We start from the raw sequence: 54,629 nt of genomic DNA, 5'->3' as shown, positions 1-54,629 counted from the left end.
CGAGGTCTCCTTGTTCCACCCGGACTTATCGAGCACCTCGAAGACCAGGCACCCGTGCCTCAGCTTCTTGCCTGGGATAGGGTCGGGGTCCCCCTCCAGGTACCTGCGACAGTCGATGGTGAGCTGCGCGTCGTTGAGGATGGGGATAACGCAGTCGTGAAAGTACTTGAACCTCGATGATACAATCGCTGTGAGCGATTTGTCCTCGGAGTAGGTAACTGGCTTAACAACCATGTTCCAGTTGCTCATGTTCAGGTCGAACCACTGCTTGAAGTTGAGTGGGTCGTCCGGAATCATCCACAGGCTATTGTTCTTCCTAAGCAGGTTGACGAACAGCGTGGTGGCCACGGTCCAGCGAGCTGGCCCGAACAGCATCCAGGCCTTCGGAAACTGAACCTCGGCTGGCAAAAACGGGTTCGCCCAAACGATAAGCTCCCGCAGCTTGTTGTAGTCGTGGGTAGCGTACAGGGTGACAACCTGGTCTCCCTTGTAGTCAACCTTCACCTGGAAGGTCTCTATCCTCCCCGACCACCGAGCACCGTCCTTGTCGAAGGTGATGTACATGCTCGATGTTGGCCAGTCCTCCGGATTCAGGAGACTCTGCGAGATCCAGTGGTCTACCGGAAGCTCGACCTGGGCTGTTCCAGCGTCGTTGTTCAGGAAGGTGAACTCGTACGAGTACTCCCCAGAAACAACCCCGAACAGCTCCCAGTTCCCGTTCCAGATTCTGATTTGCTCTTGCGTGGTTGGAAACACCTTGCGGTTGTCCAACTCTGTCTGAAGAAACGTCATGCTACCACGGCCTCTCGTACGGGACGACGACATCGACCTTGGTGATACCGTCCGTTAGCTGGGAAGAAACTCCCACCTTCTCCCCGTCCGGCCCAGCGTCCGGGAGGGAGTAGCGGATACCGTTCAGTCGTGCCCAGACGTTAGGGTCGTGCTCTGCAATCCACTGGCGAGACCCTGGGTCGGTGTTAACGATGTACGACCCTCCAGGAACGAGGTCGGGAGTTGGGAACGTGTGCTCCGTTTTCCCGAAGAAAACGCTGACACTAGAGGCTGGCTCGGCCTTGGTCGGGGTGATGATAAACCGTGGGTACACCGGACCAGTCAGGTCCGTGTCATAGTCCAGGTTCGTTCGAACCTTCCCGACCTTGCGATACTTGCCGAGCCTGCTGGAGGCCACGGCCTCGTAGTCGTAGAAGAACGGGTCGTCTGCCACGACCGTCATTGTTACGTCCACGGCACCTTGGATGTGAGGGTCGTAGGTGGTATCAACCTCAATCTCGGAGAGCCTCGCTCGAATAACCCGGTGCGATAGCCCGTTCCTGACCTCGATCTGTGTGTACCGGGTGTACGACCAGAGTTTGCGCCAGGCCAGGTCGTTCTTTGCCCACTCGCTACCTTCGCCCAGGATTGTGACCTTGAAGACGATAGTCCGCTCGGTGAACCTGGTAACGACCAGCTTTGTACCGGGCCTACCGCCCGGAGACTTTGTGACAGCTTCGGAAACAGGGTCCATGAACCCCGTCATCTCCGACGCTAGGACGACTCCAGCGTCGCCAGCGTAGGGGCCTGCAATCTGACACTCCCCAGGCCTGGGATTAAGATCCCCGTCCAGTGGCCGGACGGTAATCACAGTCTCCATTCTTCTCCTATCCCAGCTTCATCAGCTGTTTGCGTTCCCTCAGCTTCTCCCTTCGGATAGCCTCGTTCATATCCTCGACGTGGTAGTGAATCTCCGTCTTTGCTTCGTTGTCTCGGTAGCGCTTAGCGTCGGTGTCGTTAGCGTTCCAGTCGAGAGCAACGTCGATTGCCCTGGAGATAAGACCGTCGCCCATCCCAAGGTCGCTCTTGAGCTGGTCCAGGTTGGAGACCACAAACTCAACAGGGACGGCTGCGATACCCGCATCCTCGATTGCTTGGTAGATCGAGTGCTTGAAGTGCTTGGAGTTCACGTTCAGCTCAATCTGGTCCAAGACCGGGTGGTTGCCTACAGCCCCCCTCACCTGCTTCACCAGTTTCAGGGCGTTCGAGCGAATCCCGCCTGCTAGTTGCTGACTCTTAGCAATGGTCTTGAGTTGCTCAGTGAGGATCTCCTTGGCTCCCTCGATGTAGTACTGGCGGAACGACAAGTCGATGTCACTGTAGTCTGGTGCCTCCAGGGACTTGTCCAGATCCTCGCGTATCTTCTTGACCTTCTCGGCGTACTTCTCGTCGGCCTTGACCTTCTTCTTAGCGTTCTTCTCGGCCTGCTTGGCTGAATCCTTCGCACTCTTCGGAGTGGCGTCTTCCTTACCGATCTTGCCGAGCTTCTCGAGATGGTCCTTCTCGAGTTCTCGCTCCTTCTTCCGGGCGTCGGCAATCTTCTGGGCGTTAGACTCGAGCACTGGCTGAAGGATTTTGTTCCGGTGGTGCTTCTTGAACTGGTCGTTCACAGAGGACGTGACCCGGCGCGCTGCGTTCTCCGCAGTCTTCGCCTCGCTCACCATGCCTGCCGAGAAGTCGCGTACCAGAGCCTTACCGGAGTGGGTGGTGTATCCCTTGCCGGAGAACGGACCCTTCTTCGCTGGCGAGAACGGGAAGTATGCTCGTGCTGCGGAAACGACACTGCTTGCAGCACTGGCAACGGCTCCTATCATAGAGCGAATACCGCTAATGAAGCCCTGCACCAGCGACCTACCGGAGCTTACGAGCAGTCCTCCGAGGTTGCCGAGTGCTCCTTGGAATCGTCCTGGGAGTGAGGTAGCTAGGCCTACGGCCTCGTCGAACCCGCTTGTCACTGAGCTAACGAAGTCGCTCATTGCCGTGGACGTGTCGGAGCGAACGTTATTCCACGCCGTGGATACGTTGTCCTTGATTCCCGACGCCATGCTTGTCACGGTGTCTGTAGCTCCGGACGATGCGCTCGAGATGGCGTCCACAACCCCGCTCCAGGCGGAGCTGGTATCGCTCTGAACCGTATCCCACGCGCTGGAAACCGACTGTTTAGCTCCATCGAACGCGGTTGAGGCGTTCGTCTTGATGGTATCCCAGGTTCCAGAGAGGGAGCTGGAAACTCCATCCCAAAGACTGGTCCACCCATCACTCACACCGTCCCAGGCACTCCGCACAGTCTCGCTGGCGTTAGTCCAGGTGCTCGATGCGGAATCCTTGATTCCGGTCCAGGCGTTGCCGAGGGTGGTGGAGGTCTGCTCCCACATACCGACCCAGCCGGTCTGTACGTTATCCCACGTTGTGCTTGCCTTTTCCTTCAGTCCATCCCACGCTTCGGAGGCTCTGGTTTTCAGGTCCTCCCAGATAGGGCCAACGGTGGACTGGATACTCGTCCAAGTGCTGGTCCAGGTGTCTTGTACACCCTCCCAGGCTGTGTTGGCCTTTTCTTTAGCGGAGTTGAACTTCTCGGAGGCGGATTCCTTGATGGAATCCCACCGTGTGGAAACTCCGTCCTTAATGCCATCCCAGGTCTCGTTCCACCACGAGGAAACCTCTTCCCAAGCCTGGGATGTGGTCTCTCCGATGTTTGCGAAGGCCTCGGTTACGGCTGTCTTGATCTCGGATGCTCGCTTCTTGATGTCCTCAATCTTCGGCATACCCCCACCCGCCTGTACAGTGGTCAGGCCTTCGCCCTGCTTCTCCAGGTAGGCCAGTGTTTCCCCGTGCTTCCGCTTGAAGAAGTCAGAGATGGGAGCGAACTTCTTCTTTACCCGGTCCCCGGCGCGCTGAAAGCTCCGGCTGGCGTTTTCTGGGATGTCGTTCCAGCGTTTCTTAGCTGTCTCTACTCCCTCTTTAACCCGGTCGTCGAAGTTGGAGAACGAGTCTTTGGCCTTGCCCCAGCCTTCCTTGATTCGGGACCCTGCATCCTTGCCGAACTCGACAACCTTGTCCTTGGTGTTGTCCACCAGGTTCCGGAACGGCTCGAAGTTCCTGTACAGCAGGCTGGCTCCGTCCGCGAGCATGAGCATGGTGCCGACGCCCGGCAGGAGCCGGGTTCCTAGTTTGAGAGCGCCCTTGCCGAGGAACTTGGCTCCCCGGCCTGCTGTCTTGAAGACCTTGCCGAACTTGCCTGCTGACTTACCGGCCTTCTTTCCAGCGGTTTCTACAGCTTCTCCAGCTCCCTTGGCTGACTTGCCCCAGAACTTCCAGCCTCGAGCGCCCTTGGTCGCTTCCTTCCCTGCTCCCTTGAACAGGTTCCTGCCCTTCCTAACCAGACCGACAGTGCCTGTGAAAGCAGAGATGAACGGGGTTGCGAACTTCCGAAGGGCGTTGAAAATCCCGAAGCCGACGCGCAGGCTCATCAGCCCCGCAATCAGCGGAACAAACACGTTGCTGTGCTTGTTAAAGAAGCCGAAGAACTTCTCGACCACGGGCGACATGCGCTCGAAAGTGGAGGCGATGTTGTCTGCCATCTCTCCCGACAGGCTCTCAAGGAACGGGAGCAGCTCGTCGAACGCTGGTTTGAGTGCGTCCTTGATGCGGGTTGCTGCGTCCAGCCACGGCTTGGCTAGCTCCTCCGCAGACGCTGCAAACTTGGAGATGCGGGAGTCGGCGTCGTCTGCCACGCCGATCCAATCCTGGAAGCGCTGCATGGTCTTGTCGAAACGCTCCAGAGCGTCGTTGTTGAACGACACCCCGAACGCCCGTCCAACCTCGGTCATAGCCCCAGCCAGACTGGAAGCTCCGGACCACAGGTCCTTGAAGCCCTGGATACTCCCGTCAATCCAGTCGCGCATCTCCTTCTTACCTTCTGGAGAGGTAGCCCAGTTTTCCAGCCGTTCGGCCAGGTTAGGGACTCCTTTAGCGAGATCGTCGATTGCTTCAGCGCCTGCTACTGCGAGTTCAGAGAACCCAGCCAGAAACGGCTTTGTTGCTTTGGATAGAGAATCCATCGTCTTAGCTGTGGATGCAAAAACTTTATCCATAGCCCCAAGGGCTTGGGTAGTGCCCGCCCAGCCAAGGAACTCTCGTCCGATCTTGTTCGTCTCTTTTGCAATGCTGGTCATTCCTTTCTCCAGGACGGGCATCACTCGCTGCCCTACCTCCTGGATCTGGTCAGCCCAATCTTCGAAAGTGATGTCCTGGACGCGCTCATTCAAATCTTCGAGTGGTTGTGCAAACCTTCGAAGAGCTACGGCTGCTGCTCGAGCGTTCGGAGCGAGGCCTGCCACGGCCTCGTCAAGGTCTGCCGAAGGATCTAGGGCTGCGCTGGCAACTTCTCCAAACCCCCGGAAGCCCATCTTCAAGGCAGCGAACGCGGAGCCTGCCATGCCCGCTAAGCCTGGCAGCATAAGCAAGCTGCGCGACAGGACCTTGACTGAATCTACGACGCCACCAATCACGTAGGACAGTGCGATGGTGACGGCTGAGAAGGCTCCCATACCTGCTGCTGCGATGCCTGCGGTTGCGCCGAAGACGTTACCCAGGGAGACGAACCCCTTTACAGAGTGCTTGAATGCCTCCCACGGCTTGATGGAGTTCACCATGTCTTTGGATACCCCCACGATGCCTTCGCGAAGGATGTTAAGCGAGTTCCGGAGTCGCATAGCTCCGACGCTGGTTCCCGCGTACTTGTTAAGCATGACAGCGGACTTAGCGTGGTTAGCGAAGCGCGAGAGTTCCCTGAACTGGTCTCGCATCGTTCTGACCCGCCCAATCGCCTTGTCAAGGCCTGCGGTGAGGCCTGCGACGTCCATCAGACTCCGCAGAGACAGGGAGTCCTGGTCGAACTTCAGGTCTGAGCCGTTGGCAATCCGCTGGAGCCGGTCCGCGAGAGCTGCTGCTTGTACCGTGGCGAGCTTGCCGTCAAGCACAGCACGGAACCGAACCTTGAAGCGGGAAGCGATAACAGAGGCCAGCCTCGCCTGGTGGGCAAGGCTGCTCTTATCAAGGTCCGGCTCGAACTTGACTTCCTGCTCGGCCTTGTCTGCTGCGTGCTTCGCTTCTCGTTTAAGGCTCTCGTGCTCCAGCTCCGGCTCTACTGGAAGTTTGACACTGCGAAGGCCTTTGATGCCTTTCTCTGCGTCACGCTTAAACCTGTCCGTGTCTGGAACGACACGGATACTGACTCTTCCGACTTCAACGCCACCAGCGCCTGCCATACTACGCTCCTCTAGCTGCTCTGAATTGTGCCTGTGCCATAGCTACAAAACTGTTCTTCTTCTTTGCAGGAGTCATACCCGGCACAGGGGTTCTCTCCGGCCTTTGCAGACGCTTCTTGACTCTCACCTGCATGTTTGCAAACGTGTTCTCCTTCACCGCGTCAATGAGTGACGCGATCAGGTACGTCTCTGTGGTCCAGCCAACAGAGTCAGTCACACCGCTCACAACCGCTAGTGCTGCGGACCCTGCGGGAAGGTTTTCTATCAAGGCCAGAACCTCGGACGGGGAAATCTCCGGAGGGTCAGCAACCACTCCGGAAACGTTGACTCCGTAGTGACTCAACAAATCCGAGTAGATCTCGGTCCCCGCCTTCTCCAGCAGCTCAGCTAGAGTTCGGCTTCCCCCAGCTCGGTACCTTCCATCCACGCTGTCGCTACTTCCAGGATCAGTGCGGGGTCATCAAGCAGCTCAACCAACTGCTTGCCGTTGCCGTTCTCCTCGCCTACTACGAGAATCTCCTTGAACGACTTGATGGTCGATTCCAGGGAGGTTGATTCTTCAGACTCGTCCATATCCTCGGTGAGCTTGTCGATCAGCGAGAACACCTTCTTGCGGTTCGCTGGCTTCATACGAAGGATGTTTGGGAGGGTGAACACGCGACCGTCGTCTGCCTCGATGATGGTCGGTGCGTACTTCTTGTCTGCAATCTTGCGCAGGGTTTCGAGGGTGAAAGTAGCCATTGGTAGGTCTCCTTCTTAAGTTTGTAGTGAAAAGTTTCGTGTAGATCTTTTGGTTAGGCCCCTTGACCGACCTACCTGAAAGCCAAGGGGCAAGTTTCTACTCTTCCGGCAAAGTCCACTCGAACAGATGACGTCCTGGGTGCTTCACGAACGTTGCCTTCAGAGGCAGCGTTGCGAAGTCGTCCGACTCCAGCGAGATCGACTCGTCTCGACGAATGCCTGCCTTTGCAGCAGAGAACGCGATGGTGAACAGACCGTCCTTGAGGACGATGAGCACTGCTCGCTCCACGTCAGTGGAGTTCGGGGAATCAACACCGAAGACGTTCTTGACCTTCGATGCGTTCTTGCCGTAGTAGTACTCCAGAGTCTGGGTATCGAACTGGAGGGCCTTCACTGTCACGTAGTCAACCGGAGTCTCGGACGTGACCGTCTTCAGGACCTTCTTCTGCCAGGAACCCTTCGTTTCTGACTCTCCGCCGTCGTAGCCGAACTCTGGAAGCTCCTCGTTGTTGGTGTGACCGATTGGTTCCCAGCCCAGCGGTTTGCTAAGCTCGGTGACGGTAGCCCCAGAGCCTCCTTTAAGCTGGACCGGCTTCCCGAACTTGTCTCCCACGAAGGAGACAGTGACGCCTTCCTTGGCAGACGTGCCGGAAACCACAACGCCTCCGGTGCCTACTTCCTTGACTCGCTCCAGCGCTGCCTGGATCTCAGCCGGGGATGCCTCGGCCTTAATCTCGGAGGTTGCCGTCGAACCCACAGTCAGGGTGTACGGAGTACCGCCGGTAACCTTGAGAGTGAACTGGTGTGCGCCGAAGGTCTCCGGATCGAAGTACTTCAGCTGCTTCGGGGTGGGTGCAGCCGTGCCAACAGGGGCCGTGTAGACGTAGCCGGTGGCGGCAGTAAACACCGCGCTATCATTAAATGCCATTCTTTTCCTTTCGTAGGGACCGGACAGTCAGGGCAATCAGTCCTTGGACTCGCCAGGAATCCTGGAACAGGGAGGAGAACTGGGTCATGCCCATCGTCTCTTGCACCTTCGCCAGATATCCAGACTCTGTGACTGTCTGGTCTTCTTTTGCTTTAAAGAGGATGTCGATGCACCTCGAATAAAGCTCTTCGGCCTCGATAAGGCCCTCGTCGTGGTAAACCGTCAACTCAACGACGGGATTGTCAATGTCGTACGGGCGCTTCACGCTTCGCGGACCGCCCACGCGCCGGATATTCACTTGCGGATAGTGTCGGTAGTCGATGTCCTCAATCCACGAGCCGACTTTCACGTCCTCTGGTAGCCCAGCCCGGAGGATGGGGAGGACAACCTCCTGAAACCTGGGGAAACTACTTCCGTTTTCCACGCTTCTTCCTTCCTCGCTTTATCTTGACGGGGCCTGCTGCTCCTCCGAACGCGAACGGAGCGAAAATACCGAGGGATTTAGCGATTGCAGCTGCGCCCCCTCCTTGGTCCTTGAGCGTGACGAACGCATCGACTGTCCCCTCGGTAACCTCGATTGAGGAGCCAGGCCTCTTGTCTTTCACGTTGTTAGCCTTGTGAGGAGCTAGTCGGCCTTCGGCAACCTCCCCAAGGATTTTCGCCCTGCTGGACGTCTCCTGGTTTACGGAAGTGCTCCGAACGAGAATCTCGTTGGTTGTTTTATCGTCGAAGTACCACTCCAGATCAGCCACTAGGACCTCCGGAGCGTGTAGTCGTGGTGCTTCGTTCGAGCCGAACCTCGGTAAATCACCCGGTCTCCGAAGACCGACCATGTTTGGCCGTCAAAGACAACCTTCGACTGTGCGCCGATGTGGACACCGTGGTCCCGGCGTCGCAGTCGCATACGCATAACCTGCTCAGTCTCGTAGCCCTCGTTGTCCTGCTCGGCACGCCTCGCGGAAGTGCCGGACTGTCCAACCGGAGCCAGCCAGACTTTCAGCTTCACCGGCTCTTTCGACGGGCGAGTTCGGATATTGCCGTCCCTGTCGGTGACGGCTTCCTCGAGGTAGACCTCTACTTCCTTGTTCCACTGGTCAAGTAGACTCATTATCCCTCCGTCCTCAAGGACTCGGGAAGCTGCGGGAGGTTGTGGAACACGCGGAATCCTTTACGGACCCCCAGGTCAGCCCATTCTTCGGGGAGGATGGACAACTTCCCGTCCGCGCTGGTGTGCGCGAGCATGTAGGTGTAGTTGCCGTCGGTCTCCTGGACATACCCCTCGGGGTTACGGACCAGCCGGATCACCGCGTCGCAGCATACCTGGATTACGATGTCCAAGTACCCCGGATCGTCGATAACTCGCTCATCCAGATCGCGGATACGGCGTCGTATCCGGTTCTCCGCGTCCTGAAGTCGTTGGTTTACCAGTGGCTTCTCCTCCTCCGTGAGGTCACGGAAGAAGCGAAGCTGTACGTCCTCGAACGTTGCGTAAGCCACTGGTTACTCCTCCTTGGGTGCGCCCTTCTTCTTGGTTGTCCGACGCTCCGGAATACTCTCGTACTCGCCGGTACGGACGAGTCGCTCCCCGTATTCCGGGCTTACGGTAACGATGCCTCCGTTGAGTTTGTTGCGAATCTTCACTCGCTCTCCTTTACTTGGTCACCTTGACGAACGCTTCTGGATCTCGAACGAGCGCTCCGAACTCAGCCTCGCAGCGGACTGCAACGAGGTTGTGCTGCCAGAGCGAGGTCATGCCAGAACCGTCCTGTGCTTCGGACAGGTCCAGGGTCGCCTGGTCGGAGATGTCGTAGGAGATGCCACCGACCTGCCCCCACAGGATCTTCGAGAAGTCACCGAAGTAGCCAGCTGCGGTCTCCTTCTCCTCCCCCTGGGCAACACCATCCGCGATGGTGACTGGGCGAGCCAGGATACGGCCCGTTCGGGTCAGGGAGTTCGTGTCGGTGTACGTCGGCTCGATGAACAGCGGACGACCGTTGTTGTCGAGCGCGTCGTTGATGATTGGCTCGACGACGTTATCGAGCAGGCCTCCGGTGAACTTCTTGCCGTCGTTGACCAGGAGACTGAGCGCGTTGTTCGCTGCTCCGTAGGCGTTCGGATCGGCTAGAGAGACCTTCTTCGTGGTTTCGTCCACGAACTTACCGAACGGGGTGTTCGTGCCGTGCAGGACCGCGTTGTCGAATGCGACAGCAAACGCCTCAGCCACCTTGCCCTTCATCGTGTTGATGTAGTTCAGCGGGTTCGCACGAACCACCTCGGCAGACATCGCAAAGATGACTGCGACCTTCTTCGGGGCGACGGTGAAGTTGTCGAAGCCTCCCTTGGCCAGGGGCTTCTTGCCTGCTTCGTCTACCCAGTGTGCCTGGACGTCACCGTCCCAGAACGGGATGGACACGCCGGTAGGCCCCATCTCAATCTTCTTTGCGAGTGGTTGGACCAGCGAGTGGCGCGTCATCTCCTCGAAGATCGGAGCGGACTGCTCCGGATTGAGGAATCCGGCAAAATCGCCGGTTGTTGCTAGATTCTTTGGATCAATGGCCATGTAAGCTCCTTATCGCTTCTTGTTGATGACCGCCATAACGGACTCCAGAAGAGGATCACCGTTCAGCGGTAGATGTTTCCCACCAGAACCCTGTGATGGGTCCGTGGCTTTACTCTTGGCGGGAGTGGTTTCTTCGATGACAAACAACTTCTTCAGCTCTTCAGCGTGGGATACGAGTTCCTCCTCGGTCTCTCCCTTAAGAAGTCCTGCGAAGGTAATCATCTTGTCGGTCGGAATACCCGCCCCGATAGCTGCCTTGAGTTTCTCGACCTCGGTTCGCTCGGTCTGTACTTCCTCGCCCTTTTCCTTGAGGGCTGCTTCAAGCTGGCTTACCTTCTCGGAAAGCTGCTCTTTCTCCTGCTTGGCTTTCTCTACCGCCTCGTTCTTCTCGGTGCGGTACTTTGCAGCCTCGTTGTTGGCCTTCGTGAGCTTGTCGCGCACCCAGTCTGGAAGGACTTCTGCTTCCTTCTCTGCCCCTGCTTCGTTGTTGCCTGCCATATCTACCTCCTGGGTAATTAGTTAGCCCTCTCCTGGAGAGGCGTTGGTTTAGTAGTCGTCCGGGGTTTTCCCGGCGTAGACGGCTCGCCTGAAGGCGTTTACCGCGTCGTTTCCGTAGTAGCCCGCTGTGGTCTCAGCCCACATGCTGTATGCTGCGTCGGCTCGCTCCTTGCCTGGCCAGTTCTGAAGGTCGAAGACAGGAACCAGCTTGCAGTCGCACCCGTCGTGCCACTCGGTCATGTGCTCTTTCGGGTCGATCAACCCCTGGCGATACAGGCGGACTGCCTGGTCGTCTGTGAGTCGAGCACCGGCTGCTCGTGCTGTGGTGTACGCAGCTCCTCTAGAGCAGAGCATCAAACACCATGCGCACGTCTCTCTCCCGGTCGGCACCCTCGCCCAGCCTCGAACGCCTCCCCTGGTTCGGCGTTCTGCTTCTCGCATCTCCTTGTACTCCTGCGAGGAGAGTGTCCTGGAGGTGAACTTGTCCTCAAAGAAGAGGGTGTCGTCCCCGTCCACCCAGGGGTCTGGAGTCTCGAGGGCGCGAATGGTGGTCCACCGTCCAGAGTTCTCTACGGTTCGCGCAATTCGTAGGGTGGCTCGGTGGATAGCCTCCGGAGTGATGTCAGCTCCAATCTGGAAGCCTGGAATCCCTTGCATGTCCCGGAAGAACTGATCGAACGAGACGATGGCAAGCTTCACGTCCAGGCGGGGAACTCCTGGGAAGTGCGCTGCTCTCTCGGAGTCAAAAAACTCTCTAGCCACACGGGCCGTTAGCTCCGAGGAGCGCCTGACAGTCCCGAACAGTAGCTCTAGTATCCTCTCCCACAGGGAGGGAGTGAGTTGCTGACCAGCAAAAACGGCCAGTAGCTCCTCGCTAAACCGTATCGTCTGCCGGGTTATCTCGCGCGTCTCTTCCTCCATCTGGTTGAGGTTCATTCACTGCCTCCTTCCCAGATCGTCCGTACAGGCTGGCGAGCCTGCCCTGCGGGGATGTGGCATCCCACTCCTGCATCTGGCGTCGCTGCTCTGGGCTGTAGCCCATGTCGATGCGCGCCTGTTCGAGTGGAATAATTCCGCTACCGCTGGCGTACGCCTTGGTTACCGCGTCCGACTTCGCCTGGAATGTCGGGGTGGAAGGGTCTCGCCAGACCGTCTCCATACGGAAGTGGTCGATGGTAAGGGGTTTCCCCATTACCAGCAGTGCGATACGCATAGCTTGCTCAAACGCAGCTCCGAACTGTGCTGCGACAGCCTCGCACGTCCGTACCAGACGGTTCTCCGACGCCTTGATAGCCTCTGCGGAGGCGGGGTTATCGTCGGTGAATGAGAGGTACTGGGGAGGCAGTCCCGTGTAAGCTGCTGCCAGCTTCAGCTGGTGAGTAAGTGCCTCGGTGTAGTTCCGAAGCTCCGCTGCCGGAAGCTGGATTGCTTTGCCTTGGGGGTCTTCGATGGAGATGTACGAACTCGTGTACAGCTCAAGACCGTCCTTGTTTTCGCCTCCCAGCTCGTCCACGGTAGAGCCAAAAATCACTCGCTGCGGTGTTGCCATCAGCTCTGAGGTGGTCTGCATGTTCATCACGAGGCGACTCATGGCGTCAGTGACTGAACGTACCTCCGGGGTGATAATCGACGTCCCGTTCAGGTCCGACACGCTGTTGCCATGAACGATTGGCACGACGGGGACAACCCCCAGCCCGTGCTGTACGGTGTCTTCCAGAGCGAGTTCCCCCTCCTGCGCGACGTACAGCTCGGTGCGGTCGGGGTAGTACATCGTAGCTGCGATGGTTTCCCCGTCCGAGTCTTTGACGACCCGGACCGCCCACTCAACCCGCCGTGTTCGCGGGTCGATCTTCGCGTACAAGCTCTTCGGGGATTCCACCCGGATGCTTGGAACGTCCGGAATGTTGAGCGGGTAGTCTGTGTCGTCGTCGGTGGGCGCAGCGATTGTGATGTACGCCCTTCCAAAAACTAGTGCCTCGCAAAACGCGAGCCAGGATAGGTTGTCAAGGCCGTTGGCCTTGAACCACCCCCACAGCTCCTCGTCGGTATCCCCCGAGTCTCCCATGCGGAAACCCTCGATGATAAGTCGCTCCGCGATGGCGTGAACGTAGATGCGGGGAACTCCCACCTGAGCGAGCAGCACCCGCAGCTTCGGAGGGGTTGCGATTCCGATAGCGAGGTCTCGCGGGTTAGCGTTGTAGTAGTCGTCCGCTTCTTGGAAGCCCGCAGAGGACGCTTCGAACTCGTCAATAGCGTCTGATAACGACACTTCGGTCTGTTCGTCTGCCATTACGCAATCACTCCTCCTCTACCCTTTCTGTAGTGCTTCGACATAAGGAAGTCCTGCCTAGCCCCGAAGGCCAGCACGGCTGTTACAGCCCCGTCGATTTTCCTGCTCGAGTCTTTCGACTCTTTCCTGATTGATACTGCGTCGTAGTTGGTTGGGTGCCTCTGTGCGTTGAGGATGTACCAGCGAAGAACGGGGTCTCCGTTGTGTACAAGGTCGTGCTCGAGCACCGCGTCCAAGAACCGTTCGCAGTCGAGGGCGAACCTCTTCTTCTGCCCTCGCATGTCGTACGCGATGGGATTGTTGGGCGACGCCTTGATTTTGACGTCCCGCTTGAAGTCTTTGCCCCACTGGTCCACGTACGACTCGAACTCGTGAACGTCGGACCTGAAGGCCACGACGTCGTACCGCTCGAACGCGGATCTGACAGTGGCGTCCACGTCGTCCCTGGGGATCTCTCCCGTCGGCATCTTTGCTGGGTCCCAGTTCTTGAGCAGAAACACCGCTCCGTCTGAGACTCTGCAAGCTGCCAGTGCCGTGTGGTCGTTTGTCCGTGACCCATCGAATCCCAGGGTGATTTTCTCTCCCGGCTCCAGCCGAACGTCCGCCTGGCAGGCATCCCACTCTTTCCTGGAGATCCAGGAATCTTCGGATGCGTTGACCTGGTTGAGGAACTTCCTGCGGGACTCTGATACTGGGTTCCTAACGTCCAGAATCGAGGACACAATGATGTCCAGGTCCAACCAAACCGCGTCACCCCGAGCCACTCGCAGCCCTTCCTTGAGTTGCTCGATTCCCCGCTCGAACCCTTCCGGGTCCTCGTTGAAGGCTGGAATCTCTGACACCGGGGTGTCCGGTGGTGCTTCCAGGGCGTCGTACAGCAATCCTGTATCAACGGCCTGGCCTGCTTGCACCTCCAGGTACGCTTCCCAGTCGGCTTCTCCTACGGAGTCCTGGCCTGGGATGTGCGCGTTGCAGATTGATAGGGAACGGCATGTTCCGTACGCGGACTTGGTGACGTTACCGTCGATGACGTCCGCCATTGCCTTACCGTCGTTCGCTTCGACCCACCACTGGGTCTCGTTCTGGATAATGAACGTCGGTCGCTTACCTTCCAGCGCGAGCGGGGAGCTTGTGACACCCTCAATCATCTTCCCTCGCCGGTCGTACACGATTGTCTTGTGTAGCTCGATGCCGTGCTCTTCTTTGAGCTGGGGCGAAACGAGCGAGGAGAAGAGGGTGAAGGTGTTGCGCGTCTGGTCCTGCGAGACAGCTGCGATCTGAACCCACGGGTCGTACTTCGGTTTGCCCACCGGGTTTCCTTCGGAGTCGAAGTGAGAGAACTCTACCGGCCCACACAATTCCACGAGCGAAAGCGCTCCCGCCAGCGGGTCTTTGCCCCAGCCTTTGAGTCGTCGCAGTGTGCCCGAACGATACAACCATCGTCCGTGCTTGTCAACCGCGTACCACCACACGATGAAGCGTGCCTGCTCCATCGTCGGCATGAACGGCTTGCCAGCGTCTGGACCTCCGGGAGTGAGGACGTAGTTGTACAGCCAGTTGATGACTCCCCAACCAAGGGAGTGTTCCGGGAGGATAAACTTTCCGTCCTCTCCGCGTGTCCATGTTGGACCAATAATCCACGGCGATGCGCTCATTCACCCTCCTCTTCCTCTTCTTTGTTACCTCTGTCTCGTTTCTCTCTCCCGAACTCGTGGAGGTACACGAAGTTGGGAGGGGGTATGTCCACGCCGTGCGCAGTGAGCGTGGACTCTAGATCCTGGTTTCTACGGGTCGCCATGATGGACCACTCGTGGTACCGCGCTATCTCCGCAGCCTGACGGTTCACCTCGGCTCGGAGTCGCTGGACTGTGGTTATTTCCTCCTCCGCAGCCCTCTGGCGTCGCTTGTGCATCCAGCGAACCGGGAGCACTAGGCCTCCCAGGCTCTTTTCTAGGTTTTCAGCAGACAGGATTTTCTGCGCACCAAAAATTAGAACTAAAACACCGAGAATGAACTGGGAGGGGGACGAGTCAAGAAACCAGGCTTTTATCGCCTGCTCTGTCACCCGGCTCCTCCTTTTCTACTTTCTCGTTGATGTATCCTCGCCACCACAGGGCGACTGCGACCGTAAGCCACAGCCCTGCCGATACTGCGTTCGTAAACGCGATTCTGACCCCCTCCGGAGGCCACGGGTACGGCAGCATGTCCGTGGTGAACGTCTGAATCGCTAGCATCGTGTACACAGAGAACGCTGCAACAGATCCCAGCTTCAGGATGTTTGTGCTGTTCGCCAGCATCCCGGCTGCAACAACAGCGCAGGCAGTTAAGCCTGCGATTCCCCACACTTCGGGCACTCCCAGCCCGTCGTCAGTGTCTGTCAATCCTCCGGAAGCGTAGTCAACACTTCTCACAAAAAGGTCGATCCAGAGCAGGAGGATTACATACCTGTTAATCAGGCTCACGGAGCTTCAGCGATCTGTGCGTTGAAGTCGTCCACGAGACCTGTCAGCTTCTTGCTCTCGTCCTCGACTGGCTTTTGTCGCAGCGGTCGCTGCGCAATCACTCGGTTCTGCTCTTCGCGCAGTCGGCGCAGCTGGGAGTTGGACAGGCCGTTCGGCGTGACCGAGATACCGAGTGTGGTCGCCAGGAACCCGATGAAAATCACTGCGGTGTCTACCAGCGGGGTGTCCCCGAACGGCTGGGTTGCTACCCAGGCGAGGATCGTTAGTGCCAGACCTACCGCGCTCGTGATGAAGTTCGAGTGCTTCTTAAACCAGGTCTGGTTTTGGATGATGTTTTCTACGGCTGCATCCGTTACCGATGCGTGGTCTACTGCCATTACTTTGCCTCCAGTCGTGCAAGTCGTTTGTCGAAGTTCTCCAGCGTGCGGAGAATCCGCTCCGTGTTGGCTCGTGCGACGAAGGAGTTTGCGTCCGCGTTGAGCAGCGCGTCCACTGGTCGCATCTGGATGTTGTTGTCCCAAGGGACTCGGGATTTGTATTTCCGTTCAATCTGGTCGAACGCCACGTCGTCTTCTCCTCTGTTGTGCTTGTCGATTTCTTCGTTCACTCGGCGTCGGAAGTTGTTCATTTCCATCACAGCTCCGGACACGCCATTTCCTGCGCCGGGGTCCCACTTGCCTTGCGCAGCGCGCGAGTATTCCCAGTGGCTAATCAGGGTTTCCGGCGTGGCTCGCTTGCCAAGGAACCACAGGATCGCAGCGCACACCCGGTAGTAGGCGTCCATCTGCTTGGCTGGCCAGGCGGTGATTCCGTCCCCCTCGGCTTCGATGCCGATGGCCGTCCAGTTCGCGTTGTTGGTTGGCCAACCGGACTTGAACCCTGCGCCCGCGTGGTACGCGATACCTACCCCGCACAGGGTTACCTTCCCTTCTCGGGACAGGTGGATCTGGGAGCACAGGCCGAGCTGCGGATGTCGCGCGATGCCCCAGGGGTCGAACTTGTTGGCTCCGATGTGGTGAACGACGATGCCTTGGATTGTCCCGAAGTCACCGTGGCCTCGGTTATCCCAGCCGTCCAGCTGGGCTACCTCCAGCCCGAAAGCGTCCAGGACTCGGGGAAGGAATGTCGGGTCACCCTTCCATCGGGGGTCTGGTCTAACCAAGATGGAACCTCCGTACCCACTCTTCGTACGAAGTCGCCCACTCCAAGCCCGTTGCCTTCAAAGCTCCAGTTTCCTCCAGCAGAGTAAGCACTGAGTTACTCACTCTGGTCGGCCTCACTATGGGTTTGTCAGGGGCGTAGTCTCCACTACTCCAAGCACCGTCTCCACGGATGTCCGCGTAGTCGATGATTGCCTGGGCTGCTGTTCGCTCGAGCAGGTCTCCAAACTTTGCGTAACCGGCCATCAGGTCTGCTAGTTTGGCTATTCCGCGTCCCCCTCCCAGGAGGGGGATCCCGTGCATGAAGGCTGGCTGTTTTCCAACAGTTCCATTGCCCACAACGAAGAGAATGCCCGCGCACTGGTTGACTTCGTTAACCAGTGCCTTTGTTGCCTTGTTGGGGGTGTAGCCGACTCGCTGCTTTACTTCCTCCACGGGATTTTTGCCGTAGTTGTCGTAGAGCGGGTTGCCTTCGTTGTCTACAAGGAAGAAGCACTTCTCGAACTGATCGCGGTTCTTCTCGAACATCTGGATCACGGCGTATCCTGCGAGGAAGGAGGTAATGTCGAGAGGGTATTCCTCCTCTTCGTACGTTTCGGTCACAGCGAAAATTCGCTCTAGAGTATCGCGGATTGGAAGGTTCAGCAGTTCGAGCGTCTCCTTGCCTGCCTCTGCTGCCTGCTTGGCTTGGTTAGCGTTCTCCGCTGCGGAAGCTGCGTCCTGGGAGACGCCTGCGATGTTGGCCTGCGTCTCGGTTACCAGTGCAGTTACCCGCTGGAGACTTTCTGCCATCGTATCCAGAGTCTCGGCTTTAGCGTACTGAGCTAGCTGTTCTTGCAGACCGTTGAACTGCTCGGTGAGTTTCCCAATCTGGGAGAGCGCTTCGCTGTCCTGTGCCTGGGCTAGCTCCTCCACCGTCTTCTTGAGTTCTTCGAACTCCTCGTTCAGGGGCGGTTGCTCGAGCTTGTTCAACTTCTCCTGCATGGCCTGAAGCTCTGCCCGAACTTCCTCCGCCACGGTCGGATCAACCGGCTTCTGGTTCTCGAGAAGCTCCCCGAGGTTGACCTGCTCTTTGTCCGGAACCTGGAGGCGGAGAATATCAGGGGCAGTCTGCCCTGACTTAATCATCACCTCGATGGGTCCTGGTTCTACCTCAACGTCCACCGGACCTTCCGGTGCTTCCACGGTGATCCACGCGGTGGTTACTACACCGGGGGTGTATTTTGACGCTCGGATCTCGGGAGCGCGGAGTTTCACAGCGTCGTCTGGGCTGTTCGTGCGCGTCACCGAGGAGACGTCCACAGTAAGTTTCGTCATCGGATTCTCCTTTGGTTGGTGTAGGCCAGCTGTCGCAGCGTTATCGGTGCTTCTGCCGTTTGGCCAGGATTAGGTTGGTTCGGTCTAGAGGTCGCCCATGCGCTCCTTGAAAATCTCGGAGATGTCCACGACCGCTGCCGAGGTCTTGTTACGCTCGATCTCCATGCGGAGTCGGCGTCGTGCGCCCTCGGAGAGCAGCAGGTCTGAAAGTGCGGACGTGACCCCCTGGAACATTTGCGCCGAAGGGCGCGCATTCCACAGAAGTTGGTTCGCGAAGTGGAGGGTGAACCTGGCAAACTGCCAGTCTGTCGGTTCGTAATACTGCGATTGCGCAGATTCACCCATCGAATCCCACAGGTCCACGATGATCGGGTGCGCATCGTTCAGGCCGAGTTCCGGCTGGTCAACCGTTCCGTTGGCTTCAATCTTTGTAATCTCCATGTCCGGCTTGTTCCGCCGTTCGCGCTCCGATGAGCGCTTCGGCACAGGTCCTCGGCCTGCCATGCTTTACCTCCCTACGTTGCTCCTGGGTGCCGTTCTTGTGGACGGAACCGCAAGGCGCGTTTCTTCCTCCGGGCCTCCTGGGCCTCGGCTTGTGTCTTCTTCTTGTGGCACGACCTGCAAGCAGCTCTGAGATTGCGCGGGTCGTGGTTGTCTCCTCGGAGCATGTGGTCCACGTCCGTGGCGATGGTCGAGCATCCTTCGGCTCGTATCTGGCATGTCCATTTGTCCCTTCGGAGTACCATGCTCCGAAGGGCTGGCCAGTTCTTCGGTAGTCGAGATCTTCGGTTGGAAGATTCCCAGCCCATTGTTTTCCTTCGGCTCTCTAAAATCCCAGTTCGTATAGTGAGTAGTCGAACTGGTGAGACTACGAACGTTGTCAGCAGCCCCCGGCTGCTGTAAAGTCAGTTACTAAAAGGAAGCCCTCATGGGCTTCCGTACAAACAAGACTGAGTGGCAATTCCTTGGGGGAATTGCCTAGTGAGTAACCAAGTGTGCGGTTGCGCTGTTCGCACAACCTCAACCCCCTGTAGTCCCCCTTTTACCCCTCATAACTTATATACGTGTGAGTCTGAGCCACTACCCTATTCAGGGGGTAATTTAGTGTAAATCCTCTCGAATTACCCGTACAAAATAGCTCCCAGCTCGAGAGGGCCGATGGACCTGAAACACCAGACTATGACAGAAGCTGGCAGGCGCATTGACCTCCGGTCAGGCCCGTGGGGCGGGGGTAACCCCCGTGGGGGTGGAAACACTTTCTGACCTGGTATTCTGTCGAGTCTGAACGGACCGGCGGGGGTAGCGACTCTAGCGACGATAACCGGGGCTGAAAGGTGGTGATACCGGCGATGATAGTCCAGCGTGGGCCGTCGAATCTGGCGACGTGCTAGCGACGCTCTAACACACTGGCGACGAATCCCCCGGCGGTAGCCCGGCGCTAGTGCTGTGCTCGCCTAGCGATACCCACACACCTACCCACGCACCCACCTAGTCCACTCACCTAGCGACCCCGGCGCTAGTGCCTAGCACTGCACTGGCGACACCCTCCCCCTGCACTCCCCCCTAGTAGCCCGCCTAGCCACTCCCATACACACACCCCGCTGCACTCCCCTGCACTCTGCCCCCCTACACCTAGCCACCCGATACCTACCTAACCCCGCTACACACTCCAACCCCCGGCGCGTACGGGGCTTAGTCTTTCGAGTCTTTTTGACCGACTCCCCCGGCGTGAATCGTGCGGATCAATCACACACATACATATATGAGTGAGTTGGTGAGTGAGTCCTTATATAGGCCACTCGAGAGACATGCAAGGGGCGTATCCGGTACCTAGATCTAGAAAGCTACCCACTAAAACCCCTGCTTATGAATGATTTACGTTACTACCACACGACACGAAACACTGTAGAGGTTGACGTTCACTTTATAGTGCGCTATTATTGCATGTATCAGCAAGGAAACAGCGGTTACCGCCTCCAAGCTGACCGGGGCGAAAGCCCCGCCATGATAAATAGTTTGCAGCGACGTTTTGCCACGTCACTAGCTGTTTTTGTTTGGTTGCTACCAACTGTGTCGATGAACCGGGGCAGGTAGCGGAATGAGTGCCCTCGAAAGCTACACCAAGCAGACCAAAACAGCGGGGTTGACAATCGGCAGGCGTGGTGATAAACTAGAACCCATCAGCACAGAGGTTGCGACCTCACAGCTGAACTCAACGGGAATAACCGTAAGGCTCACGTTGGGGCCACCACTAGGTGGTTGTGAACTCGATACTGGATAGTCAGTGAAGCCATACATGCTGAACTATCAGACGTGACTAATGGCGCGCGTGATAGCGCGCGTTCAGTGGTCACTAGGTGCGATAAGCTCCACGTTTACCGCGCGTAGTGTCTACTGAACCATGTAGATAACACTCGTATCTTTTAGGAGGATTATTATGAGCACCTTTATCCACATCAGCGACTTGCATTCCGCTATTGAGAATGCTATGGGTTCTAATTCAGAGGCCATTTTTGGGTGGGATGTAATCGGGTTTTCAGAGTATGACGTTCTGGGACACATAACGCCAAGCACAGATTGGTATGAAGTGCGTGAAGCGGATGAAGGCTTTACGCTTGACGATACCGAAAACGGATATGTATACCCTATGGAAAACTTGAATGGTGAACTGGAATATGCGTTCCGGTCAATAAGTGAAGACCCTGAATCATACTGTTCATTCCCCCTCTACAGTTCACAGATCAACCTTATTTTTGAAAGGTACCAGTCAGAATGTGAAGATCTTTATGCGGATGACGGTTACGACGCTAACTCTGACTTTTCTGACGGGGGCGTTCAGCGCATCATCAATAATGCCGTTTGGTCGTTTGTGCGAGCTACGTTCAGCTCTGTGGTGATGGATATTCTGGAAGACGTCAAAAAGGAGCTTGGGTAGGCTTTAGTTAGGGTGTTTACAAACACTCTAGCGTGAGTGTATCCAAACACTAAACCACTACAACCAAGACTTGAGAGGAAAAGAAATGAAAACCCAAGACATGGAAGTTTTCACCCGCGCGTTTATCGGCGGTGTGATGTTTGCTACGGAGATTGACGTAACCCCCGGTGAGGATGGCTACCCCGCGTACATGCCGTTGGAAGAGTTGGCGTTCGAGAATGAGGGATGGGATAAGCTCCAGGCTTACCTCACAAACACTGCAAAAGAGTTCGTGTCTGATCACGAACGGTTGCTGGAAGGGTACATCCAGGCGTTCATGTGGGAGTATCCGGTCTCACGCACTGGTGCGGTTGACTCTGCTGGTGTCCATGCAGCGTTCCACTGCCTGAACGCTGGTGATACTTTTGACACAACCATAGAGGCAGGTAGCGACTTGTACCATGAAGCCGGTTCACCCCTTGAGTACTTGACCGAAAGTCTTGAGTACAACCCTGAAACAGAGTTGGTTGAGGTGTACGTCTAAGACATGGCTTCCATCGACGAACGGGCCGTATGCCTAGATTGCTCTCTAGTTTTCGACACTGGCGATTATCGCTGTCCGGCCTGCAATTCACCAAACACAGACTGGTTGACTAGCGCGGAATCTGCACAGATAACCGACTTCCTCAACAACATCAAAGACCTTTAGAGCCTAACCCGCTACGCGCGGGTCTCTTCCTAGAGGTATGAACCACCGTTCATGCCTTTAGTAAGGGGCCTGACAACCCAAACCACTACACAGAAAGACTTGAGACATGACTATCACCGGCGTTATCACGAAAACCACGTACGACAACATCGACGTTGAGGTTGCTGAATGTCATCGCGATCCTTCCAAGGTTGTGCTTGTATGGAAAGAGCACGAACCTGCCTACTACCTTCCCGATCCGTGCTGTGAAGCTATCGTTTCGGCTGACTTTGAGGAAGCATCCTTTACCAGGCTGTGCGATTGTTCAGCAGGATGCAGGGAGGTACAAGGCATCATCGACCGACTGAAGAGTGCGTACAACGGTGCTGACTACGGCGGGATTTATGGTAAGAGCTATGACCTACCTCACGAAGCAGTCCAAAAAGTTATCGACCGGCTAGGCGGTAAGGTTTGCACTCTCAACGCTTGGGGGTATGGCGTAACCGTATCTGATACCTACGATTACTCAACGGAGTACGTTGTGATATCCGCATACCCCGCCCAAGACTTCGCGCGGGAATGTGCTGCCTACTCAAACAATGAGACTTGGACCGTAGGCCTTATGGATAAGGCACTGTACCAAGAGTTGGTAGAGGAACACGCGCTTGATCCCGCGCTGTGCGACGATACGATTCACGGCCTGGTATGGGAAAACGTTGACTACGAAGGCTACTCCACCCCCTCGAGCTTGGAGCTTGCACACGCACTCTAGGTGAACACTCCAGGGCGCTGAAGGGTTGACTTTCAGCGCTCGAGTGTGTTCATCACAACACTAGGAAACATTCACTACACACAGAGAGGCATGAAAATGTTTGGTCTAATTCTACAGTTCCTTTCCATCGTCCTGCTTGGAGACTTTAACCCCGTGCTAACGCCGGGCTTGATGGAAGATGCCACCGTACTGGAGCCTGCCTACCAGGCTATGCAAGCTATCAAAGACTTGGGCTTGAGTTCACTGTAAACCGTCGAAACAAAAGGATTGATTGATATGCACATCGTCGTAATCGACAACTACGTTGACGCACTAGTCCACGGGGTCCTGGAAACGTCCGTTGAGCTTGGTTACATCCTGGATGAGGATGGGGACACTCTGTATGAGGGGTTCCAGCTAGGGGGCTTTGAGAGGGATGAGTACAGTTTTGAATTGGTTGAGCGGAATCTTAGGGCCACGCTGGCACCTGCTGTAGCCCTGGCAGGGGATGTTTGTGGGAAGTACCACCCCGTTGAACTTGGAACGGACGCCGTGCTACGCACCTACGGCGGTGCCGACGGGGGTAGCCTGCCAGACTTTCCAGAGGCAGAGTTTGTTCTTGAGCTAATCACACAAGACGTTCGAGGCTTGGAGTTCAACTTTTGGCTGGTGGATGACGTTCTGCACGTTGAGGTTTGGTAGATGACTGCCACCAAGATCAGAGTTCCCACGCACATCCTAGCGCTGGAGCGCGCTGAACGTGAGGGGTGGATACTCCCCCGCGATGAGGTCCACGCGGACCTGGATTCAATCACCGCCGTACGAAACGGCAAGGTCGTGTGTCGCATGACCGGAATCGGTTACGCCGACGCCGGGGCGACGTTCGATCTGTACCTGGACAACACCAACGATAACTAAGAGGTTTGAGAGGCATGACTAGCTTTACCCACAACGCACACGAACTACTCACGGCGCTCGATGAAACGCGCCGGTACGCGGAACAGAAAGACCATTCCCTAGGTTTGAACACAGTGTGGTTCGAGGAGACAGCCGAGAGCAAACTAAGGCTTGTTGCCACCGACCGATTCAAGGTCGCTATGACCCTGGTAGGAAAAGGCAACCCGCTGTATCGGCCTGATGAGACTGGAGACAGTGCGCGCGTATCCATCGAGTCCTGCAAAGGCTTGGTCGCGTGGCTCAAGGCGATAGGAGGTGGTAAAAAGTCATGCTCTACTGAGGTGACTGTCACTCTCAAGGACGGTCAAGTTTCCGCTAGCTCAGCGGGCAACACCTGGAGTGATTCTCTCTGGAGCGACGGCGGAAAAGACCGACCACGGTTAGCTGTTCTGTTCGAGAGGGTTGATACCACCACCAACCGACCCTGCATCAACGCCACCCACGTCGGTGGACGAAAAGGTACGTTCGTCTACCCTCCCGCCTCTGGCGACGGTAATCCCTGCTTGGTAGCGTCCAACGTTGCAAACCTACTAGGCATGATTATGCCCTGCCGATCACTACCCCGTTAAACGTCCAGAAGGCTTGAACGCCTTTCGAACACAAGTCTTGACAGGGTTAGAACACACGTACTACTCTAGATAACGGGTGGACAACATTCACCTCCGTGGTATAGTTAACCCTGCAAGGTTAAACATCACTAGGAGGAATGAATGTCACTCGACAGCGGACTTGTAATTGCACTCATGGAAGAAGGCATGAGCCAAGCAGAGATCGGCAGGATGTACGGCGTTTCCCGCCAGTATGTCAACAAGCTGGCTCGCCAGGGAGGCTACGTCTCCCGCGTAAACCTGCTGAAGGAAGCCATGCCGTGGGAGGTGGATAAAGAGTTTTCAAGGAATGCCTCACTGATCGGCTTCAGGCTTGCCGGTCACGTAGCCCTCGACCCGGACAATATCGCCGAGGAGGGCAGAGAGCGTGCCGAGAGTTTCCTTAATAGGCTTCGCACGTTCAACGTGGTGCTCGACTACAACCCCGAGTACCCACCCATCATGGGCTTGACCAGCACACCTGGTTTTGCCTACCTACCAAGAACTGAAGAAGATGAAGACTTCATGATGAAGATCAGGCCGGGGGTAAAGGTCACTCCCCTTGGTAATCGCATCTGGAGACTTCCAGAGAAGAAGGAATAGGTTTGAAGCACCTAACCAACAGCCCCGCAGAACCCCTGAACATCGAACATTCCGAAGGTTTGATTGAGGTCTGGCGGGGCTTGAATGTCCCTAGGCCAGCCTGGCTGGACAAGGAGATTGCAGAGGCTGGAATGATTGCAGCAACACTAGAGGTTGAAGAAGGAGGTATCGTGCATGAGCGCTGGCAAACCCCGCGTTAAGTACCGATCCGTTTCGCAGTACAACACCTACGTCCGGTGTGCCTACCGCTACAGGCTCGAGCGGATTGACAAGGTTTGGCAGAGGCCAGCTAGTTGGCTTTCTCAAGGCTTGGGAGTCCATGCAGCCCTGGAGGCTTGGGAGAGGTCTGGCCGGTCGTTGACCATCGACGAGATTAAAGACGTCTACCGGGAAGAGTTCATCAAGAGCATCGACGAACAGGCCGAGGTTACCCCGAACTTCGACTACTGGTTCGGGTCTGGCCCGTACGATGGCCCGACGGACATCGAGCGCCGGTTCGGTCTTGGCCTCGAGCAGATCGACCGCATCACCGGGTGGGCACTCACCCACGACGAAGAGAAGGTTTGGACAACCCCGGACGGCGAGAAGGCCGTGGAGGTCGAGTTCTTCGAGGAGATCGGTGGCGTCATGGTCAAAGGGTTCATCGACCTCATTATCGAAACTCCCGAAGGTTTGGTAGTAAGGGACTACAAGACCGGAGCCAAGCCGGGCGACGCCTTCCAGCTCGCTACGTACGCCGAAGCCTTGAGGTTGAAGTACGGAGTCAAGATTATCGGTGGCGACTTTATGATGGGCAAGACAGGAAAGCCTACGAAGGTCGTACGGATCAAGGAAGAAGATTTGGTGGCTGTTCGAGAAGCCTTCGAGTGGCTTGAGCAGCAGATCCAGGCCGGTGAGTACGAGCCTAACCCATCCCCCTCCATGTGCCGGATGTGCGCGGTAAATTCGTCGTGCCCATTTTCTGAGTAGTTGACAATCACAGAGGAGGTTTGTTATGAGTGGATTCACTCACGAAAGCACGAGGAACGAAAGTATTGAGTGGTACACCCCGCCAGAGATTTTTGAAGCACTCGATACAAGCTTTGACCTGGACCCATGCAGTCCTGGGGGGGTAAAGATTTTGTGCCTGCCAAGCACCGCCTAACGGTCGAGGATGACGGCCTTACCACACCCTGGGAGGGGTACGTGTACATGAACCCTCCGTACGGCAAGAGCACCCCGGAGTGGATGAGCAAGCTAGCCAAGCACGGGAACGGTATCGCGCTGGTGTTCTCTCGCACGGACGTTCGCTGGTTCCAGTCTGCCGTACAAGAGGCTTCAGCCTTGTGCTTCATTGCTTCTAGGGTTCGGTTTTTTAAGGGCGGTAGGGACACACGAGGAGGCACCCCCGGTGCAGGGTCTGTACTTATTGCCTTCGGAGAGAAGGCACGACACGACGTTCTGAACTGTGGCCTAGGTTTCTGCATAGATCTAGGAGCGCCTACCACACCGGGAACCACGTAGGTTGACACTCACAATAAAACATTGTAAAGGCATGAAGGAGGAATGAATGATTGGTTTTTTGAACCTGGTAATCGCAGTTGGAGGCTCGATCCTCCTGGTAGCGGTACTGGCGGGGTACTTGTTCCTCGCTGCAATGATGTTTGAAGACTGGAGGAAGAGCGTTGCTTTCACTCGTTCAGAGCGCAGCGGTAAGAGGGTCTGCCGGTGAGGCACTCCCCACTGTTTGGCAGTCGCTGACTGACGCGGGGACAGTGTTTCGCAGAGGCCAGTTGTGCTTGGTCGCAGCAGGCCCGGGCGTCGGCAAGAGTGCTTTCGTTCTGTCCTACGCGCTCCAGTCGAGGGTGAGTACTCTGTACTTTTCCGCAGACTCGGACGCTTACGTCCAACTCTCCCGCTCCCTCGCGATTCTGGGAGGTTTGACCATGAGTGAGGCTGGGGAGCTTGCACTGAACCCAGACTACAAACGGATTCAAGCCATCACCGAGGGAACCCACGTCCGGTTCGACTACAACTCATCCCCCACCCTCGGCTCTATCACCGAGCAGGTTCACGCTTACAACGAGATGTACGGGGATTACCCCGAGCTGATCGTTGTGGACAACGCACTGGACGTTGAGGCTGGAGACGCCGAAGACCAGGCCCAAAGCCTTGATGAGCTTATGGGCTGGTTGCACGACCTAGCGCGAACTACAGAGGCTTGCGTCGTGGTGCTTCACCACGTCACAGGACCGTACAACGACTCTGCAAGCCCCATTCCGTTGTCCGGAGTTAAAGGACAGATTGGTCGAGTGCCCGAGCTTATCCTCACGCTCCACAAGAGCGTCGCGGAGCACGGAGGAGGCGACGAACTGAGGGTCTCCACGGTGAAGAACCGAGGTTTCAGAGCAGACCCTTCCGGAGCAACGTTCGTACCGCTCGCGTTTGACGGCTTCCGGATGAGCATCAAGGACGTCCAGGAGAAGGTCTGGGATGACGACCCGTTCGCACTGTAGGGAGGTTTGAATGAACGGTACGGATATTAGAAAGACTCCTCCGGCCCCTCCGGGCCAGGGGATGCAGGACTGCTGGTTCTGCTACGAGTACAGGGTTGACAACGAGGATTTTGTTTCCCCCTGGTTTGATGACGAGTTCGAGATTTTTGATTGGCTGTCCGACGTTGACGAGTACCTAATCACGCGCAGGTATCTGCGAACCTCTGATGGTATCCGGGAGCTGGACGGTCTGGGCGACCTCCACGATCTCCCGGTGCAAGACTTGAGTGGTCTGGTAGACCAGACCTCGCACACGAGCGCGGAGGACGTGATTGTTTGACGCGGAAGGTTTGCGTTGATTGTCGAAGAGAGGGTATCAAAACCCACCGGAAGGCCTCGTTCCCTGGGCCACGGTGTGCTACACACCACCGGCGCAGGAAGAAGGAGCTTTCGCAGAGACGGCACCACGCGCACATCAAAGAGACGTACGGCATCACCGGCGAGGAGTACAGAGCCTTGTACGAGGCGCAGGGTGGGCGGTGCGCTATCTGCCAGCGAGCTACTGGTGCAAGACGAAGGCTTGCTGTGGACCACGACCATAGAACCGGCCAGATCCGTGGGCTGCTGTGCAAAACGTGCAACTACAAGGTTCTAGGCCACCTTCGGGACGACCCCGAAGCCCTGCAAAGAGCTATCAACTATCTGAAAAACCCACCAGCGTTCGCTGTGATTGGAAGGAAGGAAGTACCGCATGGCTAGCGACCACTACTACGAGGAGATTGGTCACGACCACCTCGTGTTTCTAATGCAAGCTATTAGCCCAAGGACGCTCGAGCTGCTGTACGAGCTATCGCCAGCAGAGGCTACATGGCTTGCTAACCGAATGAAGAACTCGAGCATCACAATAGAACTAGGAGAATACGATGAAGATTGAGCTCGTAAACTACGAGGTCAACGAGTACGAGACAGAGTTTGGTTCGTGCGACCTCTGCTTCCACACGGGGACGGCGACGGAGCCGGTGTTCACCTTCACCGACGGTGAGAAGACCTGGGAGGTGGACGGGTTCTTCTGGAGCTGGGGGGATCTGTTCACCGTTGATATTGACAACGTAATCCGGTTCGCAGAGTGGCTCGAGCAGCAGGACCTTGACGAGGACGACGTTCCCCGCAACTACTCTTCGTTGAGCCTCTTGGCAGACAGGTACTACTACGACGCCCGAGAAGATGATGACGAAGGGATCTTGCATGACGAGTACTGACGATTGGAGCGCACAGTGATTCTGGAGACGCTGGAGTTCTTCTTTCCCGGCTGGTCCCCTCCCCCGGCCCTGCATGACGGTTGGGTGAAGTGCGAGTGCCCAGTCCACGACGACGACAACCCTTCTGCCAGCCTCAACCTGGAGGCGGAAGCCTTCGTGTGTCACGGCTGCGGGTACTCGGGGGACTACATCAAGATTATCGAACAGGAGGAAGGATGCAGTTATGCTGAGGCGATCAAAACAGCAGAGAGAATCGCTGAACAGCGCGGTGTCGAAGTACCACGCAGCCCTGGAAGGAAGCCCCGCAGGCGAGTTTCTCGAGCGCCGAGGTTTCAGCCTCTCTAGCATCGAGCGCTACAGGTTTGGGTTCGTACAGGACCCGCTCCCGGAGCACGCGCAATACGCTGGGATGCTTGCCATTCCGTACCTGCGGTACCACCCCCGGTTCGGTTGGGGCACCGTGGATATTCGATTCCGGGTGCTTGACGATTCGAAGCCGAAGTACGTCTCTATGCACGGAGCGCATCCCCGGCTGTACAACACTCCCGAGCTTCTTCGCGGAGGTTTCGAGGTGGGGATTGCAGAGGGTGAGATTGATGCTGTCACTGCCACGGAGTGCGGACTGCCCACGGTGGGCGTTCCCGGCTCGCAGTCCTGGAAGCCACACTGGACCCCGCTGTTTCGCGGTTATTCGAAGGTCTGGATTCTCAGTGACGGCGACGACGCCGGACGGAGCATGGCGTCGAAGGTTGCAAGCCTTCTTCCGAACGCGCAGGTGGTCATCCTCCCGGAGGGAGAGGACATCAACAGCGTGTTCCAGAAGGAAGGCAAGGAAGGAGTCCAGAGGTTGTGGACTCCGCAGGAAAATACAGGTTAACAATCACTATGGAGGTATTGTATGTCAGGGGTAAGAGTGTTCACGAAGCCAGACTGCGTTTGGTGCGGACACACAAAGAAGATGCTGGAGGAAGAGGGAATCCCCTTCGAGGAGATCGACGTATCCGAAGACCGCGAAGCCTACGACCTCATCACGCTCACGTGGGGGTTCCGGCAAGTTCCGGTGGTGGATACCGGAGAAGACCGATGGGCTGGACACAGGCCAGACAGGATTAAGGGAATTGAGTAACGCAATAGAGCAGCTGAGAGAAGTACTCGGCAGCATGTACGACGACTTCACGGTCGCGCTCCTGCATGACTGGAGCGCTCTGGCCGAACGGCAAGTCGGCGGTCTGACAATCACCGTGAGGTACCACTTGCTGTACGACGCTCCGGTTCTTTCGGTGTGGAGCCTAGGCCGGGGAGAGCTTATCAAGGCGAGGGTTCACAATCACAGTGAGTGTGTAGCAATCATGGAAGGCGTTGAGCGTGCGTACACCAAGGCCGATCAATCTGCGGGTTAGTGACATCCAGAAGTGGTACGGAGTTACGGAGAAGCAAGCGAAGACCGTCGTGAAGGTACTCACCCCGTGCGGGGTGTGGGGGTCTGATCCGCTGTTCTCCCGCAAGGACGTGGAGAGGAGGATCGAGGAGATTAATGAGCGACTCGGTTAACAGCCCCTCCCACTACGTCGCCTCCAACGGTCTCGAGTCTATCGAGGTCATCGAGGCTTTCCTTGGGCCGGAAGGGTTCAAAGCCTTCTGCAAAGGCAACGTTATCAAGTACGTGCTGCGAGAAGGCAAGAAGGGTCCTGCGGAGGAGGATCTTGCAAAGGCGAGCAAGTACCTTGGCTGGATTCTCAAACCGCCTTCGGAGGCTGTGTGACAGGGGGCGTGCTGGTTTTGCCAGTCACCCGGTTCCCTCACCTGGATACGCGAGCCTGGAGGGGTGTCCTGGACGCCGTTCGTGCGTTGCAGCCCCGCCTGGTGATTCACACCGGAGACATTCTCGATTCCAAGACTGGCACTCGCGCCTACCAGGTTGTTGAGCTGGCGATTAGAGAGGTTGTTCAGCCTCTGAGAACGAGCTTCTCCGGAGGCATCGTATTCCACCAGGGCCGAACCGATACGGCACTGGCTAACTCCCTGGAAGCCAACCTCCCAGACCTTTTGCAGTACGAGCGGTTCGGGATCGAGGAGGCCGGAGAGTTCTACGAGTTCTCCCCCGGCTGGGAGTCGGGCTACAGCAACGTCTCCGGAGAGAATCAGGCCCTCAAGCTAGCAAGGTCCCGAGACCACAGCGTCGTGCTGGGAGGGACATGCAGGGCGGGCATACGCAGCCAGATAAAAGGTTCTGACCTGGCACTTTCCGGGGTTGAGGTAGGACACCTGCTCGATAGAAAATCGCCAGTTTTCCAGGCGGAAAGGCACCCAGGCTGGAACAAGTCCCTGGTCTGGTTCCCGAAGGTGGGAAGCCCCCGCATCATTCCCATCGGCGCAGGGAGATTCACGATTGAAGAAAAGGAGTTTACGTTTTGAACAAAGAGGACTGGGGGCGCGTTCTCCCCCTCGTAGAGCGTGTAGCCAAACAGGCTGCAAGCAGCTGGAGAGGCCTGGTGGACGCAGACGATGTTCACCAAACACTCTGCCAGTTCATTCTGGAACGACCGTCGGTACAAAAGATGATCCAGCAGAAGCGAAAGTCGGACGTTTCCCGTCTTTTGCGAGGGTATGCCAACTCGGTATGCAAGCAGGAGCAGCTCGACTACGAACACTTCACGGGTAATTTTCGGTACATACCGAAGCAAGTGAGGGCAATAATCGAGGGTCACTACTCTCCGGAGGAAAAGATTGACCTGGATATTGGGCTGGAGACGCTGAAGGAGCTGTTTCCACGGGCGTACGACGCCCTCACAGAGTGTCAATTGCGCGGTACTCACGCTGAAGAGGTTCGTTTCTACCGGGCGGTAGACACGCTCACGGACTGTATGAACTCGTGCTTCAGCAACCGGGTGTTCCAGCGGGTTGATGGTCCCGGCACAAAACCATCGGAGCGTAAGAAACCATCCATCCCAGTAGAGAGCTGGGACCAGTTCAAACAAGGAGTTTAACCATGTCCAACGATCCGTTCGCAACCGCGCAGGTCGAGGAACCACAGGAGGAGAAGAACACGGAAGTGAAGAAGGAAGAGAAGAAGACGAAGGCAACCACCGCCGTTGCTTCAGACGCCGAAGGCAAGGTCGTTGTCACCCTCAAGGGAGGCAAAGGCTACGAGGCACCGTGGATTGTTATCCATGCCGAGAACGCTTCGGAAGCGCTGGACCAGCTGCAAGATCCAGGGCTTGCAGACCTTATCAAGCAGACGAAGAAGGTCTCCGAGTTCTTCAACGGAGGCGCGAACACCCAGGCAGCATCAGGTCCGGCGGGACAGCCACAGGCTGCAACCCAGGCACCCAACGGCCAGACCCCTCCGGACGGCTACGTGTTCAAGTCTGGCGTAGGCAAGAACGGTCGAGCCTGGAAGGCGTTCATGCCTATCGACCGAAACTCCGGCCTCCAACCTATCTGGCTCTAGAGTCCACAACCCTGTGCGCTGGTCGTGAGATTTACCGCACCGTACCCCCACGAAGGAGAAGCATGACTGAAAACAAGAAGACCAAAGACCCGCTCTCGGAGATCGAGGTTGTCCGAGAAGAGATTGAGTTGGATACCAAAGGACCGGGATTGGTCACTGGCAAATACAAGGACACCGGCAGCCTAGCCTTCCTTATTTTCCCTTCCAAGAAGGGTCCTCGTTCCACGTTCCGGATGATTAACGAGTTCATGGAGGAAGGCTCCCAGACCCCCGCAATCGAAAGCTTCCGCTACCTTCCCCCCGAGGAGAAAGAGCGGATTATGAACGAGCACCTAGCCCTCTGCAAGGAGGAGCTTCGAGAGACTGAGGAAGCACTGCTTCTCCTCTCTGTGCTTCGGGAGGATAGGGAGGACCGCCTCCGGTACCTCGCAGAGTCCGTGGACGGGTTCCTGGACTTGGCCTACGTCGCGTTTACCGGAGCTATTCGCCTGGTCGGAGCTGTCAAGGCGAAGGAGTGCTGGGAGGCAATCCTCGACGCTAACGACTCGAAGATCAACGGCACCCTCGGTGAGGTAATCACTGATCCGAACACCGGGAAGGTCCTAAAGCCCAGGGGCTGGAAGGCACCGGATCTCGAGTCGATTCTTGAGGAGGACCTGAATGTCTAGGCAGGTAGCAGCACTTCTGATTGCCCGAGTCACATACTACGCGACCACGCTCGCGTTCATCATCAACGCAGTCGGCGTTCTCGCTGGCTGGTGGTCTATCTAGGGAGAAACATTGAGTAAGACTCACCACGCCCCGCAAACACCATAGAAAGGACAGCAGAATGACTACAAACGAACCAACCCTACCGGAGCCGAACGACCAGGGTATTTTTGTGCCAAACGGTAAAGGGTGGCTGCCGGGCGGGCCAGACGGACCCAGCGTGTGGACAGCCCCGCACAGCAGAATCATGGTTCAACGAATTGAACCCGGTGAACTCACCCCTGACGAAGCACGCGAAGTTGCCTACGCCTTGCTCGCAGCAGCCAACGCAGCAGAGGAGGGAGAGCATGAGTAACTCAGCGACCCACCCGGCCCGCCTCGAGGCACGCAGGCGCGCTGTAAGCCTGCTTATCTTTGAGGTGCTCAGCATCACCCTGTTTGTTTGGGGCGTGAAGATTGCCTGGGAAGTAGATCCGGTCATTCTTGTGGTGCTGGCTCTCCCCACCCTGTTTGCCCTCGGAATGGTCATCGGAGTCTCGCTCCTCGTTGAGGCCGAAGAGATTATCAAGCTGTACCGAAGAGCCGACGAGCAGGAATACAAGACCAAAAAGAAGGAAGGATAACCTTGGCTATCGAAGCAATCAACTGGAACAGGATTGAAGACCCTATCGACCTGCAAGTCTGGGACCGCTTGACGACGAACTTCTGGTTGGACACGAAGATTCCCGTCTCGAACGACCTGCCTAGCTGGAAGAAGATGACGGCAGAAGAGCAGCGGATGGTGAAGCACGTGTTTGCCACCCTCACACTGCTCGATACCCTCCAGTCAGAGGTAGGAGCGCCAGTCCTTGGTCGCCTGGCTTCCACTCCCCACGAGGAGGCTGTCTTCAACAACATCTCGTTCATGGAGTCTGTGCACGCGAAGTCGTACTCGACTATCTTCTCGACGCTGTGTTCCACGACCGAGATTAATGAGCTGTTCCGCTGGGTGAAGGAGGACGACCTCACCCAAACCCAGGCACAGACAATCAAGGACTTCTACGACGGCAAGGACGACCTTATGAAGCACGCAGCCTCGGTCATGCTGGAGTCCTTCCTGTTCTACTCGGGGTTCTATGCTCCGCTGCGTCTGGCGTCGGAGGGACGCCTCACGAACACCGCAGACATTATCCGACTCATCATGCGGGACGAGGGCGTTCACGGTATGTACATCGGCTGGAAGTTCCAGCGCCTCCGGGAGCAGAATCCTGGGTTGGTGACGGACGAAGAGGTTTACAATCTCATGGAGCGCTTGTACGCGGTTGAACTTCTTCGTACGCAGGACCTGTACGACTCGCTCGGGTGGACCGAGGACGTGAAGATGTACCTGCGGTACAACGCAAACAAGGCGTTGATGAACCTGGGGCTGGAACCCCGATTTGACGCGGAGCACGTCAAGATCCCTGCCTACATCCTTAGCGCGTTGGACATCTCGGGGAGCGAGACTCACGACTTCTTCTCTGGTTCAGGAGCCTCGTACGTGGTTGCAAAGGTCGAGAAGGCAGAAGACGAGGACTGGGAATGGTGATAGACACAAACAAACTCCGGGACTGGCTGGAGGCAATCCGGCCAGAGGACCCCGAAACAGAAGAAGGATACATCGCGAACTCGCTTATCGACGCGACGCTGGATTACGTGAGGGAGGTTGAGGCCGGTGGCTGTGATTAGCCCCAACCAAAGCAACCAGGAGCCAGAGTATGTCTACCGCTCCGACAAGGAGGCTATCGACCAGGCGTTGGTGAAGTTCGAGGAGTGGTGGCTTACTGGCTCTCCGGTCTTCAACCTGGACGATTACGCGATCCTGTTCCAGGCGGGAGTGTTTGAGTTCGGCAAACGAACCGAGCAGCTGTGCGAGGCTATCTACTTGCACGGACCAATCAAAGGAGGGCGAGATGAAGAACGGGAAGGTTAGTGCGCCTCTACGCAAGGAAGCACGCAGGCTTACAGCAGTCATGGTGCTCCTGGTCACACCAATACTAGCACCCTGCTTGCTTGCCCTGGTTTCACTGCTTGTAGGGAACACAGACCTTGCTATGTGCTTCTTTCTCTCCGCACTGCCTATCGCTGTCCCTGTGTGCATAGCGTTTTCCGAGATCTGGGAAGACTGGACTATAGCCTGCTACAGAGCCGATGAGCAGGAGTGGAAGCTCTACAAGGAACAGCTAGAGAAAGAACGACTGGAGCGGGAGGAACTCCTCCGCTGGGTCGAGAAGAATTACCAAACAACCAAGGAGAATGAACAGTGACCAGTATTGTAAAGCCGGAGGTTAAGACCCTGGCGTACACCAAGCTCGCGGACCCGAGGGAGTTCGACGGCATGATGGAGCGCGACATGGAGGCCACGGACGCGGAGTCCCTGCTCGAGTTTGCAGGGCGCTCGTGCTACCAATCGTTCCACAAGCCGAACCCTGCTACCCGCAGCTGCAAAGACTACCTGGCGAACATCATTAAGCAGGCGCACGGATCAGTGCTCGAGCACGCGACGGCTTCGTTCTACATCACCGGAGTCTCGCGCTCGTTCACACACGAGCTGGTCCGGCACCGTCACCTGAGCTTCAGCCAGCTTTCCCAGCGATTCGTGGATGAGAGTGACACTGGCTTCGTCGTTCCTCCAGCGCTGCGAGAACTAGATGCAGTATTCTCACCCATTCGGTTCTATGAGACAATGACGACAAAAGAGACGTTGCAGTGGCTCGCCGAGGGTTGCACTCTCAACTACTCCTGGTTTGTTGAAGCTCTGGAGGACGAGGGACTGACTCGCAAGCAGGCACGAGAAGCTGCTCGTGCTGTGCTGCCCAACATGGTGGAGACCCGGATTGTCGTCTCTGGCAATCTTCGAGCCTGGAGGGAGTATCTGCTCCGGCGACTCGATCCTTCTGCGGACGCTGAGATTCGTGAGGTGTCGGTGCTCATCCTCGAAGAGCTGATGAAAGTTGCTCCCGCAGTTTTCCAGGACGTGGAAGACTGGTACAACTCTCTCGGAGGTAAGTGATGCTGCTCTACTGGTCCGGGACGGGCCTTACTCGAAGGGCTGTCGAGAAGTACGGGGCGGTTCACATTCACGATTATGTGCCTGGAACACCGTACACGCTGGTTATCCCCTCGTACGCTTCCCCACGGACCGGGGGGTTCATCCCTCCGGCTGTAGAGGGGTTCCTGAACGCTTACGGAGAGTGGATGGAGGGCGTGGTAGGCCTCGGCAACACCACGTTCGGTCCAGACTTCTGCCGGGGCGCTAGGGAGGCAGCTGCCCGGTTCGGGGTCCCCGTGATTACCGAGATTGACCTCACGCCCACCCTAGAGCAGGACCTCGTAATGAAGGGCCTGCAAGCCAAGTACGAAAAGGAGAATGTAGATGAAGAAGTATCTGGAGCTTAATGCCTACCTCAACCTGCTGGACGAGAACGGCGAAATCCAGGTAGGCAAGGACAAGGAAGCCGTCCGCGAGTTCTTCGTAGGGCCGGACGGGGTGAACGAGAACACCCGGTTCTTCCACACGCTGGAGGAGAAACTGGACTTCCTCTTCGACGAGGGATACTACGACCCTGTTCCGTTCTCGGTGTTCGAGAAGGAAGAAATTACCGCGCTGTACAAGCAGGCGTACGACCACAAGTTCCGGTTCCCCACCTTCGTGGGTGCATACAAGTTCTACACCCAGTACGCCCTCAAGACCCGAGACGGATCGTGCTACCTAGAGCGTTTCGAGGATCGTGTCGTTGCTACGGCTATCAAACTATCCCTGGGCCTCTACGAACTAGCTTCCCTGCTGGTGGACGAGATTATCACTGGCCGGTTCCAGCCCGCGACTCCCACGTTCCTGAACGCTGGCAGGCGAGATGCTGGGGATATGGTTTCCTGCTTCCTGCTGCGTATCGAGGACAGCATGGAGTCCATCGGTAGGGCTATCAACTCCTCGCTCCAGCTCTCGAAGCGTGGTGGCGGAGTAGCCCTGCTGCTCTCCAATATTCGTGAAGAGGGTGCTCCTATCAAGGGCATCGAAGGTCGGTCGTCGGGGATTATCCCCATTATGAAGCTGCTGGAGGACTCCTTCTCCTACGCGAACCAGCTCGGTATGCGACAAGGGGCCGGAGCCGTGTACCTCAACGCTCACCACCCGGACATTATGAAGTTCCTGGACACCAAGCGAGAGAACGCGGACGAGAAGATTCGTATTAAGACGCTCTCGCTGGGCGTTGTCATCCCAGACATCACCTTCGAGCTTGCCCGGAAGAACGAGCCGATGTATTTGTTCTCCCCGTACGATGTAGAACGTGTCTACGGGGTTCCGTTCGGAGACATTCCGGTGACCGAGAAGTACTACGAGATGGTTGAGGACTCCAGAATCCGAAAGACGAAGATGGATGCACGCCAGTTCTTCCAGACCATCGCGGAGATCCAAACCGAGTCTGGTTATCCGTACCTTCTGTTTGAAGATACGGCGAACAGCGCGAACCCGTTCCCTCGACGGGTCAACATGTCCAACCTGTGCTCCGAAATCCTTCAACCGAACACACCGAGCGTGATGGCTCGCGACGGCTCGTACGAGAAGGTAGGCAAGGACATCTCGTGCAACCTCGGCTCAATGAATATCGAGAGGGTTATGCACTCGGAGCATCCGCTGGAGCACACGGTGCGTGCTGCTGTAGCTGCCTTGACAGGGGTTGTCCTGGCGACAGACATTCTGGAGGTCCCTCCGGTAGCAGAAGCGAACCGGACCATGCGCTCCATCGGTCTTGGTCAGATGAATCTCCACGGTTTCTTAGCGCAGGAGCACATCCACTACGGCTCTGAGGAAGCTCTCGAGTTTGTAGACGTGTACTTCGCAGCGGTTCGCTACTACGCGCTATCCCAGTCTGCGGATTTTGCAGAGGCGTTCACCAAGTTCGAAGGGTGTAGCGGGGCTGACTTCTCTCGCTACGGAGTCCTCGGCAAGTACACGGAAGAGGACCACCTCCCTACGTCACCGAAGATTAAGAAGCTGTTCAAAGAGCACAATCTGCCAACCCGAGAGGACTGGAAGGAACTCATCGGCAGGATTGAGCGGGTAGGCCTCTTCCACTCGCACCTGCTGGCTGTGCCACCCACAGGCTCTATCAGCTACGTGAACGGGGCAACCCCCTCCATCCACCCGGTTACCTCTCCGGTGGAAGTGCGCAAGGAGGGGAAGATGGGGCGTGTTTACTATCCTGCTCCGGGTCTGTCTTCGGAGACGCTTCCCTACTACGAGGACGCTTTCAAAATCGGGTACGAGAAGCTGATTGACACCTACGCAGTGGCATCCCAGCACACCGACCAGGGCCTATCATGCACGCTGTTCATGCCGGGGGATTGCACAACCCGCGACCTGAACCGCGCTTACATCTACGCCTGGCGCAAGGGACTGAAGACCCTGTACTACACGAGGGTCCGCCAGGAAGCTCTGGAGGGAACAGGCATCGACGGGTGCGTTTCCTGCGCACTCTAGGGAGGTAACCGCCCCGGCACCTAGCCGGGGCTTCTAATCACACAAGCAAACAAGGAGAGACAATGATTGAGATTACCCAGGCTATCGCAGGCCGTACAGCAGTTATCCAGGTGCTAGAGAAGCCGGAGGAGCTGGAATCACTAAAAGAATGGCTGTCTAGCAAGCGGGGTGTTCCACTCGCCGTGGATACCGAAACGACAGGGCTGGACATCTTCTCGGAAGACTTCCGGGTGCGAACAGTCCAGATAGGTGCGGGCCTGGAGGCCTGGGTGATTCCGACAGAGGTTGTTCCTGCGGACGCGGACCTTCTGGAATCCCTCCTGGGCGGTCGAAAGCTCATTTTCCACAACGCGAGCTTCGACATTCTCGCAATCAAGCAGGCGTTCGACTACGACATCGACTGGAATAACGTCACTGACACAAAAATCCTGGCATCCCTGCATGACCCGAGATCCTCTCGAGAGGGTGGTACAGGCCAGAGTTTGATCGACCTTACTCGGGCGTTCATCAGCGACGAAATAGCCACGGACGTCAAGGGGAGCATGTCCCTCATGTCGAAGGAGACCGGCCTGAAGAAGACTGAGCTGTTTAGCACCATCCCGTGGGATAACGAGACGTACCTCCGGTACGCCGGTATGGACGTGGTGCTCACCTACGGTCTCCACAACATCCTCCTGAACGAGCTGGAGAAGATGAACCAGGCAATCCCAGAGTTCAACCTCGGACTTATCGAGTACGAGCACCGTGTAGCAGCAGCGTGCAACCAGATGGAGCAGTCTGGCTTCCTGGTTGATACCGACTACTGCCAGCGTCTTGCTTCCAGCCTCCAGGAAGAGCAGGACGTGTGGGAGTGGTTCGCCCTCGACCAGTTCGGCGTTGACTCTGTGAACAGCACTGCGCAGGTGGCAGACGCTATCTTCGAGAACGGATACCGGCTCACGGAACTCACCCCCTCCGGCAACTGGAAGGTTGACAAGTCGATCCTGGACGAGCTGAGTGAGAAGGGCTTCCTGCTTGCCGACTATGTGATTGCTGCGAAAGCAGCAAAGAAGAAGCGGGCGTCGTGGGTTGAGAAGTTCCTGGAGGGCCAGGACCCGCAGGGTAGAATCCACGCGAACATCAACACGCTGGCTGCAAGAACCGCTCGCATGTCGGTGACTGGAATCCCCGCGCAGACCCTCCCCTCCTCCGGGTGGGAGATTCGCCGGTGCTTCATTGCCTCCGAGGGCAACAGTATCGTTGCCTGCGACTACCAAGCACAGGAATTGCGAGTGCTCGCTGCTTTGTCTGGCGATAAGAACATGCGAGAGGCGTTCGCTAACGACGCGGACCTTCACCAGATGACTGCCGACGCCTCCGGCGTCGAACGGTCGGTCGGTAAAACCGTGAACTTCGCGTACGTCTACGGCTCCGGCGCAGGCAATATCGCCTCTACGTGCGGAATCTCCGTAAAGAAGGCGAAGGAGGTAATCACCGGGTTCGAGAAGACCTACCCTGGAGTCCACAAACTCTCTGTGCGGTTGCAAGAAGAGGCGAAGGCGAAGGGCTACATCGTCACCCCGGTAGGCAGGTACCTTCCGGTGGACCCGGACCGCCCGTACGCAGCGCTGAACTACATGATTCAGTCAACGAGCCGGGATATTACCGCCTCCGCAATCCTTCGTCTCGTAGACGAGGGGTTCGGCCCCTACCTCCGACTCCCTGTGCACGACGAAATCATCGCAGAAGTCCCCGAGGAGAAGGCGGGCTGGGCAGCTCAGACAATCTCCGAGATTATGGCCTGCGACTTCCGAGGAGTCCATATCGGCTCCGACCACGAGGTTTACGGACGCTCGTGGGGAGGCGGGTACGTGGACCAGGACAATCCAGAAGACACTGAGCGCTACAACGCCTCGTTCAACTAAACAAACCCCCTACTGGCCTAGTGCCGGTAGGGGGATATTTTTATGCCTGTTTACTATCGTTGACCTTATCGTTTGTTCGCCATAGCAAACCCATCGTAGCCTACGCCTCGAGTTGCGCCCCCGCAGACGGGCCGGAAGTACAGAACACCTCGACGCCCTCGACGTTGTCACGAAGCACCGTTTCAAGCGCCCGCGCGGCTTCTTCGTCGAAGCACAGTGCGGCGATCGTCGGCCCGGACCCAGAAACAATCGCGCGGGCTACAAGTTCAGTTTCGGATTCGATGCGTGTGATCAGGGCTGCGATGCGTGGGCGCATCGCCACCGCTGCAGCTTCCAAATCGTTGTGCAGGTGCTTCGCTAGCTCGCGCGGGTCGCCCGTCACGAGTGCCTGCGACAGCGCGGCCGTGTCCAAATGCGGTACGAGTGCCGGGTTGTCGTGACGCAGGTCATCGAGTGTTTCGAAGGCCTTGCCCGTCGAAATCCCAATCTTCGGATTGCAAAACACCCACCAGTACGTGCCGCGCCCGAGGACCTCAACGAGGGCGTCGCCACGCCCGGTGCCAAGCGCTGTGTGTCCGTGGAGTGCAAACGGCACGTCCGCTCCCAGCCCGACTGCAAGGTCGTAGAGATCTTCTTCGCTGAGCCGCTCACCGCAGTACCGCTCCACGTAGGCGTTCGCCGCGACGAGCCCAGCCGCGGCATCTGCGGAACCGCCCGCCATCCCGCCTGCCACAAACACATGCTTGTCGACGACCAGCTTCGCCTTCGGCAACGACAATCCTTGCACGCCACTGCGGGCCCGGACGGCGTCGACGACGGCATCAACCGCACGCCACGTCAGGTTTCGAGGCGTATCGATATCCTCGTCTGGTACGTCCACGTGGAAGTGCGTCTGCATCCCAACGACCACGGAGCCAGATTCGACGCATGCCGACTCATCCTCGACGACGATGCGAACTCGCTCGCGGCGCTCGACGGCCTGGAAAACCGTTACCAACTCGTGGTAGCCGTCGGCACGCGCGTTGCCGACGCCGAGGTGTAGGTTCACTTTGCCGGGCGCTGATGCAACAAACTCCCGCGTGTTGCCGCTCATCGGGCCTCCCCTAGCCTGACAAAGTCCTCCACTCCAAGCTTCTCGCCACGCAGTCCAGGATCGATGCCGACCTCACGCAGGGCTGCCTCGGCCTCCACGGGGGAACCGTACACCGATGCGAGCGTTGAGCGCAGCGTCTTGCGGCGTTGGGCGAAGGCGGCGTCGATAAGTGGGAAAACCTTGTCGCGCACGCTGCGGTCGCGCCCCGGATCGACGTCGATGCGAACAAGCCCTGACTCGATATTCGGAGCCGGCCAGAAGACGTGCTTGCCGATGGTCCCTGCCTGCGACACCTCGCCATAAAACGCCGCTTTTACGCTAGGCACGCCGTAAATCTTCGTGCCTGGCTTCGCGGCAAGGCGGTCAGCGACCTCTTTCTGCACCATCACGAGCACGCGGCGAATGGAAGGGAACTCCGCAAGCAGGTGTAACAACACCGGCACCGAAACGTTGTACGGCAGGTTCGCAACGAGAGCCGTTGGCTCCCCGGGAACATCACGCTGCGTAGTCTTCAGCGCGTCCATGTGCACGATATCCAGCTTGTGCGCGGCCGAAGGTGCTCGAAGCTCCACCGTTTTACCCAGCTGCTGTGCCAGCCTGTCATCGATCTCAAGCGCTGTCACGTGCGCTGCCTCATCGAGCAGGCCAAGCGTCAGTGACCCGAGACCAGGACCGACCTCGACCACGCGGTCGTCTGGGGAAAGCTCCGCTGCGGCAACGATACGCCGCACGGTATTCGGGTCGTGCACGAAGTTCTGCCCCAGCCGTTTCGTTGGGGTGACACCTAGTGCAGCCGCAAGCTCACGGATTTCTACCGGGCCAAGCAGTTGGGTTTCGCTCATACCTGACGAGGTTAGCGCAACCCCATCCGTGCGGTACATGCAGGCCACGCACCCCACCCCTGGGATGCCTGCGTTTTCTGGGCGATTGCGATCTGCTGCTCGCGGGTCGCCTGGTCAGCGGTCGGCGCGTACTGGGTGCCGCCGTACGCTGCCCACGTCGACGCAGAGAACTGCAAGCCGCCGTGGTAGCCATTACCCGTGTTGATGGACCAGTTGCCACCAGACTCACACTGCGCCAACGTGTCCCATACCGAACCAGCTGCTACTGCGGGAGCATTCGCTGACTCCTTGGTACCGCGTCGCACCTTCGCCGCCTTCGGCGCACGAACCTCGCGCTCACCTGCAATGCCCTCGGATTCAACCTTGCCATTGACCAGAACGGTCTCGTGGAGAATTTCCTTCTCTCCGTCCTTGCCTTCCTCCAGCACCTCTTCGTTGCCGGTTTCCAGCTCTTCATCATCGACGTACTCAACCGGTGCCTCGATTGGCAGGACCTCAGCACGCTTCACCACGTTGACGCGGTCGAGCACGATCTCCATGTTCGGGTACACCGCGGCATCAAGCGGGTGGTTCAAACGATCATCGGAGTCGAAGGTGATGCCACGGTCCGCGAGGAGCTCGCCTACGGTTTTCTTCGCAACCGACGCGTAGGTCACGTTCCCACCGTCATTGATCGCGATGATCTTCGGGGTGGTCACGTCGACATTGAGGCCGTCGACAAGCTTGGTGTCCTTGTTTAGGTCCGACGAGGAAGCCGGGGACACCCCGACCTCGTCCATGACTTCACCAACAGTCAGCGCTGTCGAGGTGATTTCCTTTGCCACCCCGTCGACGACGACGGCGACTGGCTTCGCAGTACGAACGGTCACGGTATCGCCGTTCGACAGCTTCTCAGCAGGCGCCGGGTACACAACGTCACTGTCCTTGATCTCAACGCCCGCAGCCTGCAACGCACCCGCGACGTCACCCGAGAAGGTCTTCAGCGAGGTCGCCTCACCGTTGACGTCCACTGTGACGTCCTTCTGCGCGGCGAGCGCCGTGGTGGTGCCGGCTGCAATGACAACACCTGCGAGTGCCCCGACGGCGATTCGCTTCGTTGCGGTGTTGTTGTGCTGGATACGCGAGCCCATAAAGCGTCATTCCCCTTCGTCACGAAATAATACTTCGATAACAATACGGTAACTTCTACCGTTTTACCAGCACATGTTTGCACACCATGGTGGACACGTTCACTCGCGCCACGCGATTCACACCACTCACAGCCGACCTGGGACAACGCTTACTTGCGCCCAGTGTGTTCCCGGACACGTGCACAGCATCATCCCAGACCATAGACGCGATCGAAGGTAGCGGATACCTCGCTCGCCAGCGTCTCGACGTCCACTCCCCGAGCTTGCGCAACCACGTGTGCCGTATGCCCAATCAGCGATGGCTCATTGCGCGAACCTCGAAACGGCTCCGGAGTCATATACGGCGCATCGGTTTCGATGAGCAGCTGGCCCACCGGCGCCAAAGCCGCCGCCTCCCGCAGCTCCTCATTGCGCTTAAACGTAACGTTGCCGGCAAAGGAGAGCACATAGCCACGCTCAATCGCCTCCCGCGCCACGTCAAGGGGTGAGGAGAAGCAGTGCAAAATCACATGCTCCGGTTTCGGCGCATCCGCGAGAATCCGCATCATGTCCGCATCCCCCTCACGGTTATGGATCATCAATGCCTTGCCGGAGTCCACGGCGAGCTGAATGTGCCAACGAAACGCCTCTTCTTGCGTGGCAAGGTCAGCAGTGTTCTCGGCGTCGTGGCGGATCCAATACGTATCGATGCCTGTCTCCCCCACCGCAACACACCGAGCGTCCGAGGCCATCTGCGTGAGCCGTTCCCGCGTCGCGTCGTCGAGCTCGGCGGCTCGCGTCGGATGGATCGCGCACGCTGCGAACACGCCCTCATGCATGTGCGCGGCAGCAAGCGCCTGCTCTGCTTCCGCGAGCCCATCGCCCACGGTGCATACCCGCTCCACACCGGCGCTCAACGCACGCTCCATAATCGCATCGATATCCGCCTGCGTGGTGGCTCCGATAGAGGCTAGGTGTGTGTGGGCGTCGATAAGCCCTGGTATAAGAGCCGCTGGTACTGGTGTCGGGCGAGGTTTCTTTTTGCTCATACGATAGAGCCTATGACATTCCACGCGATTGACGCACAGACCCAAACCAGCATCGACAACGCACTCGCCGAGGCAGCGGCGCAGAAGCTCAATGGCCCTGCACGAGTAATCATCGAGCGGTTCGAAGGGCTACTCGAGGATTTCCTCGCACTTCCCCGCGACGCACAACGCAGCTACCCGCGCGGCGACACAGCCCGTATCGTCGGCACCGCCCTCGGCGACGCATTCGTCCGCGACTACGGATTTACCTGGAAACTCCTGAAAGATGACTACGGCACGGACCTCGTCGTCGTCCGCGATGCCGACACCAACTCCCCCAAATACACCGCCCCCATCATGGTTGTCGACGCCCGCTTCGACGACGACGCAACCGGCAAACTCACCACGTTCCTGGAACAGTTCCTCAGCGGCTTGCAGCACTAAGCTCATCGTCAATAACGACGTGACGCGCCGCCACGATGCCAACAACCCCCATGACCAACGCCATGATGACCAGCGCGATCAGGATCGGCTGGAACTCCCCGATCCGCCCATAGGCCACGCCAATGAGCAGCGGACCCGTTGCCGCGAGCACGTACCCGACCGGCTGCACAAAACCCGACAGCCGTGCAGTGACTAGCGGGTCGCGTGTGCGCGCCGGGATCAGTGCGATTGCTAGCGGGAAGCAGCACCCGCCGAAGCCCAGGAGGAGGCTCCAGCCCAGCGGTGATGCTGCCGGTGCGAAGTACAAGCCGAGATACCCAGTGGCCGTCGAGAGCGCAAACAGCACCACCAGCGGCGTCAGCGTCCGCGCGCGAGAGATGACCGTCGGCAGCACAAGCCCACCAACCATGCCTACCGCGCCAAGCAGCCCCAGTCCCGTGGCTGCGGTGGAAGGGGCAACCCCGGCGTCAATGAAAATGGCGGGCAACCACCCCATCTGGATATACGCGCTGGTTGACTGCAACCCGAAGAAGAGCATCAAGGCCACCGCAGTGAGCGACTTCCACACCGGTGCTTCTATCGTAGCAACCGCGCCGTCCTGCGGGGTCGAAGCCTTGCTCCCGGGGATGTCCCTCCCGAACTTGAAGAGCACAAATACCCAAACCGCCAGCTGCACGACAGCCGTCACCGCCCACAGGCCGAGTGCCGACTGCCACGAGGATGTCACCAACGCGCTGAGCGGGCCAGCCGCCGACGATAAACCCAGCGTTACGGAGTACACCGTGGTCAGGGCGACGATGTAGCGCCCGCCATGCTGCTTGATCCACGCAGGCAGCAACACGTTCATAAGTGCGATGGCGCCGGCCGCGCCCACCGTCGCGAGTAAGAACATCGCGATATCGGGTGCGAAGGGGCGCAACCCCAAGCCCGCGGTCAGCAACCCCGCAGCGCCCAGAATGACGGGGGTGAGGCCAAACCGCCGCGCAATCGGTACCGCACAGATACCGACCAGGAAGAAGAGCGTGCCGGGGATCGCCGTGATGACGCCACCGACCCATGCCGGGGCGTCATAGTATGCGCTGACCTGGTCAAGTACAGACCCGACGGAGGCAATGCCCGCACGCAAATTCAGTGAGGCACTAATGACAGCGACGAAAAGTACAAGAGCAAACACTCGAAGCACTCTAGCGCTGCCGCAGCGTTACTGCACAGGCGCCCACTCCGGGCCGGTCTCCCCGAGCTCCGGATCGAGCTTCGCCACCAGTGGCTTCGGCTTCGACAGTGCCACGCCGGGCTCCATTGGCACGCGCTTCCATGTCGCCTGCTGCTCGGAGTAGTCGCCGGTGATGGTGAGGTAGGTCTGGCCGCGCTCCGGCAGGCCGACGCCGACGAGATCGTAGTCAGCGTCATCGCGAACCTCAACGATGGACGGCTCTGCCGCCCACACACCAGTCCGGCCGAGGGTCTCGTGTGCCTTCTGCGCCGTGTGCGGAAGGAACGGGGTCAGCATCGCATTGCAGTCGCTGACCACCTGCAGTGCGGTCCACAGGACCGTCGCCAGACGAGTGCGCTGTTCCGGATCCTTCGCGAGCTTCCACGGCTCCTGGTCCGCGATGTACGCGTTGGTCTCCCCGACCACGTGCATGATCTTGGTGATCGCGCTCTTAAAGTGAGCCTCGGCCAAGTCCTTGCCTGCGGAAACAAACGTGGATTCCGCCAATTCAAGGATTTTCTCGTCCACTTCGGCGAGCTCTCCTGGTTCTGGAACCTCGCCGAAGTTCTTGTGCGCCATCGACACAGTGCGGTTGACCAGGTTGCCCCAGCCATTCGCCAGCTCGTTGTTCACGCGACGCACGAACTCGTCCCAGGTGAAGTCCGTGTCGTTGTTCTCCGGTCCGGCCACCGCAATGAAGTAGCGCAACGGGTCCGCACCGAACTCTTTCAGGAAGTCCTTGACATAGATGACTACGCCCTTCGAAGACGAGAACTTCGAACCGGACATGGTCAGGAACTCCGAGGACACAACCTCAGTCGGAAGATTCAGGGTGCCCAGCTCGTGTTCCTGTCCACCATGCGAGCCCTTGCCCGCGTAGCCGAGCAGCTCCGCTGGCCAGATCTGTGAGTGGAACGTGATGTTGTCCTTGCCCATGAAGTAGTAGCTCGCCGTTTCTGGGTCCTGCCAGAACGTCTTCCACGCATCCGGGTTACCGCTTCGCTCCGCCCACTCAATCGAGGCAGACAAGTAGCCGACCACCGCGTCAAACCATACATAGAGCTTCTTCGATGGGTTGTCCTGCCAGTCCTCGACCGGGATAGGGATGCCCCAGTCGATGTCACGCGTCATTGCGCGCGGACGCATGTCCTCCAAGAGGTTCAACGAGAACTTCAGCACGTTCGGGCGCCACTTCTCACGGGTGCTCAGCCACGTCTTCAACGCGTCGTGCAGCGCCGGGAGATCCAGCATGAAGTGCTCGGTCTCAACAAACTTCGGCGTCTCGCCGTTGATCTTGGAGACAGGGTTGATCAGATCTGCTGGGTCCAGCTGGTTACCGCAGGTATCGCACTGGTCACCACGAGCGTCAGTCGCGCCGCAGATTGGGCAGGTGCCCTCAATGTAGCGGTCCGGCAGCGTACGGCCATTCGAAGGAGAGATCGCGCCCTGCGTCGTCTCCTTGATCATGTAACCGTTGGCGTACAGTCCCTTAAACAGCTGCTGCACCACGGCATAGTGGTTACGAGTCGACGTGCGAGTAAACAGGTCGTAGGACAGACCCAAACCGGCCAAGTCGTGCACGATCTGTTCGTTGTAGCGGTCTGCGAGCTCCTTGACGCTCACGCCTTCCTTGTCCGCCTGCACCAACAGCGGGGTCCCGTGTTCGTCGGTGCCGGAGACCATCAGGACGTTGTTGCCAGCCATACGCTGATAGCGCGCAAACACGTCAGAAGGTACCCCGAAACCAGCTACGTGGCCGATGTGGCGGGGGCCGTTCGCATATGGCCACGCAACGCACACAAGGATATTTTTTTGAGTCTTCGCAGAAGTCATGCCCTTAAGCATAAGTTATGGCCCCGACACAACCCATGTTTCGGGTCATATCGGGGCCATGAGCGGTATTCACCGCAGGATGTCAGAGCTTAGTTACGCGGACGCAACATGCGCTTGACCTGCTCCTTCTTCCTATCAAGCTCGAGCTGGTCGCGGTGCATACGGCGTTCAATAGCCAACTGGCGGTTGAAGCGATCCTGTTCCTTCTTGTCCAGGTAAATAGTGTCGTTGGACACGTCCTTCACAATCGCGAACATCAGCAAGATCAGGATGAGCAAGAACGGCGTTGCTGCGACAATCGTCACCGACTGCAGCGCACCCAGCGCGTCAGAGCCGCCAGCGATCAGCAGCGTCAGGCCAACGAATGCGGTGCCAAGGCCCCAGACAGCTGCGATCCATGGGTTCGCATCCGACTTACCGTTCTGCGACATAGACGCCATCACGGTCGAAGCCGAGTCCGCCGAAGTAATAAAGAACGTACCCAGCAGGATCACCGCGAAAATACCAATGTAGAAGCCACCAGGCAGCTGGTGCAGCAGGTTAAACAGCTGCTCCTCAGAGGTACCTTCACCGTAGATGGAGCGGCCCTCCTGCTCGAACTTGATCGCAGTACCACCGAAGATTGCGAACCACACGGTGGACAGGCCTGCCGGGATCAGCATGACACCGAGGCAGAACTCGCGGATGGTGCGGCCACGGGAAATACGTGCCAGGAAGGTACCAACGAATGGTGACCAGGAAATCCACCATGCCCAGTAGAAGATGGTCCAACCGGACAGGAAGTCTCCTGCTTCACCGTTCTGATTCTCAGCGGTACGGCCAGCCATCTCAAAAAACTGGGACAGGTATGCGCCGACGCCCGTCGGCAAGAAGTTCAGGGTGCTGACGGTTGGGCCGAAGACGAACACGAAAATAGCCAGCAACGCAGCAATCGCCATATTGAAGTTCGACAGCCACTGGATCCCCTTGCCGACGCCCGACATCGCGGACAGCAGGAATGCAAGAGTCAGGACGGACACGATGCCGACCGTCAGCTTCGTCGACGGCGAATCCACAAAGCCGGAAGCGTTCAGGCCCGAGCTAATCTGCATCGCGCCCAAGCCCAGCGAACATGCGGTACCGAAAATCGTTGCAAAAATTGCAAAACCATCAATGAGCTTGCCCCAGAAACCGTTCACGCCCTTTTCACCAATCAGCGGGATGAAGGCGCTAGAGAGCAGTTGCTTGCGGCCGAGGCGGAACGTCGAGTACGCGATCGCAAGGCCCAAGATCGCGTAAATCGCCCATGGGTGCAGGCTCCAGTGGAACATTGTCTGCGCGAGCGCAGTGCCCACTTCGTGTGGCTGGTGGCCAGGGACACCATCGCGGTACATCGCCAGCGGCTCAGACGCACCGTAGAACATCAGACCAATGCCCATGCCTGCCGCGAACATCATCGCAATCCATGACGACGTTCTAAACTCCGGTTGTTCGTCCGACTTGCCCAGGCGGATCGTACCGAAGTTCGAAAACGCGATTACCAAGACAAAGAACACAAAAATCGTGCCGAAGAGCACGAACGCCCAGCCAAGGTTGTTAATCACCCAGCTGAAGGACGTATCAGCAAAGCTCGAGAAACTATCTGTTGCTAACAGGCCCCAAGCGACGACGGCCGCCACCACGACGAGAAGCGGAACAACGATGCTCCAGTCAATCTTCGCGTTCTCGTCCTCCGCAGCAAGCTCAACCTGCTCCTCTGCGTCGACCGATTCTTTACGCTCCCCGCGCCGCTCTGCAACGATGAGCTCGGCAAGCTCGCTCGTCGCAGACGGTGCGGCAATTTCGGTTTCATCGGAATTTATCTGTTCAGTACTCCGAGTTTCTGCATCAGGATCATGCGGATCCTGGGTCAGGTCTCCCTGAGACATGAAAAATTCTCCTCAATTCCATAGAAAATAAGAAAGCTTTAGCAGGTTAACTGAATTCGGCTGCTATATCTAATCCAATTCGTCCACGTAGTGCCCATTTTCGGCCGAAAAGTGCGATCATTCCGCGCTGCGCGCTGCCTGAGATAAGTCGTACAACTCGTTCGATTTCACCCCATATTGCTTCGCGATAGTCTTCACTGCATCCTTCATCCGCATACCCCCGCTTACCAGCTCTAAGACGAGTTCCACGAGGTCTTCCGGCTCCGCTGTTGCGGCATCACCGCCCTCGATGACAACGGTGACTTCTCCCCTCACTCCGTCCTTGGCCCACTCGGCGAGTTCACCAAGGGTTGCGCGCTTCACTTCTTCGTACGTTTTTGTCAGTTCGCGGCACACCGCTGCACGTCGATCGCGGCCGAGGACCGAAGCGGCGTCGGCAAGCGTCTGTGCCAGTCGGTGCGGTGATTCGAAGAAGCACACGGCGCGCGGTTGGTGTACAAGCTCCTTGAGCCAGGCTTCCCGCGCGCCTGCCTTGCGTGGAGCAAAGCCATCGAAGATGAAGTGGCCTACATGCAGGCCCGAGAGCGCAAGCGCCGTCGTGACAGCAGAGGGGCCAGGCAGGCAAGTCACGGGGACGCCGGCGTCGTGTGCCGCTGCAACGAGTGAAAGGCCAGGGTCGGACACAATCGGCATGCCGGCGTCCGTCACCACGAGCACAACGCCATTGCGAGCGGCCGCGAGCAACTCGTGCCGCCGCTGCTCTTCGTTGTGGTCAAAATTCGAGATGATCTTCCCACGCGGTTCCACTCCCAAGGCTGCCGCTAGCGCGCGGGTGCGCCGCGTATCCTCCGCCGCAATCACGTCTGCGTTCGCGAGTGCGTGCTGAAGCCGCTGCGAGGCGTCATCAATATTGCCGAGCGGCGTAGCGGCCAGCACTACCCCACGTGTTGGAAACTGGTGTTGCAACGTCGCTTGAGTGTCTGCACTATCCATGCAATAGATACTAGGTGCAGCTACAGATAATGCGGCGAACACAGTAGTATCCATTCACGTGAATACCAATGCGCCCATCGATACCGTCCAGAGTGAAGCGTCGCCAACGCCCGCGTTGATGAAGCCTGGCAGGCCCCAGCCGGGAGCACCAGTCAGTGTGCCATGGCATCGCAGGGACACCGTGACGCTGGCGGTACTGACGGTCCTCGCGCTGTTCACGCGCTTCCTCGGGCTGGTGCAGCCGACGTCTTCTGGCACCCCGGTCTTCGACGAGAAACACTACGTGCCGCAGGGCTGGGACATGGTGCGCAGCTCCTTTAACCCCGTGCTGGGCGGCATCGAGTCCAACCCCGGCTATGGGCTGGTGGTGCACCCGCCGCTGGGCAAACAGCTCCTCGCGCTTGGTGAAACCGTCTTCGGCTACACCCCGATGGGTTGGCGCATCATGACGGCGCTCTTTGGTACCGCAGTCATCGTGTTCACGTTCCTGCTCGCCCGACGCGTGAGCCAGTCGACGTCGATCGCAGCCATCGCAGGCGTCATCGCGCTTTTCGACGGCGTGCTGCTGGTCGCAGCCAAATTCGGCATGCTGGACATCTTCCAGGTGCTGTTCATCGTCGCCGCCGCGTGGACGCTCGCAGGTGACATGCGCCAGGTGTACCAGCGTTGGCACGACGCCTGGCTGTCAGGTGCTGTGCAGTCCTCGGGTCCGTACGGGCCGCGCCTCGGGTTCCGCTGGTGGCGTTTCGCAACCGGTGTGTTGCTCGGACTGGCACTCGGTGTGAAGTGGTCGGGGCTGTACTACATCGCGTTCTACGGCCTAATGTCTGCGTTTTGGGATCTGTGGCTGCGAAAGCGTTATGGCGTCGAGAAGCCACTGGCTGGCGCACTGGTGCGCGACGTGCCCTCTGCACTCGCCTCGATCGTGCTGTTGCCCGCGCTCCTCTACATCTGGTCGTGGCGCGCATGGTTCGCCTCCGAAACGTCCGTCTACCGCCACTCCCTGGCGGACGGTACTATCGCAGGCTCCGACTGGCCGTGGCTCGCCAACCTGCCAGACGCTGCTGCTGGATGGCTGTACTACCACTTCTCCGTGCTTGAATTCCACGGCTCCCTCACGAGCTCCAGCGGACACTCGCACCCGTGGGATTCTAAGCCGTGGGCGTGGCTCGTCGCGGCGCGTCCGATCCTCTACTACTCCTCCACTGACATCGAGTGCGGCGACGGCGACACCTGCCGCGAAATGATCTCCCTCTTCGGCACCCCTGCTATCTGGTGGCTCACCATCCCCGTGTTGCTGTGGGCGGCGTGGGTCTGGATCACTCGCCGCGATTTCCGCGTCATCGTGCCAGTCATCGGCTTTGCAGCCGGCTTCCTGCCCTGGCTCGCAGCGTTCGACCGCCAGATGTACTTCTTCTACGCCACTGCTCTGATCCCGTTTACCGCGGTGCTGTTAGCGCTGGCGCTCGGCAACATCGCGAAGAAAGGCACGCTACGGGAACCTAAGTGGCTGGTGAAGCTGACCGGCGCCCCGATTCGCACCGGCCAAATCATCGTGATTGTCTACCTCGCCGTTGTGGCGGCAAGCTTCGTCTACTGGGGTCCGATCCTGTACGGCCTTCGAGTCACCGACGGCTACTACGAGTCCCTCATGTGGTTCCCGAGCTGGAAATAGTTCGCTAGAGGCCGGTCGGGTCTGCGTTGAGCAAGTGCCACGCGCGGCGCATGGCCACGCCTTTGTCCGCGATCCACGTCCAGGCGAGCGCCAACAACGCGATTCCCGGAGCGATGACCGTCATCGGTGCCACTGCTCCGATACGCTGCACAGCATCAAGCACCGCAAACCCAAGGGTAAACGTGAACATCGTCCCCACGATCAACACGATGCCGGGGATCTGGGCCGGTTTCCAGGACGCGAGCCCCAACGACAAACCCACGCCGAAGCGGACCGCAACCCCCATCAGCGTGGCTGCGGCGACTTCGGGAGTCTGCGCCAACACCTCGCCCACACCGACGACCCCAACGATGGCCCACACAATCCAGCACACCGCGATCGCACACAGCGCGGCCCTGCCAATCATCACGTTGACTTGGCGGCGCTGCATCATCGCGTGCCACGGGTCGTTGACCCCAGCGAGGATCGCGTCAGCGAGGTCGCTCGGAGGAGCCACATTGCCGTCAACCTCTGCAAAGCGCACCGTCTGCGACAAGGAAAGCGCCTGCTCCCAAAACGCGGCGCACTCCTCGCACTGCGCCAGGTGGGCGTCCACGATGGCGTCGTCAAGCGATGGTTGCTCCCCGTCGAGCCGCGCGGACAGGCAGGCCTGAATCTCGTCATGGCTAATCACGTGTGAGCACCCCGTCCAAGCTTGCGCGCCCCGGCCCAAACACGATGACCACGAACAACGCCGCGGCGAGCACCATCGTGTACTCAATACCGCCATCGGCAATGAAGAAACCGTTGCTCAAATGCACGAAGTAGGTTGCCGCCACCGCCAATAATGCAAGTACCGACGCGACGATCGTAGTCAGCAGACCAATGACGAGGAACGCTCCCCCAACCAGCTCAACGAATCCCGCGAGGTACGCCGACAGCGTCGGCTGAGGCACCCCAATCGCCGCAAAGTCCTCCGCAGTGCGCCGCATGCCCAGCTCAAACCAGCGCTGGTACCCACGCGCAACAAACACGATCCCGAGCACCGCGCGGATGACTAAGAGCGCAAAATCTCGAACTGCTGGCCTGTTCATGCACACTAGAGTACTCAAGGAACCGAACCAGACAGAAAAACGTCAAACTACGTATGGATAAAGAAACGAAGCAACAATTCCCAATCACCGGCGACGACGGACTCAGCCGCCCGCCCTGGGCCGCACACGATCCGCTCCTACGCCACTACTACGACACCGAATGGGGCATGCCCATCCGCGACGAGGCCGGAATGTTCGAGCGCCTCTGCCTCGAGGGGTTCCAAGTCGGATTGTCGTGGAAGCTCATTCTGCAAAAGCGCGACGCCCTACGCGAAGCCTTCCACGGATTCGACCCCGACGCCCTCGCACGGATGGACTCAATCGAGCATCTTCTTGACGACGCCTCCCTGATCCGCAACCGGCGCAAACTCCAGGCGGTGCTCACCAACGCGTCCGCCACCCGCGAAATGCGGGAAACCGGCACGGATCTTGCAACCTTTATCTGGTCCTACCAGCCAGAAACCACACCTACACCCCGCACGATGGAGGAGGTTCCAACCCAGTCTGAGGAGTCACGCCGCCTCGCGCGCGACCTGAAGAAGCGTGGCTTCACCTTCGTCGGCCCCGTCACGATGTACGCGCTCATGGAATCTACTGGCATCATCGACACGAATCTGATCGGCACGCACCGGCGAGGAGCCTCCGGGGTGTGGAGCTAGTCGTCATCCATCTCTGCGAAGGCTTCCTCCACCGAGTCGTACTCCTCGCGGGACGCCTCCCAGACTTCCTTCGCAGCTGAGAAGTTCACCGCTGCGATGATGGCGCCAACGATGATGTCGAACCAGGCAGTGGACCACACGAACGTCAGCAACCCGGCCGCAATGATGAGCAGGTTCGCCAGTGCGTCGTTGCGCGCCGCCAGCCACGCCCCCGTCGCCAACGACGACCCCTGGTCCCGCAGCCTCAGCAGAATCACCGCGCACACGACATTCACCACGAGCGCACCAACCGCGACCCCCGTAAGGCCCTCCGGCGATGGCGGCTCCGGGTCCAGCACCTTCGCAACAACGGTCACCACCGCCGCGACCGCAGGAATCAGAATCAACGCCGCCAACACACTGCCCGCCGTACGACGCCGCGATGCCGGCCAAGCGACCGCGAAGAACACCAGGAAGTTAATCGCTGTATCCTCCAGGAAGTCCGCCGAGTCCGCAAACAACGACGCCGACCCAATCGAGACAGCCGCCACAAACTCAACGAAGAAGTACGCCAAGTTCAGCAGCGCAACCACCAGTACTGCTCGGCGGATCCGTTCTGTAGCCACGAGGTTCTCCTTTTCTTCGGCTGTCTTGCGTGTAGCACTCCTGTAGCACTCTAGCGACGTTGGTTGCTCTGTTCTAAACGTTCCTGAACGTTGGCTGGGCACCGCAATCCACTAGCCCAATCATGCGACCTGGGCTTTTGCCAGCCCGCTTGCCGAAAAACCCGGAATTTGGGGCTTAAGGGACATTTTGTGTGTGTAAATCTATCCGGTTTCCCGGGATGACCTCGGCCAGCAACCAGATATGGTTTTCAAAACAGTTCCATTCGCCCGTTTCGAGAAATCAACACCGAATACCACCA

The 54,629-nt window shown here is 58.0% G+C and carries 71 protein-coding genes (1 of these 71 running past the window's edge); 37 read left to right on the top strand and 34 right to left on the bottom strand.

All coding sequences use genetic code 11. The features are described 5' to 3' along the window. The 23 genes from BJP06_RS06585 to BJP06_RS12300 all read right to left on the bottom strand — a co-directional run. On the bottom strand, positions 1-792 hold the beginning of the coding sequence (locus BJP06_RS06585; protein WP_071573284.1) for a hypothetical protein. The gene continues 816 nt to the left of window position 1, outside the view; only the first 792 of its 1,608 coding nucleotides appear in the window; its start codon is at positions 790-792; the stop codon falls past the left edge of the window. 1 nt (position 793) lies between these two features. Beyond that, complete coding sequence (locus BJP06_RS06580) at positions 794-1,651, bottom strand: hypothetical protein (protein WP_071573283.1); 858 nt, start codon at positions 1,649-1,651, stop codon at positions 794-796. 7 nt (positions 1,652-1,658) lie between these two features. After that, the gene (locus BJP06_RS06575) at positions 1,659-6,101 is read right to left on the bottom strand and encodes a hypothetical protein (protein WP_071573282.1); all 4,443 of its coding nucleotides are present in this window, start codon (positions 6,099-6,101) and stop codon (positions 1,659-1,661) included. A 1-nt stretch (position 6,102) separates the two neighbouring features. Then, positions 6,103-6,528, bottom strand: coding sequence for a hypothetical protein (locus BJP06_RS06570; RefSeq protein WP_143110576.1), 426 nt, complete (start codon positions 6,526-6,528; stop codon positions 6,103-6,105). Then, positions 6,489-6,842: a phage tail assembly protein gene (locus BJP06_RS06565; RefSeq protein WP_071573280.1), complete on the bottom strand. Its 354-nt coding sequence runs from the start codon at positions 6,840-6,842 to the stop codon at positions 6,489-6,491. Before BJP06_RS06565 ends, BJP06_RS06570 begins: the two co-directional genes overlap by 40 nt. A 97-nt stretch (positions 6,843-6,939) precedes the next feature. Then, entirely contained in the window at positions 6,940-7,770 is an 831-nt protein-coding gene (locus tag BJP06_RS06560; protein WP_071573279.1) for a hypothetical protein, read from the bottom strand. Then, positions 7,760-8,194: a hypothetical protein gene (locus BJP06_RS06555; RefSeq protein ID WP_071573278.1), complete on the bottom strand. Its 435-nt coding sequence runs from the start codon at positions 8,192-8,194 to the stop codon at positions 7,760-7,762. Before BJP06_RS06555 ends, BJP06_RS06560 begins: the two co-directional genes overlap by 11 nt. Further along, positions 8,178-8,522 carry a hypothetical protein gene (locus BJP06_RS06550; RefSeq protein ID WP_071573277.1) on the bottom strand — a complete coding sequence of 115 codons (345 nt, stop codon included), beginning with the start codon at positions 8,520-8,522 and terminating at the stop codon, positions 8,178-8,180. Before BJP06_RS06550 ends, BJP06_RS06555 begins: the two co-directional genes overlap by 17 nt. Beyond that, positions 8,522-8,878, bottom strand: a complete 357-nt coding sequence (locus BJP06_RS06545; protein WP_071573276.1) for a hypothetical protein — start codon at positions 8,876-8,878, stop codon at positions 8,522-8,524. The genes BJP06_RS06550 and BJP06_RS06545 overlap by 1 nt, the downstream gene beginning before the upstream one ends. Further along, on the bottom strand, positions 8,878-9,267 hold the full coding sequence (locus BJP06_RS06540; protein ID WP_071573275.1) for a Gp19/Gp15/Gp42 family protein: 390 nt from the start codon (positions 9,265-9,267) through the stop codon (positions 8,878-8,880). The genes BJP06_RS06545 and BJP06_RS06540 overlap by 1 nt, the downstream gene beginning before the upstream one ends. 3 nt (positions 9,268-9,270) lie before the next feature. Further along, on the bottom strand, positions 9,271-9,411 hold the full coding sequence (locus BJP06_RS12110; RefSeq protein WP_177224277.1) for a hypothetical protein: 141 nt from the start codon (positions 9,409-9,411) through the stop codon (positions 9,271-9,273). Between the two features lie 10 nt (positions 9,412-9,421). Next, entirely contained in the window at positions 9,422-10,330 is a 909-nt protein-coding gene (locus tag BJP06_RS06535; protein WP_071573274.1) for a phage major capsid protein, read from the bottom strand. Between the two features lie 9 nt (positions 10,331-10,339). Next, complete coding sequence (locus BJP06_RS06530) at positions 10,340-10,828, bottom strand: hypothetical protein (RefSeq protein WP_071573273.1); 489 nt, start codon at positions 10,826-10,828, stop codon at positions 10,340-10,342. A 48-nt stretch (positions 10,829-10,876) separates the two neighbouring features. Next, complete coding sequence (locus BJP06_RS06525; protein ID WP_071573272.1) at positions 10,877-11,764, bottom strand: hypothetical protein; 888 nt, start codon at positions 11,762-11,764, stop codon at positions 10,877-10,879. After that, positions 11,703-13,118 (bottom strand): phage portal protein, encoded by a 1,416-nt coding sequence (locus BJP06_RS06520; protein ID WP_071573271.1) that lies wholly within the window; start codon positions 13,116-13,118, stop codon positions 11,703-11,705. The genes BJP06_RS06525 and BJP06_RS06520 overlap by 62 nt, the downstream gene beginning before the upstream one ends. After that, positions 13,118-14,773: a hypothetical protein gene (locus BJP06_RS06515; protein WP_071573270.1), complete on the bottom strand. Its 1,656-nt coding sequence runs from the start codon at positions 14,771-14,773 to the stop codon at positions 13,118-13,120. Before BJP06_RS06515 ends, BJP06_RS06520 begins: the two co-directional genes overlap by 1 nt. Further along, a complete protein-coding gene (locus BJP06_RS06510; RefSeq protein ID WP_071573269.1) occupies positions 14,770-15,183 on the bottom strand; it encodes a hypothetical protein in 414 nt (137 codons plus the stop codon). Before BJP06_RS06510 ends, BJP06_RS06515 begins: the two co-directional genes overlap by 4 nt. Further along, positions 15,149-15,499: a hypothetical protein gene (locus BJP06_RS06505; protein WP_143110575.1), complete on the bottom strand. Its 351-nt coding sequence runs from the start codon at positions 15,497-15,499 to the stop codon at positions 15,149-15,151. The genes BJP06_RS06510 and BJP06_RS06505 overlap by 35 nt, the downstream gene beginning before the upstream one ends. A gap of 77 nt (positions 15,500-15,576) precedes the next feature. Beyond that, positions 15,577-15,957 carry a hypothetical protein gene (locus BJP06_RS06500; protein WP_071573267.1) on the bottom strand — a complete coding sequence of 127 codons (381 nt, stop codon included), beginning with the start codon at positions 15,955-15,957 and terminating at the stop codon, positions 15,577-15,579. Beyond that, positions 15,957-16,742, bottom strand: a complete 786-nt coding sequence (locus BJP06_RS06495; RefSeq protein ID WP_071573266.1) for an N-acetylmuramoyl-L-alanine amidase — start codon at positions 16,740-16,742, stop codon at positions 15,957-15,959. The genes BJP06_RS06500 and BJP06_RS06495 overlap by 1 nt, the downstream gene beginning before the upstream one ends. After that, positions 16,735-18,057 (bottom strand): hypothetical protein, encoded by a 1,323-nt coding sequence (locus BJP06_RS06490; RefSeq protein WP_071573265.1) that lies wholly within the window; start codon positions 18,055-18,057, stop codon positions 16,735-16,737. Before BJP06_RS06490 ends, BJP06_RS06495 begins: the two co-directional genes overlap by 8 nt. A gap of 84 nt (positions 18,058-18,141) precedes the next feature. Further along, positions 18,142-18,561 (bottom strand): hypothetical protein, encoded by a 420-nt coding sequence (locus BJP06_RS06485; protein WP_071573264.1) that lies wholly within the window; start codon positions 18,559-18,561, stop codon positions 18,142-18,144. An 11-nt stretch (positions 18,562-18,572) separates the two neighbouring features. Then, entirely contained in the window at positions 18,573-18,725 is a 153-nt protein-coding gene (locus tag BJP06_RS12300; protein WP_255365808.1) for an HNH endonuclease, read from the bottom strand. Between the two features lie 1,769 nt (positions 18,726-20,494). Here BJP06_RS12300 and BJP06_RS06475 point away from each other — a divergent pair. From BJP06_RS06475 to BJP06_RS06315, 34 genes are all read left to right on the top strand, one after another. After that, positions 20,495-20,992 carry a hypothetical protein gene (locus BJP06_RS06475; protein ID WP_071573262.1) on the top strand — a complete coding sequence of 166 codons (498 nt, stop codon included), beginning with the start codon at positions 20,495-20,497 and terminating at the stop codon, positions 20,990-20,992. An 85-nt stretch (positions 20,993-21,077) separates the two neighbouring features. Beyond that, positions 21,078-21,515, top strand: a complete 438-nt coding sequence (locus BJP06_RS06470; protein WP_071573261.1) for a hypothetical protein — start codon at positions 21,078-21,080, stop codon at positions 21,513-21,515. A 271-nt stretch (positions 21,516-21,786) separates the two neighbouring features. Continuing rightward, complete coding sequence (locus tag BJP06_RS06465) at positions 21,787-22,431, top strand: hypothetical protein (RefSeq protein ID WP_071573260.1); 645 nt, start codon at positions 21,787-21,789, stop codon at positions 22,429-22,431. Between the two features lie 90 nt (positions 22,432-22,521). After that, positions 22,522-22,680 carry a hypothetical protein gene (locus BJP06_RS12105; RefSeq protein WP_177224276.1) on the top strand — a complete coding sequence of 53 codons (159 nt, stop codon included), beginning with the start codon at positions 22,522-22,524 and terminating at the stop codon, positions 22,678-22,680. 27 nt (positions 22,681-22,707) lie between these two features. Next, a complete protein-coding gene (locus BJP06_RS06460) occupies positions 22,708-23,112 on the top strand; it encodes a hypothetical protein (protein WP_071573259.1) in 405 nt (134 codons plus the stop codon). Continuing rightward, on the top strand, positions 23,113-23,328 hold the full coding sequence (locus BJP06_RS06455) for a hypothetical protein (RefSeq protein ID WP_071573258.1): 216 nt from the start codon (positions 23,113-23,115) through the stop codon (positions 23,326-23,328). A 749-nt stretch (positions 23,329-24,077) separates the two neighbouring features. Beyond that, positions 24,078-24,557: a hypothetical protein gene (locus BJP06_RS06445; RefSeq protein ID WP_071573256.1), complete on the top strand. Its 480-nt coding sequence runs from the start codon at positions 24,078-24,080 to the stop codon at positions 24,555-24,557. A 2-nt stretch (positions 24,558-24,559) separates the two neighbouring features. Continuing rightward, complete coding sequence (locus BJP06_RS12100; protein ID WP_071573255.1) at positions 24,560-24,757, top strand: hypothetical protein; 198 nt, start codon at positions 24,560-24,562, stop codon at positions 24,755-24,757. After that, entirely contained in the window at positions 24,732-25,526 is a 795-nt protein-coding gene (locus tag BJP06_RS06435; RefSeq protein ID WP_071573254.1) for a PD-(D/E)XK nuclease family protein, read from the top strand. Before BJP06_RS12100 ends, BJP06_RS06435 begins: the two co-directional genes overlap by 26 nt. 126 nt (positions 25,527-25,652) lie before the next feature. Continuing rightward, the gene (locus BJP06_RS12435; RefSeq protein ID WP_369822231.1) at positions 25,653-26,060 is read left to right on the top strand and encodes a DNA N-6-adenine-methyltransferase; all 408 of its coding nucleotides are present in this window, start codon (positions 25,653-25,655) and stop codon (positions 26,058-26,060) included. A gap of 46 nt (positions 26,061-26,106) precedes the next feature. After that, positions 26,107-26,268 carry a hypothetical protein gene (locus BJP06_RS12095; RefSeq protein ID WP_177224274.1) on the top strand — a complete coding sequence of 54 codons (162 nt, stop codon included), beginning with the start codon at positions 26,107-26,109 and terminating at the stop codon, positions 26,266-26,268. Then, on the top strand, positions 26,201-27,052 hold the full coding sequence (locus BJP06_RS06425) for a DnaB-like helicase C-terminal domain-containing protein (RefSeq protein ID WP_369822230.1): 852 nt from the start codon (positions 26,201-26,203) through the stop codon (positions 27,050-27,052). Before BJP06_RS12095 ends, BJP06_RS06425 begins: the two co-directional genes overlap by 68 nt. 10 nt (positions 27,053-27,062) lie before the next feature. Next, entirely contained in the window at positions 27,063-27,371 is a 309-nt protein-coding gene (locus BJP06_RS06420) for a hypothetical protein (protein ID WP_071573252.1), read from the top strand. Next, complete coding sequence (locus BJP06_RS06415) at positions 27,368-27,790, top strand: endonuclease VII domain-containing protein (RefSeq protein ID WP_071573251.1); 423 nt, start codon at positions 27,368-27,370, stop codon at positions 27,788-27,790. The genes BJP06_RS06420 and BJP06_RS06415 overlap by 4 nt, the downstream gene beginning before the upstream one ends. A 164-nt stretch (positions 27,791-27,954) precedes the next feature. Then, complete coding sequence (locus BJP06_RS06405) at positions 27,955-28,290, top strand: hypothetical protein (RefSeq protein WP_071573249.1); 336 nt, start codon at positions 27,955-27,957, stop codon at positions 28,288-28,290. A gap of 15 nt (positions 28,291-28,305) precedes the next feature. Next, entirely contained in the window at positions 28,306-28,635 is a 330-nt protein-coding gene (locus BJP06_RS12430; RefSeq protein ID WP_369822228.1) for a CHC2 zinc finger domain-containing protein, read from the top strand. Continuing rightward, the gene (locus tag BJP06_RS06395; RefSeq protein WP_369822250.1) at positions 28,517-29,167 is read left to right on the top strand and encodes a toprim domain-containing protein; all 651 of its coding nucleotides are present in this window, start codon (positions 28,517-28,519) and stop codon (positions 29,165-29,167) included. The genes BJP06_RS12430 and BJP06_RS06395 overlap by 119 nt, the downstream gene beginning before the upstream one ends. Positions 29,168-29,188: 21 nt before the next feature. Next, positions 29,189-29,416: a glutaredoxin family protein gene (locus tag BJP06_RS06390; protein ID WP_071573246.1), complete on the top strand. Its 228-nt coding sequence runs from the start codon at positions 29,189-29,191 to the stop codon at positions 29,414-29,416. A 239-nt stretch (positions 29,417-29,655) separates the two neighbouring features. Beyond that, positions 29,656-29,841 carry a hypothetical protein gene (locus tag BJP06_RS11920; RefSeq protein ID WP_143110574.1) on the top strand — a complete coding sequence of 62 codons (186 nt, stop codon included), beginning with the start codon at positions 29,656-29,658 and terminating at the stop codon, positions 29,839-29,841. Then, entirely contained in the window at positions 29,825-30,052 is a 228-nt protein-coding gene (locus BJP06_RS06380; RefSeq protein WP_071573244.1) for a DUF3310 domain-containing protein, read from the top strand. The genes BJP06_RS11920 and BJP06_RS06380 overlap by 17 nt, the downstream gene beginning before the upstream one ends. A gap of 101 nt (positions 30,053-30,153) precedes the next feature. Next, positions 30,154-30,705 (top strand): hypothetical protein, encoded by a 552-nt coding sequence (locus tag BJP06_RS06375; protein ID WP_143110573.1) that lies wholly within the window; start codon positions 30,154-30,156, stop codon positions 30,703-30,705. Next, positions 30,702-31,277 carry a hypothetical protein gene (locus BJP06_RS06370; RefSeq protein ID WP_071573242.1) on the top strand — a complete coding sequence of 192 codons (576 nt, stop codon included), beginning with the start codon at positions 30,702-30,704 and terminating at the stop codon, positions 31,275-31,277. Before BJP06_RS06375 ends, BJP06_RS06370 begins: the two co-directional genes overlap by 4 nt. A 2-nt stretch (positions 31,278-31,279) precedes the next feature. Further along, a complete protein-coding gene (locus BJP06_RS06365) occupies positions 31,280-31,741 on the top strand; it encodes a hypothetical protein (RefSeq protein WP_071573241.1) in 462 nt (153 codons plus the stop codon). 62 nt (positions 31,742-31,803) lie between these two features. Further along, positions 31,804-32,409 (top strand): hypothetical protein, encoded by a 606-nt coding sequence (locus tag BJP06_RS06360; protein WP_071573240.1) that lies wholly within the window; start codon positions 31,804-31,806, stop codon positions 32,407-32,409. A gap of 161 nt (positions 32,410-32,570) precedes the next feature. Next, positions 32,571-32,804, top strand: coding sequence for a hypothetical protein (locus tag BJP06_RS06355; protein ID WP_071573239.1), 234 nt, complete (start codon positions 32,571-32,573; stop codon positions 32,802-32,804). Then, positions 32,797-33,072: a hypothetical protein gene (locus BJP06_RS06350; RefSeq protein WP_071573238.1), complete on the top strand. Its 276-nt coding sequence runs from the start codon at positions 32,797-32,799 to the stop codon at positions 33,070-33,072. Before BJP06_RS06355 ends, BJP06_RS06350 begins: the two co-directional genes overlap by 8 nt. Before the next feature lie 2 nt (positions 33,073-33,074). Next, the gene (nrdF, locus tag BJP06_RS06345) at positions 33,075-34,016 is read left to right on the top strand and encodes a class 1b ribonucleoside-diphosphate reductase subunit beta (RefSeq protein WP_255365807.1); all 942 of its coding nucleotides are present in this window, start codon (positions 33,075-33,077) and stop codon (positions 34,014-34,016) included. Further along, positions 34,010-34,156, top strand: coding sequence for a hypothetical protein (locus tag BJP06_RS12090; protein WP_177224275.1), 147 nt, complete (start codon positions 34,010-34,012; stop codon positions 34,154-34,156). The genes nrdF and BJP06_RS12090 overlap by 7 nt, the downstream gene beginning before the upstream one ends. Next, a complete protein-coding gene (locus tag BJP06_RS06340) occupies positions 34,143-34,400 on the top strand; it encodes a hypothetical protein (protein ID WP_071573236.1) in 258 nt (85 codons plus the stop codon). Before BJP06_RS12090 ends, BJP06_RS06340 begins: the two co-directional genes overlap by 14 nt. Continuing rightward, on the top strand, positions 34,381-34,734 hold the full coding sequence (locus BJP06_RS06335) for a hypothetical protein (protein WP_071573235.1): 354 nt from the start codon (positions 34,381-34,383) through the stop codon (positions 34,732-34,734). The genes BJP06_RS06340 and BJP06_RS06335 overlap by 20 nt, the downstream gene beginning before the upstream one ends. Continuing rightward, on the top strand, positions 34,731-35,480 hold the full coding sequence (thyX, locus tag BJP06_RS06330; RefSeq protein WP_071573234.1) for an FAD-dependent thymidylate synthase: 750 nt from the start codon (positions 34,731-34,733) through the stop codon (positions 35,478-35,480). The genes BJP06_RS06335 and thyX overlap by 4 nt, the downstream gene beginning before the upstream one ends. Next, a complete protein-coding gene (locus BJP06_RS06325; RefSeq protein WP_071573233.1) occupies positions 35,480-35,866 on the top strand; it encodes a class Ib ribonucleoside-diphosphate reductase assembly flavoprotein NrdI in 387 nt (128 codons plus the stop codon). The genes thyX and BJP06_RS06325 overlap by 1 nt, the downstream gene beginning before the upstream one ends. Further along, complete coding sequence (nrdE, locus tag BJP06_RS06320) at positions 35,844-37,952, top strand: class 1b ribonucleoside-diphosphate reductase subunit alpha (protein WP_071573232.1); 2,109 nt, start codon at positions 35,844-35,846, stop codon at positions 37,950-37,952. Before BJP06_RS06325 ends, nrdE begins: the two co-directional genes overlap by 23 nt. A 62-nt stretch (positions 37,953-38,014) precedes the next feature. Beyond that, complete coding sequence (locus BJP06_RS06315) at positions 38,015-39,856, top strand: DNA polymerase (RefSeq protein ID WP_071573231.1); 1,842 nt, start codon at positions 38,015-38,017, stop codon at positions 39,854-39,856. 100 nt (positions 39,857-39,956) lie between these two features. On the opposite strand, the gene BJP06_RS06310 is transcribed toward BJP06_RS06315, so the two are convergent. The 4 genes from BJP06_RS06310 to BJP06_RS06295 all read right to left on the bottom strand — a co-directional run bounded on the left by BJP06_RS06310 (position 39,957) and on the right by BJP06_RS06295 (position 43,949). Further along, positions 39,957-40,949 carry a 4-(cytidine 5'-diphospho)-2-C-methyl-D-erythritol kinase gene (locus BJP06_RS06310; RefSeq protein WP_071573230.1) on the bottom strand — a complete coding sequence of 331 codons (993 nt, stop codon included), beginning with the start codon at positions 40,947-40,949 and terminating at the stop codon, positions 39,957-39,959. Then, on the bottom strand, positions 40,946-41,791 hold the full coding sequence (gene rsmA / locus BJP06_RS06305) for a 16S rRNA (adenine(1518)-N(6)/adenine(1519)-N(6))-dimethyltransferase RsmA (RefSeq protein ID WP_071573229.1): 846 nt from the start codon (positions 41,789-41,791) through the stop codon (positions 40,946-40,948). Before rsmA ends, BJP06_RS06310 begins: the two co-directional genes overlap by 4 nt. Before the next feature lie 11 nt (positions 41,792-41,802). Next, on the bottom strand, positions 41,803-42,921 hold the full coding sequence (locus BJP06_RS06300; RefSeq protein WP_071573228.1) for a resuscitation-promoting factor: 1,119 nt from the start codon (positions 42,919-42,921) through the stop codon (positions 41,803-41,805). A gap of 188 nt (positions 42,922-43,109) precedes the next feature. Then, complete coding sequence (locus BJP06_RS06295; RefSeq protein WP_071573227.1) at positions 43,110-43,949, bottom strand: TatD family hydrolase; 840 nt, start codon at positions 43,947-43,949, stop codon at positions 43,110-43,112. Between the two features lie 12 nt (positions 43,950-43,961). Here BJP06_RS06295 and BJP06_RS06290 point away from each other — a divergent pair, with 12 nt between their 5' ends. Beyond that, positions 43,962-44,372, top strand: coding sequence for a DUF3806 domain-containing protein (locus tag BJP06_RS06290; protein ID WP_071573226.1), 411 nt, complete (start codon positions 43,962-43,964; stop codon positions 44,370-44,372). Here the strand turns inward: BJP06_RS06290 and BJP06_RS06285 are convergent. From BJP06_RS06285 to rsmI, 4 genes are all read right to left on the bottom strand, one after another. After that, positions 44,353-45,546 carry an MFS transporter gene (locus BJP06_RS06285; RefSeq protein WP_143110571.1) on the bottom strand — a complete coding sequence of 398 codons (1,194 nt, stop codon included), beginning with the start codon at positions 45,544-45,546 and terminating at the stop codon, positions 44,353-44,355. The genes BJP06_RS06290 and BJP06_RS06285 overlap by 20 nt on opposite strands. Before the next feature lie 27 nt (positions 45,547-45,573). Continuing rightward, a complete protein-coding gene (gene metG / locus BJP06_RS06280) occupies positions 45,574-47,418 on the bottom strand; it encodes a methionine--tRNA ligase (RefSeq protein ID WP_071573421.1) in 1,845 nt (614 codons plus the stop codon). Positions 47,419-47,507: 89 nt separating this feature from the next. Further along, positions 47,508-49,325 carry a BCCT family transporter gene (locus BJP06_RS06275; RefSeq protein ID WP_083433219.1) on the bottom strand — a complete coding sequence of 606 codons (1,818 nt, stop codon included), beginning with the start codon at positions 49,323-49,325 and terminating at the stop codon, positions 47,508-47,510. A 117-nt stretch (positions 49,326-49,442) separates the two neighbouring features. Next, a complete protein-coding gene (gene rsmI, locus BJP06_RS06270) occupies positions 49,443-50,318 on the bottom strand; it encodes a 16S rRNA (cytidine(1402)-2'-O)-methyltransferase (RefSeq protein ID WP_071573224.1) in 876 nt (291 codons plus the stop codon). Between the two features lie 118 nt (positions 50,319-50,436). Between rsmI and BJP06_RS06265 the strand changes: the two genes are divergently transcribed. After that, entirely contained in the window at positions 50,437-51,993 is a 1,557-nt protein-coding gene (locus BJP06_RS06265) for a dolichyl-phosphate-mannose--protein mannosyltransferase (RefSeq protein ID WP_071573418.1), read from the top strand. Between the two features lie 4 nt (positions 51,994-51,997). Here BJP06_RS06265 and BJP06_RS06260 read toward each other — a convergent pair whose 3' ends face one another. Both BJP06_RS06260 and BJP06_RS06255 read right to left on the bottom strand, forming a co-directional pair. Beyond that, on the bottom strand, positions 51,998-52,666 hold the full coding sequence (locus tag BJP06_RS06260) for a zf-HC2 domain-containing protein (RefSeq protein WP_070362813.1): 669 nt from the start codon (positions 52,664-52,666) through the stop codon (positions 51,998-52,000). Next, positions 52,659-53,066 (bottom strand): DoxX family protein, encoded by a 408-nt coding sequence (locus BJP06_RS06255; protein ID WP_070976133.1) that lies wholly within the window; start codon positions 53,064-53,066, stop codon positions 52,659-52,661. Before BJP06_RS06255 ends, BJP06_RS06260 begins: the two co-directional genes overlap by 8 nt. 53 nt (positions 53,067-53,119) lie before the next feature. Here BJP06_RS06255 and BJP06_RS06250 point away from each other — a divergent pair, with 53 nt between their 5' ends. After that, entirely contained in the window at positions 53,120-53,725 is a 606-nt protein-coding gene (locus tag BJP06_RS06250; RefSeq protein ID WP_071573223.1) for a DNA-3-methyladenine glycosylase I, read from the top strand. Here the strand turns inward: BJP06_RS06250 and BJP06_RS06245 are convergent. Continuing rightward, complete coding sequence (locus BJP06_RS06245) at positions 53,722-54,330, bottom strand: cation transporter (RefSeq protein ID WP_070362816.1); 609 nt, start codon at positions 54,328-54,330, stop codon at positions 53,722-53,724. The genes BJP06_RS06250 and BJP06_RS06245 overlap by 4 nt on opposite strands. Between the last annotated feature and the right edge of the window lie 299 nt (positions 54,331-54,629).

Source organism: Corynebacterium sp. NML120713, assembly GCF_001875735.1.
In the GTDB taxonomy this organism is placed as follows: domain Bacteria; phylum Actinomycetota; class Actinomycetes; order Mycobacteriales; family Mycobacteriaceae; genus Corynebacterium; species Corynebacterium pseudogenitalium.
The sequence above is the reverse complement of the archived record's forward strand: the minus strand, read 5'-3'. Positions and strand labels throughout refer to the sequence as shown.

Excerpts from the sequence above, each read along its gene's own strand:
- BJP06_RS06335 (WP_071573235.1), top strand. The coding sequence starts at position 34,381 with ATGAAGAACGGGAAGGTTAGTGCGCCTCTACGCAAGGAAGCACGCAGG.
- BJP06_RS06315 (WP_071573231.1), top strand. The coding sequence starts at position 38,015 with ATGATTGAGATTACCCAGGCTATCGCAGGCCGTACAGCAGTTATCCAG.
- BJP06_RS06435 (WP_071573254.1), top strand. The coding sequence starts at position 24,732 with ATGAGCGCTGGCAAACCCCGCGTTAAGTACCGATCCGTTTCGCAGTAC.
- BJP06_RS06310 (WP_071573230.1), bottom strand. The coding sequence starts at position 40,949 with ATGAGCGGCAACACGCGGGAGTTTGTTGCATCAGCGCCCGGCAAAGTG.
- BJP06_RS06360 (WP_071573240.1), top strand. The coding sequence starts at position 31,804 with ATGACTGAAAACAAGAAGACCAAAGACCCGCTCTCGGAGATCGAGGTT.
- BJP06_RS06405 (WP_071573249.1), top strand. The coding sequence starts at position 27,955 with ATGAAGATTGAGCTCGTAAACTACGAGGTCAACGAGTACGAGACAGAG.
- BJP06_RS06265 (WP_071573418.1), top strand. The coding sequence starts at position 50,437 with ATGAAGCCTGGCAGGCCCCAGCCGGGAGCACCAGTCAGTGTGCCATGG.
- BJP06_RS06255 (WP_070976133.1), bottom strand. The coding sequence starts at position 53,066 with ATGAACAGGCCAGCAGTTCGAGATTTTGCGCTCTTAGTCATCCGCGCG.
- BJP06_RS06520 (WP_071573271.1), bottom strand. The coding sequence starts at position 13,118 with ATGGCAGACGAACAGACCGAAGTGTCGTTATCAGACGCTATTGACGAG.
- metG (WP_071573421.1), bottom strand. The coding sequence starts at position 47,418 with ATGACTTCTGCGAAGACTCAAAAAAATATCCTTGTGTGCGTTGCGTGG.
- BJP06_RS06475 (WP_071573262.1), top strand. The coding sequence starts at position 20,495 with ATGAGCACCTTTATCCACATCAGCGACTTGCATTCCGCTATTGAGAAT.
- BJP06_RS06445 (WP_071573256.1), top strand. The coding sequence starts at position 24,078 with ATGTCACTCGACAGCGGACTTGTAATTGCACTCATGGAAGAAGGCATG.
- BJP06_RS12090 (WP_177224275.1), top strand. The coding sequence starts at position 34,010 with ATGGTGATAGACACAAACAAACTCCGGGACTGGCTGGAGGCAATCCGG.
- BJP06_RS06490 (WP_071573265.1), bottom strand. The coding sequence starts at position 18,057 with ATGACGAAACTTACTGTGGACGTCTCCTCGGTGACGCGCACGAACAGC.
- BJP06_RS06390 (WP_071573246.1), top strand. The coding sequence starts at position 29,189 with ATGTCAGGGGTAAGAGTGTTCACGAAGCCAGACTGCGTTTGGTGCGGA.
- BJP06_RS06515 (WP_071573270.1), bottom strand. The coding sequence starts at position 14,773 with ATGAGCGCATCGCCGTGGATTATTGGTCCAACATGGACACGCGGAGAG.
- BJP06_RS06530 (WP_071573273.1), bottom strand. The coding sequence starts at position 10,828 with ATGGCAGGCAACAACGAAGCAGGGGCAGAGAAGGAAGCAGAAGTCCTT.
- BJP06_RS06545 (WP_071573276.1), bottom strand. The coding sequence starts at position 8,878 with ATGAGTCTACTTGACCAGTGGAACAAGGAAGTAGAGGTCTACCTCGAG.
- BJP06_RS06485 (WP_071573264.1), bottom strand. The coding sequence starts at position 18,561 with ATGGCAGGCCGAGGACCTGTGCCGAAGCGCTCATCGGAGCGCGAACGG.
- BJP06_RS06455 (WP_071573258.1), top strand. The coding sequence starts at position 23,113 with ATGACTGCCACCAAGATCAGAGTTCCCACGCACATCCTAGCGCTGGAG.
- BJP06_RS06300 (WP_071573228.1), bottom strand. The coding sequence starts at position 42,921 with ATGGGCTCGCGTATCCAGCACAACAACACCGCAACGAAGCGAATCGCC.
- BJP06_RS06580 (WP_071573283.1), bottom strand. The coding sequence starts at position 1,651 with ATGGAGACTGTGATTACCGTCCGGCCACTGGACGGGGATCTTAATCCC.
- BJP06_RS06460 (WP_071573259.1), top strand. The coding sequence starts at position 22,708 with ATGCACATCGTCGTAATCGACAACTACGTTGACGCACTAGTCCACGGG.
- BJP06_RS06420 (WP_071573252.1), top strand. The coding sequence starts at position 27,063 with ATGAACGGTACGGATATTAGAAAGACTCCTCCGGCCCCTCCGGGCCAG.
- BJP06_RS06365 (WP_071573241.1), top strand. The coding sequence starts at position 31,280 with ATGTCCAACGATCCGTTCGCAACCGCGCAGGTCGAGGAACCACAGGAG.
- BJP06_RS06470 (WP_071573261.1), top strand. The coding sequence starts at position 21,078 with ATGAAAACCCAAGACATGGAAGTTTTCACCCGCGCGTTTATCGGCGGT.
- nrdE (WP_071573232.1), top strand. The coding sequence starts at position 35,844 with ATGAAGAAGTATCTGGAGCTTAATGCCTACCTCAACCTGCTGGACGAG.
- BJP06_RS06295 (WP_071573227.1), bottom strand. The coding sequence starts at position 43,949 with ATGAGCAAAAAGAAACCTCGCCCGACACCAGTACCAGCGGCTCTTATA.
- BJP06_RS06380 (WP_071573244.1), top strand. The coding sequence starts at position 29,825 with ATGAGCGACTCGGTTAACAGCCCCTCCCACTACGTCGCCTCCAACGGT.
- BJP06_RS06250 (WP_071573223.1), top strand. The coding sequence starts at position 53,120 with ATGGATAAAGAAACGAAGCAACAATTCCCAATCACCGGCGACGACGGA.
- BJP06_RS06325 (WP_071573233.1), top strand. The coding sequence starts at position 35,480 with ATGCTGCTCTACTGGTCCGGGACGGGCCTTACTCGAAGGGCTGTCGAG.
- BJP06_RS06565 (WP_071573280.1), bottom strand. The coding sequence starts at position 6,842 with ATGGCTACTTTCACCCTCGAAACCCTGCGCAAGATTGCAGACAAGAAG.
- BJP06_RS06575 (WP_071573282.1), bottom strand. The coding sequence starts at position 6,101 with ATGGCAGGCGCTGGTGGCGTTGAAGTCGGAAGAGTCAGTATCCGTGTC.
- BJP06_RS06465 (WP_071573260.1), top strand. The coding sequence starts at position 21,787 with ATGACTATCACCGGCGTTATCACGAAAACCACGTACGACAACATCGAC.
- BJP06_RS12105 (WP_177224276.1), top strand. The coding sequence starts at position 22,522 with ATGAAAATGTTTGGTCTAATTCTACAGTTCCTTTCCATCGTCCTGCTT.
- BJP06_RS06525 (WP_071573272.1), bottom strand. The coding sequence starts at position 11,764 with ATGAACCTCAACCAGATGGAGGAAGAGACGCGCGAGATAACCCGGCAG.
- BJP06_RS06535 (WP_071573274.1), bottom strand. The coding sequence starts at position 10,330 with ATGGCCATTGATCCAAAGAATCTAGCAACAACCGGCGATTTTGCCGGA.
- BJP06_RS06355 (WP_071573239.1), top strand. The coding sequence starts at position 32,571 with ATGACTACAAACGAACCAACCCTACCGGAGCCGAACGACCAGGGTATT.
- BJP06_RS06275 (WP_083433219.1), bottom strand. The coding sequence starts at position 49,325 with ATGTCTCAGGGAGACCTGACCCAGGATCCGCATGATCCTGATGCAGAA.
- rsmA (WP_071573229.1), bottom strand. The coding sequence starts at position 41,791 with ATGAGCGAAACCCAACTGCTTGGCCCGGTAGAAATCCGTGAGCTTGCG.
- BJP06_RS12435 (WP_369822231.1), top strand. The coding sequence starts at position 25,653 with ATGCAGTCCTGGGGGGGTAAAGATTTTGTGCCTGCCAAGCACCGCCTA.
- BJP06_RS06560 (WP_071573279.1), bottom strand. The coding sequence starts at position 7,770 with ATGGCATTTAATGATAGCGCGGTGTTTACTGCCGCCACCGGCTACGTC.
- BJP06_RS06500 (WP_071573267.1), bottom strand. The coding sequence starts at position 15,957 with ATGGCAGTAGACCACGCATCGGTAACGGATGCAGCCGTAGAAAACATC.
- BJP06_RS06350 (WP_071573238.1), top strand. The coding sequence starts at position 32,797 with ATGAGTAACTCAGCGACCCACCCGGCCCGCCTCGAGGCACGCAGGCGC.
- BJP06_RS12095 (WP_177224274.1), top strand. The coding sequence starts at position 26,107 with ATGATTGGTTTTTTGAACCTGGTAATCGCAGTTGGAGGCTCGATCCTC.
- rsmI (WP_071573224.1), bottom strand. The coding sequence starts at position 50,318 with ATGGATAGTGCAGACACTCAAGCGACGTTGCAACACCAGTTTCCAACA.
- BJP06_RS12300 (WP_255365808.1), bottom strand. The coding sequence starts at position 18,725 with ATGCTCCGAGGAGACAACCACGACCCGCGCAATCTCAGAGCTGCTTGC.
- BJP06_RS06290 (WP_071573226.1), top strand. The coding sequence starts at position 43,962 with ATGACATTCCACGCGATTGACGCACAGACCCAAACCAGCATCGACAAC.